Below are 57,434 nucleotides of genomic sequence, written 5' to 3' on the forward strand. Positions count from 1 at the left end.
CGTCGACCTCGATACGGCCGTGCAATGGGATCCGGGTGGCGGGCAAACCCAGCTTCTGGACGAAGCGGTGGGTGTTCTCCGAGACGCTCGAGAAGTAAACGAGGTTGCTCATTCGTTTTCTCCTCTCCGCTGTCTGGTTACCCCTAGGCCGTGGCGGCGACCGCGCCGAGCGCCTTGATGCGATCAGGACGGAATCCTGACCAGTGATCGTTGCCGGCAACCACGACCGGGGCCTGCAGGTAGCCGAGCGCCATGACGTAGTCACGCGCCTCGCTGTCGAGGCTGATGTCGACCGTCTCGTAGGCGACGCCCTGCTTGTCCAGCGCCTTGTACGTGGCGTTGCACTGCACGCATGCGGGCTTGGTGTACACGGTGATCGATGAGTGCGACATTCGGTACGGCTCCTCTACAACAGGCACTGTGCTGGGACTGGCTACTACTCGGGTACTACATCCCCACTGAATTTCAGCGGCCCGGAGGCCCTCAAAATTCCTGCGGTCCGAGGCCGCGGTCCGTGGGGTCTGAGAGCCGACACCGGCGGATTTCTGGCCTCCGGCCGACCCGTGGAGATTTGGAAACTGTGGGGGTCTGTCGGTGTTCGAAACACTACACCTAGTGTCCGACAATCCGAACAGATACCAGATGTTCTGAATAACAATTTTGAAATTCCCTGGTCGTAAGCATTCGGCGGCGATCTTCTCCGGCGTGTCGCACGTCACATCTTGGGTGTGTCGCGCCTGAGCCCTAGATCTACCACCGGCCACCGACAGGTCAGCCGCCGTCAACTGTCACAGTGACGTAACAGCAAATGCGCCGGAACGGTCACGGAAGACGTCCGGCGTCGTCGGCGTAACGCCGGCCGCGAAGGATCCCCTCGATGTTGCGCTCGGCAAGCGCGGTGATTGACATGAACGGATTGCAGCCGATGTAACCCGGGATCAGCGACGCATCGTTCACGTAGAGGTTGTCGTAGCCCCTGACGCGCCCGAAGGCGTCGGTGGCCCGCCCCCGCACCACCCCGCCCAGCGGATGCACCGTGTGGGGTGCGAAGACCTTCCCGTCGAAGATGTCATCGCGGTACTCGACGCCGTTGGCGCCGACGATCCGGTCGAACACGGTCCGGGCCCTGGCCACCTGATGCTCGGTGTGCCCTTCCGGCCAGTCGATGGTGATCGAATCGGTGGCGGGGTCATACATGATGTCCGCACGGTCGTCGGTCTTGACCATCGCGTAGTAGCCGAGCGCGTGAGTCTCAACCGGAAGCGGGATCGAGAAGACGCTGGCATACACCGGGTTGTCCGGGTCGTTGCGGCCGTCGATGTTGATCATGCCCATCAGCGACTGCTCGGTGCCCGTCGGATCGCTGGTCATGTGCGACACCATGACGTCCCCATTGTTGCCGTAGCCACGGCCTATCTCGTCACTGAGATCCGGAAGCGCTCCGGTGTCCCGCGCCCGCATCAGAATATGCGACGTGCCGAGCACCCCGGCGCTCAAAAACAGTCGATCGCAACCTAATTCCTCGCGGGCGACTTCGGTCCCCCACCGGTCGATCTCGCGGATGGATACCACGTACTCGCCGGAGGGTTCACGGCGGATGCCGGTGACTTCGGTGAGGGCACGTAGTTTCACGTAGCCGGTCCCCAGGGCCGCGGCGATGTATGTTTGGTCGACGCTGCCGAACCGCCCGAAGTTGTTGCCGTACTGCTGTTCGAAGTCCAGTGCGGAGCGCGGAACCTGCCCCGCCTCTTCCTGTTTCATGTACTCGAACGAATACGCGCTGGCGCTGTAGTCGACGCCGTAACCCGCGGCCTGGGCGTATTGACGGCCCACCCGCGCGTATTGAAAGTAGGGTGTCCGTTCGAACCAGTCCATGTCGCGGCGGTTGATGCGAAGCATCTCCGCGGCGCGCCCGACGTAGGTGCCGAGGAACTCGTCGGCGGTGATGTCAGGGAAGGCGGCGCGAACCTGATCCGCGGTGGGGACGGCGGCGATCGCCGCGTTGATCATCGATCCGCCACCGACCGCGACGCCGCGAAACACGCTGTGCGCGCCGTGCACTGACTTGTCACAGATGCCGGCTTGGACGGGTTGTGCCGACGGGTTGTTCTTGGCCACGTCTTCGACAGAGACACCCATGTACGACGGCACCAGGCTCGGCGGGACGTCGGAGAACCACGCCGCACGCGTATCGGCGGGCAACATGCGGGTGAAACGTCTGCCGTCTTCGTCCGGTGTGTCCCAGTGTCTTCCCTTCTCCAAAATCAATGTTTGAATCCCGGCCTGTCCAAGCCGCAGCGCGGACACCCCGCCGCCGTAACCACTGCCGACCACGATCGCGGGGTAATGACTTCGCGAGCTCTTCGCTGCCGGCGGAATCCTGAATTCGAGGAAACCGGCGCCGAGGGCGGCACCCGCGACCATCCCTGCCGAGGCTCCAAGAAAGCGCCTGCGTGAGACCGTCGGCTCAGCGCGCCGATGTTGCGCACCGGACGCTCGCTGGACCGCCAACTTGTCGGTCCTTTGCGATTCTAGCGAATTTTCCATTATTTTCTACAGACGTCAATTCCAGGTGAGTTGCCCATGCTGTCAGTAAGGATCAAGAAGTCGACTTTGTCGCGAACGCAACAGTCCGGGCAGTTCCAGTCGTCCGGAACTGCATCCCATGGGGTGCCCGGGGGGAAGCCTTCACGCGGATTAGCTGTGCTTTCACAGTATCGATAGCCACATTCGGGGCATTGCGCCATCATCACGAGCGCTCTCCTTCATCCACCTGAGCCGATCGTCTCCCGATGCCACATCGCATGGATTTCCGCTACGAGTTGAATATATTAGCCCTCTTTTGTAGTTTGCGATAGCAGATCTAGCAATGAATAGGAGTCATGGAGTCGACATCGAGAGCCGAGCATCGCGGGCGTACTGAGCCCGGACACGACGTCGCCACGAACAAGGGTTGGCGGGACCGCAAGCGTTACCTCTGGCTGCTAGCGCCGATCGTGCCGTCGCTTGTCGCCGAATCGTGGTTTCTGGTGCAGGTGACCAGTGTGGATCTGTTCTGGTGGTTCGGTCCGATCCTGACGTTCCTCGTCGTGCCGGTGCTCGACCATCTGGTCGGCGCCGATGCCGAGAACCCGCCCGACAGCGCGTTGGCCTGGCTGGAGAACGACCGCTTCTATCGCTGGGTCACCATGCTCTTCCTTCCCGGGCAATATCTTTCGCTGCTCTTCGCATGCTGGATATGGGCCGGCGGCGGCTGGGTCCACATGTCATGGGTCGGCAAGCTCGGACTGATGTTCACGGTAGGCATCGTCGGCGGGATCGCGATCAGCACCGCGCACGAACTCGGCCACCGGCGGGCAGGACTGGAGCGCAGGCTGAGCAAACTCGCACTCGCTCAGTCTGGCTACGGGCATTTCTTCGTCGAGCACAACCGCGGTCACCACGCCAGGGTCGCCACGCCCGAGGATCCCGCAAGTTCACGGCTCGGCGAATCGCTGTACGCGTTCATCGGCCGGTCGCTGACCGGCGGTGTGCGATCCGCATGGCGACTCGAGCGAGCACGATTCGCGCGGATCGGGACGACTCACTGGAGTCTGCGCAACGACGTTCTCAACGCCTGGCTGCTCACGCTGGTGTTGTTCGTGATTCTGGTCGTCTGGTTCGGAGTCGTTGTGCTGCCATGGCTTATCGGCCAGGCGATCGTCGGCTTCTGCATGCTCGAAGCCGTCAACTATCTCGAGCACTATGGGCTGAGGCGACAAAAGCTCGCCGACGGGCGCTACGAACGCGTACGCGCGTGGCACAGCTGGAACAGCAACACGATCGTCGCCAACGTGTGTCTGTTCCACCTCCAGCGGCACTCCGACCATCACGCCCATCCGGTGCGCCGCTATCAGACGCTGCGCCATGCCGAGGAGGCGCCGCAGCTTCCGTCGGGCTACGCCACGATGATGCTGATCGCGCTGATCCCGCCGTTATGGCGCCGCATCATGGACTGGCGCGTCATTCAGCACTACGGCGGCCAGCTACACCTGGCGGCGTTGAGTCCGCGCTACGCAAAACAAGGCAGACGCGCGGCCTACCGCGACGCGAGCCCGCCGCTGTGATGTCAGCCGACTTCGGCGGCCAGCTTGCCCACGATGTCGCGCAATTGTTCGGCAACCTCGGAGTTCTCCCGGGGATGCTTGCCGTCGAATGCCGTCGATCGCACTGACAGAGTCAGGTCCTCGATGACGCGCGGTCCGGCAATGCCGAACGACTTGCGCGTTTCGTCGTGGGCCCACACCCCGCCGTATTGGCCGAGCGCGGCGCCCACGACCGCCAGCGGCTTACCTTTGAGCGCGCCGTTACCGAACGGCCGCGACAACCAGTCGATCGCGTTCTTCAGCACGCCCGGAATGCTGCCGTTGTATTCGGGTGTGACGACCAGAGCGGCGTCAGCGTCGGCGGCGGCCTGCCGTAACGCGACTACCGGTTCGGCGACATCGGCGTTGTCGATGTCCTCGTTGTAGAACGGCAACTCCCCCAGCCGGTCAAAAGTCTCCAGCCGCACACCGGCTGGAGCCGATTCGATGGCGAGTTCGGCGAGCTGCCGATTGACAGACGCCGCACGCAGGCTACCTACCAGTACGAGCACCTTGATGTCCGACATGTTCAAAACCCTTTCGATCGCGGTATGGATCCTCGCATCGTGAAACCGGACCTTGGTCCGAATTCATCCCTCTGAATTAAGGTGGTGACATGCCCCCGCACGCGCTGCCGATCTCCGACGAGGCGCCGCAAGAGCGGGGCGACGCCGCTCGTAATCGCACGTTACTGCTGGAAGCCGCGCGCCGGCTCATCGCCGAACGCGGCACCGAGGCGGTCACCACCGACGACATCGCCACCGCCGCAGGTGTGGGCAAGGGCACACTGTTCCGCCGCTTCGGCAGCCGCGCGGGTCTGATGATCGTCCTGCTCGACGAGGACGAGAAGGTCCAGCAGCAGGCCTTTCTGTTCGGGCCGCCTCCGCTTGGCCCCGGTGCGCCGCCGCTGGAACGGCTGATCGCGTTCGGCCGCGCCAGGCTGAAGTTCGTCAGAGCCCATCAGGCGCTGCTGTCGGACGCCAACAGGGACCCGCAGATGCGCTTCAGCGCCCCGGCCACGCTCCATCAACGGCACATCACGGTGCTGCTTGAAGAGGCGGACACCACCGGGGACCTTGACTCTCAGGCCACTGCCCTGCTCGCGCTGCTGGACGCCGACTACGTGCACCACCAGCTCACCGAGGGTGGTCAGACACTGAGGCGTCTTGGTGACGCGTGGGAGACCTTGGCGCGCAAGGTCTGCGGCACCTGACCCCGATGAGTCCCCGCTGGGTTCTGCACGTCGACCTCGATCAGTTCCAGGCCGCGGTCGAGGTCCGACGGAACCCTGAGCTCGCCGGACTGCCGGTCATCGTCGGCGGCAACGGTGATCCGAACGAGCCCAGGAAGGTCGTCACCTGCGCGTCGTATCCGGCGCGGGCGTTTGGCGTGCACGCCGGGATGCCGCTTCGCACCGCGGCGCGCAAGTGCCCCGACGCGACGTTCCTGCCGTTGGACACCGACGCCTATGACGAGGCCTCCGAAGAGGTGATGGGCTTGCTGCGCGACTTCGGCCATCCTGTCGAGGTGTGGGGTTGGGACGAGGCGTACGTCGGCGCCGATGAGTCGACCGATCCGTTTCAATTCGCCGAGCAGATTCGTGAGGTCGTGGCCGCGGGCACGGGGTTGTCGTGTTCGGTCGGCATCAGCGACAACAAGCAGCGCGCCAAGGTCGCGACCGGTTTCGGCAAGCCGGCGGGGATCTTCTCGCTGACGGAGGACAACTGGATGGCGGTGATGGGCGACCGAGAGGTCGACGCGCTCTGGGGGGTCGGTCCCAAGACAGCGAAAAGGCTTGCGGGTATGGGTATCACCACAGTTGCAGACCTGGCCGTCACCGACGCGCAACTGTTGACGTCGACCTTCGGTCCGACGACCGGGCTCTGGATTCTGTTGCTGGCCAAGGGTGGCGGTGACACCGAGGTCAGTGCGCAACCGTGGGTGCCGCGCTCGCGCAGCCACGTGATCACTTTCCCCGAGGACCTGACCGACCCTGCTGAGATCGATTCGGCAGTGGTGAAACTCGCGATGACGACACTCGCCGAAATCATCGACCAGGGCCGGGTCGCCACCCGGGTGGCGGTGACGGTGCGCACCAAGACGTTCTTCACCCGCACCAAGATTCGCAAGCTGGCGTCGGCGGGCAACGACGAACAGACGATTGTCGCCACCGCGCTGGATCTGCTGCACCAGTTCGAACTGGACCGCCCGATCCGCCTGCTCGGTGTGCGACTGGAACTCGCCGCGCCCGCCGGCGGGTACTGACCCGTCACACCCCGGCAATACGCTGCCCCCATGCTGAATACGATCGCGATCCGCGGGTACCGGTCGTTGCGTGATGTGGTGCTGCCGCTGGCCGGGCTGACGGTCATCACCGGCGCCAACGGTACGGGCAAATCGTCGTTGTATCGGTCGCTTCGGCTGCTCGCGGACTGTGGCCGCGGCGAGGTGATCGGCTCATTGGCGGCCGAGGGTGGCCTGGAGTCGGTGCTGTGGGCGGGTCCGGAACAACTCGGCGGCGCCAAGCGCACCGGACGGGTCGAGGGCACGGCGCGAACCCGACCCGTCTCGCTCGAGCTGGGATTCGCGTCCGACGACTTCGGCTATCTGGTGGACCTCGGGCTGCCGCAGATGGCGGGTCATCGCTCGTTGTTCGCCCGCGACCCCGAGATCAAGCGCGAGGCAGTGTTCGTCGGACCCGTGATGCGGCCCGGTTCGACGCTGGTGCGCCGCACCCGCGAATACGCCGAGGCGAGTTCGGAATCGGGCCGCGGCTTCGACAAGCTCACCCAAGCGCTTCCGGCATACCGCAGCGTCCTCGCCGAGTACGCCCATCCCGGCGCACATCCGGAGCTCGCCGCGGTACGCGACCGGCTGCGCAATTGGCGGTTCTACGACGGCTTCCGGGTGGACGCGACGGCGCCGTCGCGGCTACGGCAGGTGGGTACCCGGACACCGGTGCTCGCCGATGACGGCAGCGATCTGGCGGCTGCTATCCAGACGATCATCGAAGGGGGCTTCGACGATCTGCATCGCGCCGTCGCCGAAGCGTTCGACGGCGCCACCGTGTCGGTCGCCGTGCACGACGGGCTGTTTGACCTTCAACTGCAGCAGCAGGGCATGCTGCGTCCACTGCGCGCCGCTGAATTATCCGACGGCACACTGCGTTTCCTGCTGTGGGCCGCCGCGCTGCTGAGCCCCCAACCACCCTCACTCATGGTCCTCAACGAACCGGAGACGTCGCTGCACCCCGACCTGGTCGGCCCGCTCGCGTCAATGATCCGCGCAGCGGCGGACGCCACGCAGGTCATCGTCGTCACGCATTCGACGGCGCTACTGGACCACCTGGGCGCAGTCGGGAATGCCGACTCCGGCGGCGACGCGATCCAGCTCGAGTTGCGCAAGGATCTCGGCGAGACATGTGTCGACGGCCTGACCATGCTCACGGCCCCGAGGTGGGATTGGGGTAAGCGCTAGCGGGATTTGGCCGGCCGCAGCGCACGGGTGAAGAGCACGTTCACCTGACGCATGGCGACGCTGTACGGCCACCACATGGTTCGCTTGAACATGTAGAGCGCCCGGATGTCCGGAGACGTGTAGACGAGGAACCGGTTGCGCCGAACGCCGCGCAGGATGCGGTCCGCGACATGTTCCGGTGACACCGCGTGGCCACTGAAGCGGTCGGTCCAGCGTTGGACGCTGGGATCCTCGCGGTCCACGCCCGCGATGTGAATCGTCTGCACCAGCGGCGTTTTCACCGCGCCCGGTACCACGACAGATACGCCGATGCGGTGCCGCGCCAGGTCGAATCGCAGCACCTCGGAGAGGCCACGCAGGCCGTACTTGCTCGCGCTGTAGGCGGCGTGCCACGGCAACGCGACCAGACCAGCGGCCGACGACACGTTCACCAGATGGCCACCCCGGCCCGCGGCGACCATCGGCGGGACAAACGACTCGATGATGTGGATCGGACCCATCAGGTTGATGTCGATCATCGACTTCCAGTGCTGGTGTGAAAGCGTGGAGACGGTGCCCCACGCCGACACACCCGCGATGTTCATCACCACATCCATCGCCAGGTGCTCGGCGTGGACGTCGGCGGCGAATTTGTCGACGGCGTCGTAGTCGGAGATATCGAAAGCACGGTAGGCGCCGACCACGCCACCTAGGGCACGGGCGTCGGCCACGGTCTGCTCCAGACCTTCGGCGTCGCGGTCGGTGAGATAAAGGTGGGCCCCTTCGGCGGCCAGCTTCAGCGCGGTCGCGCGGCCGATGCCGCTGGCGGCTCCGGTGAGCAGACAACGCTTACCGGCGAAATCGCTTCCCCGAGACACGCTAGCCGCCATGCCGCTGACCCTACCTAGGCTGAGTGACCGCTGCCCCAGAAGGCGGACAGCCATAGCCGCTCGACGATATCTACGGCGCGCGCGGGTTCCTCATTCCGACCGACGAAGGCACTGTCATGCATCAGCGTGAAGGAGGTCACCGCCGCCAGCGTCCGAACCAGGGCGGGCAGGTCGGCAGAGATCGGGCGCGCGTCGGGGTCGTTCTCGAGCAGAGTGATCAGTTTGGCGATGACGCCGTCGTAAAAGTCGTCCATGATCTCGCGGATCTCCGCGTCGGTGTTGCGCGCCGCCGCGCATGCCGTCATCACCGGATCCTCGTTGGCGTACACGGCAGCCGCGCTACCGACCATCCGCTTCGCGAAGGCCGCAGGCGCCTCGCCGGGCTCACGCGGCGCGAAATGATGCGTGAGGTCGTCGAGCAGATCGCCAGCGTCCTTCATGATGGTCGCGAGCACCGCGTACTTCGAGTCGAAGTAGAAGTAGAAACCTGATCGGGCGACGCCGGCGCGTTCACTGATGGTGCTGACGGACAGATCTGCGAACGAGCGCTCGTGGAGCAGATCGCGCACCGCGGTGACGATGGCGTCACGTTGCCGGTCACCCCTGCTGCGGCGTACTTCGGGGCCGACGGACTCAGCGGTCATGGCAGTAGACCTTCGCATCGCGCCACGCCAGATCCAAACTTGACATGCGTCAAGTCTGCCATTCAGGATAAGGATAGGAGTGACAACGGCCACAGTCATCTTTTGCTTGAGGAGCCCAGATGCCGACGACCATCAGCACGAAGGACTACCTGCTGGATAAGGCGAAGCGGCGGTTGACCCCGTCGATCACCAATTTCCCGGGTATGAGTGTGGTCGAGAAGCAGCTGCTCAAGACCGACTTTCCACAGAAGACGATGACGAACCCGCCCCCGGGCAGCGACCTCAAGGGAGTCGCCGGCGACGCCGGCCTGCCGATCGTCGGCCACATGATCGAGATGTTCCGCGGCGGACCCGACTACCTGCTGCACATCTACCGCAAGTACGGCCCTCTCTACTACGCCGACTCGCCCGTCCTGCCCGCCGTCACGGCGCTGGGCCCCGATGCCGCGCAGGCCATCTACTCCAACCGAAACAAGGACTTCAACCAGCAGGGCTGGGTCCCGGTGATCGGCCCCTTCTTCCACCGCGGCCTGATGCTTCTCGACTTCGAGGAGCACATGTTCCACCGGCGGATCATGCAGGAGGCGTTCGTCCGGAGCCGGTTGGTCGGCTATCAGGAGCAGGTCGACAAGGTGGTCTCGCAGGTCATCGCGAACGACTGGGTGACCGACGACCCGCGATTCCTGATGTATCCGGCGATGAAGGAGCTCACGCTCGACATCGCCTCGATGGTGTTCATGGGTCACGAGCCAGGCACCGACCACGAACTCGTCACCAAGGTCAACAACGCGTTCACCACCACCACGCGCGCGGGCAACGCGATCATCCGCAAGCCGGTGCCGCCCTTCACGTGGTGGCGCGGGATGCAGGCCCGCAAGCTCCTGGAGGAGTATTTCCAGGAACGCGTGCGGGAACGGCGCGGAAAGGACGGATCGGATCTGCTGACGGTGCTGTGTCAGACCGAGGACGAGGACGGCAACAAGTTCTCCGACGACGACATTGTCAACCACATGATCTTCTTGATGATGGCCGCGCACGACACGTCGACGTCGACGGCCACCACGATGATCTACCATTTGGCGAAACACCCTGAGTGGCAAGACCGTTGCCGCGACGAGTCCGACCGTCTCGGCGACGGACCGCTCGACATCGACTCGCTGGAGAAGCTGGAATCCCTCGATCTGGTGATGAACGAGTCCATCCGTCTGGTCACCCCGGTGCAGTGGGCGATGCGTCAAACAGTGCGCGACACCGAACTGTTGGGCTACTACCTGCCCAAGGGCACGAACGTCATCGCCTACCCCGGGATGAACCATCGACTCGAGGAGTTCTACCCCGAGCCGATGAAGTTCGACCCGTTGCGCTTCACCGAACCGCGAAACGAGCACAAGTCGCATCGGTACGCCTTCAGCCCCTTCGGCGGCGGCGCGCACAAGTGCATCGGCATGACATTCGGCCAGTTCGAGGTGAAGACAATCCTGCACCGGCTGCTGCGCAAGTACCGGCTGGAGCTCCCGCACAAGGGCTACACGACCGAATGGGATTACGGCGGCATGCCGGTGCCCAAGGACGGTATGCACATCGTGCTGCGTCCGCTGCACTGACCGTGGCCGACAATCAGCGTTCCGTGGCCGACCGCGTGGTTGCGGCATTGGCCATCGGGCGAATCGCCGCCGGCGTGCTGGCGTGGCTCAGCCCGAGCTTCACCGCACGGGTTTTCGGGATGGATGCGGACGGCGGCCAGTCGCATTACGCGTGGCGCTTGTTCGGAGTGCGCGACATCGTCATCGGCATCGGCACGCTCCTGTCGTCGGGGGCGCAGCAACGAGCGTTCGTGACCGCCGGGTTGGCGTGCGATGTGGGCGACGGCGCCGCCGGTGCCGTCGCGATGAACCGCGGCGACTTCGCGCGCTCGGCGGCCGGCGCCCCCGTCACCGTGCCCGTTCTCGCGGTCGCGCTCGGCGCATGGGCGCTGCGCGGTATCGCGCGCTAGGACTCCTTCGTCGCGAAATGGAATTCCAGCAGCGAAAGTCCGAGTAGAGGCCTGCTGGAATGTCCCCTACTTGGTGTGGGCCCAATTTCGCCGGAACTAGGAGGCCAACAGCCGGTTGGCGCATGCGATCACCGCACGCAACGCCGATTGCGTCGGGTCGTCGGCAAGTCCCACCGCCCACTCGGAATGCCCTCCGCCGGAACCGCGGATGAACGTCGCGGTGTTGTCGCCCGCCGGCAGTTGGTGGAAGGCGGTCATCTCGACCGCGATCCCGCGCTCGTAGAGCATCTCGGTCAGCGCGGCGACCGGTCCGCACGCCCTGGCCGACGACGTGCTGATGCGATCTCCGACGGCCAGCGTCGCCTGGTAGGTGCGCGCCTGCGGACCCAACCGGGTGGCGGGCCGATCACTATCGGTGCATTCCCACTGGCCCAATCGCAATGGTCCTGTCGTGGGCGCGTATTGATCGAGGAACGTTTCGAAAGCCATCGCATCGGCCTCCTGGCGCAGACCGCGGGGCAGAGGTCCGTCCACGTGGCTCGCGAACGGTGCTGGGCCCGGTATGGGAGCTGCGCTGATTGCGGGTTCGAATGTCATGTGCCGGTCTTCTCAGTTCAAAGGAAGTGACCGACGAAGTAGCGACGACCCACAGCGAGGGGTCGGTCAGGATCAGACCCCGCTGCGGGTTGCTACTACGAGTCGCCTCGGCACGTTGGCGACTCTAGACGCCCCGGCAGGCGGGTGCAAACACATTTCAGCCGGCAAAGCGAGGTCCCGGCCCCAAGGGGCAGCTCGGAACGGTCCGCGAAGTAACGTGAGCGCGCAATGACGTGGTGGGATGCGGCCTTTCTCGCCGCAGCGGGTGTGCTCGGCGGCCTCACCGGCAGCATCGCGGGCTTGGCTTCCGTAGCCACATATCCCGCGCTGTTGCTCGTGGGCCTGCCACCGGTGACGGCCAACGTGACCAACACGGTGGCCGTGGTGTTCAACGGCATCGGGTCGGTGTGGGGCTCGCGTCCTGAACTCGAGGGGCAGGGGCCGTGGCTCAAACGCATCGCCCCGGTCGCGGCGCTGGGTGGACTGGGCGGCGCCGTTCTGCTGTTGTCGCTCCCCGCCGAGGGCTTCGAGAAGGTGGTTCCCCTTCTCCTCGCATTCGCTTCGGTGGCCATCCTCATCCCGGCCCGCCAGCGCAAGGATGCGACGGTGGCGAGTCATCGAAGACACACGGTGACGTTGGTACTCGAATCGGCTGCGATCTTCGTAATTTGCATCTATGGCGGCTATTTCGGTGCGGCCGCGGGTGTTCTCCTGCTCGCGATACTGCTCCGGGCGGGCGGGGCGACGCTCGCGCACGCCAATGCGGGCAAGAACGTCATCCTCGGCATCGCCAACATCGTCGCGGCGGTCATCTTCGTCTTCGTCGCACCGGTGCAGTGGTCGGCGGTCGTTCCCCTCGGGCTGGGCTGCCTCGTGGGATCACGGCTGGGTCCCGTCGTCGTGCGTCACGCCCCTGCCAAGCCGATACGGCTGACGATCGGTGCGGCGGGACTGGCGCTGGCCGTCAAACTCGGGTATGACGCCTTCGGCTAGTTCAGGTCAAACGGGTTGTCGCCCTTGACGACCCGGGTACCGATATCGATCAGGTTCTGGGCATTGGCATGCAGTGCCTCGCCTGCGTCGCGGCTCGCCTTGCCCATCAGGTAGCGCGACCAGGTGCCCTCGATGACCACGCCGAGCTTGAAACACGCCATCGCCATGTACCAATCGAGTCTCGGCGTCTCACGTCCGCCGGCTTCCCAGTAGGCCTCGAGAAGTTCACGCCGGGTGGCCAGGCCCCCGAGTGCGCCCAGGGCGCCCCCCGCGGTGATCGTGCTGGTGTCCAGCGGCCAGGTGATCAGCATCCAGCCGAGATCGAGCAGCGGGTCACCGACGGTGCACATCTCCCAGTCCACGAACGCTGCCAGCTCCGGTTTGTCGCGCCGCAGCAGGACATTGCTCATATGCGGGTCGCCGTGCATGATTCCCGGCTCGCTCTCCGGCGGGACGTTGGCAAGAAGCCAGTCGGCAAGGTCGGTGACTGCAAGCGATTCGGGCTCGTAGCGCTCGTGCCGATAGCTTTCCAACAGCCGCAGAAACTGCGGAACCTGGCGCTCCACAAAGGACCCTGGCCGTTTCAGCTCGGCGAGCGGCTTACCCTCCCAAGCGGCATTCCCCAGCCGTGCCAAACTCGCCGCATAGGAGAGGCCGACATCGTGTCGGAAAGACTGGTCGCGAACGTACGCCTCGGCCACCTCGCTGCCGGGGTTGAAGCCGTCGATCTCCTCCATCAAATAGAAGACGACCCCGAGCACGCCGAGGTCTTCGCAGCCGGCGATGAAACCTGGATGCGGGACGTCGCTACCCGCGAGCGTGCGCAGCGCTGCGATCTCGCGCAGCATCGTCTTGTCGCTCGTCGGCCGCGGATGAAGGGGCGGGCGGCGCAGCACCATTGGGCGACCGTCGATATGCACCCGCACCACGATGTTCTGGGTGCCGCCGGTGAGCGGCTGCACATCGCTCACCGTCGAGCCGAGCCCCTGCTGTCGCGCCCAGCGCTGCAGCGCAGCCTGGTCGTCGTCGCTCAGTGTCGGCAGCTGCTGCGCGTCATCGGGCATGAAGACATGTTGTCAGGTCTTACGCGCCGTCAGCAGCAGGTACTCCCATTCCATCGTCGCCGAGCCGGTCAGAACGCTGTCGCCGACATGCGCGATCGCCGCGTCGAGTTCGGCGACGCGAGCCGCATCGCCCTCGATGTTGCGGTACACCGCGATGGTCGGCCCGTAGAGATTCTTGAAGTAGTCGCGGAACTGCGCGCCGTCGGCGAATGCGTCGACCGTCAGCATCCGTCGCTCCATGACGACATCGGTCACGCCGTCGCCCAGCAGCGCGCGGACGTGGTCCTCATCTCCCCACAGCGGCGGCGGTAGAGCACCGGTCGGTGGGGGCGGCGCGTATGGCTTCATCGTGGCCCACAGCTGCCCGATATGGCCTTCAGGTGTCCAGCTGATCAGCCCGATCCTGCCACCGGGTTTGCACACGCGGAGCAGCTCCCCCGCGGCGAGCTGATGAAACGGCGCGAACATCACGCCGATACACGACATCACCACATCGAATTCGTTGTCCCCGAAGGGCAATTCATGGGCGTTGGCCTCACGCCATTCCAGCTCGACGCCTCGCTCGGCGGCCAGTCGCCCGCCGTGCTCCAACAGATCCGGGACCAGGTCGCTGGCCACGACCGTCGCGCCTGTTTCGGCAGCAGGTATCGACGCGTTCCCCGTACCGGCGGCCACGTCCAAGACTCGATCCCCCGGGCCGATGCCGGTAGCTTCCACCAAAACGGGGCCGAGCGGAGTGACGAGTTCGACGGCGAGTTTGGGATAGTTGCCGGACGCCCACATCGCGCGATGTTTGGCAGCGACCTGCTGTACGTCGAGAGTAGCCGTGGGATCTGTCATGACGCGGTCCTCCTTGTCGAGTGCAAACATCGACCGGTGCCGAAATTGACGTTGTGGTAACAGATCTGGCCGGCGCCGGTTCCGTATGCACCACTCACTCAACGCCCTGAGGAGCGCGAATATCCGGTAATGGACAAGAATGTTGCGCGATTGTCCGCCGTACGGCGGATTCCGTGAAGCTGTTGCTATGCCTGATAGGTCAGGCACGACTCGGCGCCGTCGATCACGCCCTTACGGAACGCCTCCACCCTGGCCCAGCCTGCACCCTGGCGTTCGACGTCACCGTCACCGCGAAACACCAGTAGCGCCTTGATACCTTCGTCGAGATCGCCGGGTGAGATGCGGTACGTACTGGTCTCGGGACGGTTGTAGAGGATCACGCTCGCCGTATAGCCACCTGCCAGGCAATCTCCGCGCAATGTCGACGTCTTCTCGTCGGAATCGTCACCGAGCCTGGTCAACGCCGCCAGACCCCACTGGGTGGCGAGCAGCGTGACCACCGCATAGTCGCCGCCCTGCTGGTAGACCTCGGGCATCGCGTCGACGTTGTCCCAGCCGACGTAATCCTCTGGGACGCAATAGAACAACGCGTATCCCTCGGCTGACTGGTCGGCACACATCGGCGGGTTGGCGGGATCGAACGGCTCGATGCGCGCCAGCGGACGCCACTCCTCGCCGTTGGCGATCTCCGGATACAGCTGCGTGAAGTAATCCTCGATGTCGTACGGCACCCCGTTGATGATCGAGTCGTACGGAGAGTCGCCGCCGCGCGAGGCGTCCGCTTCATCGTTGAACGGCAGTGCGAGCACCATCGGTTCGTCGTCGCGGTAGTCCTTGCAACTGTCCAGCCCGTTGTCATAGCCGTCCTGGAAAGCGCTGACCCGATCGAACCCGCTGCCGTGCGCGTTGGGGTCGATCTTCGATGTGCCAGGCGTGTCTCGCAGGTCGAGAACACCGGCAAGCGCGCTGTCCAGGTCGGCGGCGTTGACCTCGAACACCTTGTCTTCCTGCGCGTGTCGTGACCAAGCACCTGCGAAGCAGTCGGCCTGCAGCTCCTGTGTGACGGTGCGGCCGGTGAAGTTCGACCGCGTCTGAACCGCATGGCCCCATTCGTGGGCCATCACGACCGCGATGGTGAAAGGCCCGAACTTGTCCTGCATTTCGGGGAGCAGCTGTTGGGCGTCCCACGCTACGACGTCCTCGGTCGAGCAGTAGAACGCGTTTCCCGCGACCTCCTCGGGTGACGTGGTGCACGGCGGAGCGGGGCTGTCCGCGGTGACGGCATAGTAGCCACCGGAGATCTGCTCGAACTCCTTGTCGTAGAGCTTCGGGAACTGCTCGGCCCAGTACTGCTCCAGATCCGCGATGGCCTGCATTGCGATTTTGTTCACCGGCGCCGAGGCGTCACCGTCGATCTTGACGTCGCTGATGTCGGGCGCACCGCCCGCGGTCTTCTGAGCCTGCGACGACGGCTCCGATTTGCTACCTCCGCCGCAGCCGGCCACGAGCAATACAACAGCCGCCAACGCGGCCACACCAATGCGCATGGGCAAACATTAGCGGTCAAGATCAAAATGTGGGCAGCAAGTGGGTGTTCAGTCGAGAATACGTCGCGCCACGTTGGTCGTCGCCAAGTCGAGCAACTCGTCGGCCCGGCCGGCGAGAATCGTCCGGATCGCGTAAAGCGAGAAGCCTTTTGCCTGCTCAACTGTAATCGCGGGTGGAATCGACAGCTCCTGCCGTGCAGTCACCACATCGATGATGGCGGGTCCGTCGAATTCAAATGCCTCGACCAAGGCGGCCTCCAGACCGGACGGCGCTTCGACGCGCCGGCCGAAGATTCCCATCGCCTCAGCAATGGCGGCAAAGTCAGGGTTCACCAGATCGGTTCCGAAGTTGACGATGCCCGCGGCCTTCATCTCCAGTTCGACGAAATTCAACGAGGAGTTGTTGAACACGATCACCTTGACTGGCAGCCGATTCTGGATCAGCGTGAGCAACTCACCGAACATCATCGTCAGCCCGCCGTCGCCGGCCAGCGCCACGACTTGCCGGTCGCGGTAAGCGGTTTGCGCACCGATTGCCAGTGGCAGCGCGCACGCCATGGTGCCGTGGTTGAACGAGCCGATGAGCCGGCGACGGCCGTTCATCGTGAGGTACCGAGCGGCCCATACCACCGGCGAACCCACGTCGGCGGTGAACACCGCGTCGTCGGTTGCCAGCCGATTGGCAAGTCCGGCAACGTATTCAGGTCGAATGGGGGTGCGATCGCGATCGTTGACCGCAAGGTCGTCCATCCGCTTACGGGTCTTGGAGTAATGGCGCAGCGACCGGTCCAGGTGCTCGCGCCGGCTCTTCTGGCTGAGCATCGGCTGCAGCGCGGCGAGGGTGTCTTTGACCGAGCCCACCAGCCCAAGCTCGATCGGGGTGCGGCGGCCGAGGTTGCGGCCGCGTATGTCGACCTGGACGACCTTGGCGTTGTCGGGATAGAACTGCTGATACGGGAAGTCGGTGCCCAGCATCAACAGCGCGTCGCATTCGTTGATCGCCTTGTAGCCCGACGCGAAGCCGAGTAGTCCCGTCATGCCGACGTCGTAGGGGTTTTCGTACTCGATGAATTCCTTGCCGCGCAGCGCATGCACGATCGGCGCATTGAGCGTCGCCGCCGCGGCGATCAGGACGTCGTGTGAACCGGCGACGCCGGCGCCGCCCAGAATCGTCACCGCCTCGGCGTCGTTGAGGATGGTGGCCGCCCGCTGCAGCGACTCGTCGTCGGGGCGCACCACCGACCGTGTCGCAACGACCGGCCGCGCGTTCCACCCGGAGGAGCCGGCGCGCTGCAGGAAGATCTCGCCGGGGACTACGACGACGGCAACGCCGTTCTCCTCGACGGCCGCGCGCATCGCCATCTCGAGGATGCGCGGCGCCATCTCGGGGGTGCTGACGAGTTCGCAGTAGACGCTGCACTCGCGGAACAGCTCCTGCGGGTGCGTCTCCTGGAAGTATTCCGATCCGATTTCGGTGCGTGGGATGTGCGCGGCGATCGCGAGCACGGGAACGCGGCTGCGGTGCGCGTCGAACAAACCGTTGATCAGATGCAGGTTGCCGGGGCCGCAGCTGCCCGCGCAAACGGCCAGGCCGCCGGAGAGCGCCGCATCCGCCGCGGCCGCGAATCCGGCGGTCTCCTCGTGACGGACGTGCTCCCAACTGATTTCGCCGGAGCGGCGGATCGCGTCGGTGAAGCCGTTGAGGCTGTCGCCGGGCAGGCCGTAGACGCGGCGTACGCCGCTGATCCGCAGGGCCTCGATGACGTGATCAGCAACAGTCGCCACCCCGCCACACTATGCGATTTCGGTGCGCTAACAGTCGCTCAGCGGTGATTAGCGCACCGAAATCACCGAATTACTTGGGGGCGAAACGCTGGCCGGCGTCCAGGCGCAGGCACTGCCCGTTGAGCATCGGGTTCTCGACGATCGCGGCCACCAGCTTCGCGTACTCCTCCGGCTTGCCCAACCGCTTCGGGAACGCCGCATCCTTGGTGAGCGCCTTGGCGAACTCGTCGGGAATGCCTTCGGTCAGGCCGGTGGCGAACAGGCTCGGGGCGATCGCGAGGGCACGGATGCCCAGGCTGCCCATGTCGCGAGCCATGGTGAGGCACATACCGGCGATCGCGGCCTTGGACGCGGTGTAGGCGACCTGTCCGATCTGGCCCTCGAAGGCAGCGATCGACGCGGTGTTGATGATGACGCCGCGCTCCTCCTGTTCGTCGTCGACGAGGTCCTGCTTGCTCATCTGCCAGCCGGCCAGCCGGCTGATGTTGAAGGTGCCGATGAGGTTGAGGTCGACGCACTTGCGAAAGGACTCCAGGCTATGCGGCCCGTCCTTTTTCACGGTGCGTTCTGCGACGCCACCGCCGGCGGTCGTGACGATGATGTGCAGGCCGCCCAGCTGGTCGATGGCCTGCTGCAGGACCTTCTCGGTGCCCTCGAAGTCGGTGACGTCGACCTCATAGAAGGTGCCACCGATCTCGTCAGCGACTTCCTTGCCCTTCGATTGCGGGCGGTCCAGCACTGCCACGCTCGCGCCGCGCTTGGCCAGCAACTCAGCGGTGGCCTTACCGAAGCCCGAAGCCCCGCCGACGATGATGGCCTTCTTGCCCGAGATCTCCATTTAGTTCCCTTTCCAAAATGAGGTCAGACTGTAAAGCAACTTAGCTGACGTCACTTTTCGTTAAGGCTTTCGGGTCGGTGCGTGGGTAGCTTGGCCTCATGACGGAGCGCGGCGCCAAGGCGATGGCGGGCGTGGCGGCGGCCGCGGTCGCCCTCGGCCTGACCCAACTGCTCGTCGTATTCTTCGGGCCTGAAGCCGACGCGCGCACCGCCGTCGGATCAGCCGTCATCGATCTCACGCCTGGCCCGGTCAAGGAATGGGCCATCCAGACGTTCGGCACGGCCGACAAACTGTTCCTGTCGATCGCGGTGATCGCCGTCATCGTGGCGATCGCGGCGGTGACGGCGCAATACGAGACGCGCCGCGTTCCCATAGGCAGCGCCGCAATCGTCGCCGCCGGGGTCGCGGGTTGTGCGGCCGTGCTGTCGCGTGCGGGGGCGGGCTGGGCCGACATCGTCCCGACGATCATCGGCACCGTCTGCGGTGTCGCCGTGCTTCGGCTGCTGACGTCCGGCCGGTTTGTCGACGAACCGGAAGGCGATCCCGCGACGGACTCCCCCGATCGCGGCCGACGGCTGTCGCTCGTCACGCTCGGATTCCTCGGGGTGGGAGCGCTCACCGGGGTCGGGGGTGCTGTGCTGTCGCGGCTGACGACGTCCGTCGCGGGCGACCGCAACGCCTTCGCACTCCCGAAGATCGACGTCGCCGCACCGGAAGTCCCGCCGACCGTGCAGCCGGAAGGTGTCGCGCTGCCGTCCTTCGTCACCGCCAACGAGGACTTCTACCGGATCGATACCGCGCTGTCGGTGCCGCAGCTGAGTCGGGCCGACTGGCAATTGAGGATCCACGGCATGGTCGACCGCGAAATCACCTACCGCTTCGAGGATCTCGAACGGTTCGAGGTCGTCGAGAAGCTGGTGACGCTGACGTGTGTGTCCAACCCCGTCGGAGGAGACCTCATCGGTAACGCGGCATGGACCGGCTATCGAATACGGGACCTGTTGGCGGAGGCCGGTATTCACTCCGACGCGGACATGGTGCTGTCGATGTCGATCGACGGGTTCACCGCGGGCACCCCCGTGGAAGCACTAACCGACGACCGTGATTCGCTGCTCGCCGTCGGCATGAACGGTCAGCCGCTGCCCACCGAACACGGCTACCCCGCGCGCCTCGTCGTACCCGGCCTCTACGGCTATGTGTCGGCCACCAAGTGGGTCGTCGACCTCGAACTCACCCGGTTCGACCGCGCACAGGGGTACTGGACACCGCTTGGCTGGTCCGCGCGCGGACCGATCAAGACACAGTCGCGCATCGACGTGCCGCGCAGCGGCCAGGACGTGGCACAGGGGGCGGTGAGGTTCGGCGGGGTGGCGTGGGCTCAGGACCGCGGTGTGCGCGACGTCGAGGTGCGCATCGATGAGGGCGACTGGGAGCAAACCGAGCTCGGCGCGAGCTACGCCAACGACACATGGCGGCTGTGGAGCTTTCCGTGGCAGGCCACAGAGCCGGGCCTGCACACGATCTCCGTCCGCGCGACCGACAACACCGGTGCCGTCCAGACGGCCGACCTGGCCGACCCGATTCCCGACGGCGCCACCGGCTGGCACACCGTCTCCTTCGCGGTCAAATAATGAGCTGCGGTCGCGGCCTCGGACGCCTAGTTTGGCGCGCCGTGACTGCTGCACAGGTCTGGAGAGAATCCCTGCGCGATGCGCTGCTCGCCGCCCGCAAGGAGCGCGCCGCCCCCCGGGTGTCCGCGCTGCGCTCGGCCTTGAGTGCCATCGACAACGCGGAAACTCCCGACGCCGTGGACATCGACGCACCGGAGAGTGGAGCCATCGCCGGCGGGGTGGTCGGGCTCGGTGCTGCCGAGGTGGCGCGCCGGGAGTTGTCCGACGACGAGATTCGCGATCTGCTGCGGGCCGAGGCCGACGAGCGGCTGGCCGCGGCCGGGCAGGTGAGCAGCGGCGGGCACACCGAACGCGCCGCCGCCCTACGCGCAGAAGCCGCGGTGCTCACCGGCCTACTCGGAGATGTCTGACACCCGTGCCAGGCTGGAATCGTGCTGCTTCGTGACGTCGTCACCGCCTCCGCCGAAGTCGGCGCCTCTTCGGCCCGTCTGAAGAAGATCGCCAGGATCGCCGACCTGCTGCGCCGTGCTGGCGACGAGGGCGATGCCGGGCTGGTCGCGGTGGTCGTGTCGTGGTTGTCCGGCGAACTGCCGCAGCGCCAGATCGGCGTCGGCTGGGCGGCGCTTCGATCGTTGCCACCAGCGGCGGCCGAGGCGTCGCTGACCGTCCTTGATGTCGATGCCCGGTTCAGCGAGATCGGGACGGTCGCAGGCAAGGGCTCCCAGGCGCGGCGCGCCGAGTTGGTCGCGGGACTGTTCGGTCAGGCCACCGGCGCCGAGCAGACATTTCTGCGCCGCCTGCTCGGCGGTGAACTCCGCCAGGGAGCCCTGGTGGGAGTGATGGCCGACGCGGTCGCTAAGGCGGCCGATGTTCCCGTCGCCGCGGTGCGCCGCGCGGCCATGCTCGGCGGCGATCTGCCCGCCGTCGCGGCCGCCGCGCTGACGGCGGGCGAGGTTGCGCTGCAGGAGTTCAGGCCAAAGGTCGGCCAGCCCGTCGGTCCGATGCTCGCCCAAACCGCCACCGGTGTCGCCGACGCTCTTGAACGCATTGGTGGCACAGCGGTTTTCGAGGCCAAGCTGGACGGCGCGCGGGTGCAGATTCACCGCGCGGGTGACGACGTCCGGATCTATACCCGCAGCCTCGACGACGTCACCGCACGGCTGCCCGAGGTGGTGGATGCGACGTTGGCGCTGTCGGTCACCGATCTGATCGCCGACGCCGAGGCGATTGCGCTGCGTCCCGACGGTCGTCCCCATCGGTTTCAGGTCACCGCGTCAAGGTTCGGGCGCTCGGTCGACATCGCGGCGGCCCGTACGGCACAACCCCTGTCGGTGTTCGTTTTCGATCTGCTGCACCTCGACGGCACCGACCTGCTGGATTTGCCGACCAGTGAACGCATCGCTGCGCTGGACGCAATCGTGCCGAAGGCCCAGCGCGTCGACCGGTTGATCACCGACGACGCCGAGCAGGCGCAGAATTTCCTCGACGTCACGCTGGCGGCGGGCCACGAAGGCGTCATGGCGAAATCGCTGTCGACGCCGTACGAGGCCGGCCGTCGCGGGGCGGGCTGGCTGAAGGTCAAGCCGGTGCACACGCTGGATCTGGTGGTCCTCGGAGTCGAGTGGGGGTCGGGCCGGCGCACCGGCAAGCTGTCGAACATCCATCTCGGTGCGAGGGACACCCAGACCGGCGAATTCGTCATGCTCGGAAAGACTTTCAAGGGTATGACGGACGCGATGCTGGCGTGGCAGACCGCCCGCTTCCTCGAACTCGCCGACGGCCCGACCGACGGCTATGTCGTCAAGGTGCGCCCCGAACAGGTCGTCGAAATCGCGCTGGACGGCGTGCAGACCTCGTCGCGGTATCCCGGCGGTATGGCACTGCGTTTCGCGCGGGTCCTGCGTTACCGCGACGACAAGAACCCCGCTGAGGCCGACACCATCGACACCGTTCGCGCCCTTTACCAGCGCGCCGACTGATCCGTCGAAGGTCCCATCACGCCGGATCCTTCCGAGACAGCAGCGAGCTAGCCGCTCGCGGCGGCGTGGTACTGCGGTAAGCCGCGTTCGCGGAAGCGACGTCCCGTGATCTTCTCGGTCCGAATGCGGATGAAGTGGTCGCGTCGACCTTGGACCCACGGCTGCACAAAGGTGCCCGCGATCTCGACCAGATCGTCGACGGCCGTGATCGGCTGCGCGTGCCCGACGACGGTCACGCTCCATCCGCTGCGCAGGTCTGGGTCCAACTCGTCGGCCTCGAAGGCGACGACGAGGTTATCGCTCGCGGCGGCCAGCTTGGCCCCGCCGGCGACACGAATCACCACGTCGTCGCGCCATATCCGGAAGTTGACCGGCTGAACTGCCGGCAGTGCGTCCTCAGTGAAGATGAGGCGTCCCACCCGAACATCCTGAAGGAGGTCCAGGCACTGTCTGCGGTTGAGGACGTCGAGTTCTTGGGTGTTCGGCATCGTGTTCAGCCCCCTTGTACGAGTGAGAGCGTCCCCACGGGTGTGGAGCGCCAGTGGCCGGCGCTGACGGCCGTCAAACGTTCGACCGCACGCTCGATGCCGCTCGCCAGCTCATCGACATCAGGTGCGGCGTCGTAGTCGCCGATGATGCCGAACGCGAGGTGGTCCGCGTAGCTCATGATCGCGATGCCCGTGCGCAGGTTCAGTGCCAGCGGCGGAATCGGCAGCAGGCGGATGACTTCTCGGCCCATGATGCGCAAGCGCTTTCGCGGTCCAGGCACGTTCGTCGCCAGTGTGACGACGCCGCGCTGAGGCAGCCGGGTCAAGGTCCGAACGGTCCACGCCGTGAGCGCGAAAGGGATTGCCTTCGCGGCGGAGACGAAGATGTTCCCGGCCTGGCGTTGGCCACTGGCCTTCGTCCGCGTGAGTCGTTCGTGCACGGTCTGCAGCTGCGCGACGGGATCGGCCTCCTCCACGGGTAGCCAGGGCAGCATGACCGAGACGCGGTTGTCCGCTTTGTCGGCCGCATCGGCAGCGCGCACCGAAACCGGAACGAGGGTTCGGAGCGAATCGGGCAGGGGGCGCTCGCCCCGACGGAGCAGCATCATGCGGTAACTGTCCGTAATCGCCGCCAGCGCAACATCGTTGATGGTCACGTCGAACCCATTGCAGATCTTTGTCACCTGTTCCATCGACACCTCGACCGAGGCGTAACGCCGCATGCTGCTCAGCGGTCCGGTCAGTGACGACGTCGCCGCGGGCCGCAGCAGACCGCCCGCGATCTCGGCCGCCCCGTGCAGGACGTGCGCCGCGGCGCTGGTGATGCCGACCGAGGTACGCCACGCCCCGGCGATCCAGTCGACCGGGTTGAGGGTGAGCGCGGGCAGCCGCAGACCACGTGTCGACTCGTGCGCGGCGCAGATTTCGGTCGCGAAGGTGTCACCGGCACCGTCGTCGCAGATTCGGGAAAGCATGTGCGTGGCAGCGATTCCGTCGGCGATGCAGTGGTGGACCTTGATCAGGATCGCCCACCGGTTGTGCGCCAAGCCGTCGACGATCCAGCATTCCCACAGCGGACGGTCGCGGTCGAGGCGCCGTTCCATGACCTCGGCCACCCAGCGGGACAGGGCTGCATCGTCTCCGGGACGGGGCAGCGCCGCCAGCCGGATGTGATGGGAGATGTCGAGGTCGGTGTCGTCGGCCCAGTGCGGAGCACCGAGGTCCAGGGGCTGGGTGTGCAGCACTTGGCCTAACCGCGGCAGCGAAAGCACGCGCTCACCGATGGTCGCGGTCAGCGCATCGAAGCTGGGCATCGGTCCGGCCAGGACGGCCACGGCACCGATCGCCAGGCTGACATGGCGGTCGGAGTCTTCGGCGTGGAGGAATCCCGCATCAAACGTGCTCAATTGCTCCATACGTCCACTGTCGGCTGTTCCGGACCGCAGCCGAAGGGGCCAAAGGTCCCTAGTCGACGGGCCGTCAGTCGGTGACGGCCGCAGATCCGAATCGGAAGCGGCGGCCGCTGATGTCGGTCGGCTCCACCCGCACGTATCGGGGTTTCATCCCGGCCGTCCACGGCAGCAATTGCGCCCGTTCGGCTTCCTCGATCTCGTCGCTGGAGTTGAGCACCTGCGCGATGCCCTTGACGATCACGCTCCAGCCTTCCGCCACGTTGTGGTCGTCGGCTTCGAATACCACGTGGGCGTTCATCACGACGGTGAACAGTTTGGTGGCGAAGTCCGCGGTGCGAAACAGGACGGTCCTGCGCTGGACTACGTAGTTGACGGGAAAGATCTCGGGGTGGCCGTCGACACACGTGACCAGGCGGCCCAACGACCGGCTCGACAACAGGTTCCAGCTCTCTTCTGCCGAAAGGACGTCCATCGGTTCATCGGCCATGAATGCAGTGTAGGGACCGCGTTCAGCTGGACAGCAGCAGAATTCCGCCCACGATCAACGCGATGACCTTCACCGCCTCCAATGCCACGTAGACGTAGTGGGCGCGGGAGCGTGGGGCATTCTCGCCGGCCAGCACCGCGTCGGAGCGGCGTGTCAATCGCGGTCGCACACCGGCAAGTTGAATAATCAGCGCGCCGAAAGCGATGGCAAACGCCACGACGATGCCGGTGCGTGGGTGGTTCAGCGCCAGCCCGACAGCGATACCGACGGCGATCAGCACTTCGGCACTGTTGAGCGCGCGGAAGACCAGCCGGCCGATGCCCAGTCCGATTTGCAGCGTGACGCCGGGTGCCCGGAACTTCAGCGGCGCCTCGAGAAACGAGATGGCCAGCACCATGCCGAGCCAGACGAACGTCAACGCGGTAGCGACCGCGGGACCCGTGCTCATGACGCCTCCTCATCGAGGGTGAGGTGAGCCAGACAGAGGCCCGGCTCGACGAAGGGTTCCAGGCGATCGACGGTGACGGGCGCGCGCCACGTCGCCATCGCACCCTGCATCAGACCGAGGTGAATCGGGCAGACGACGGACCGTGCTTCGTCGACCAGTTCGAGAAAGGGGCAATGACGGAGTCCGACTTCGACTTCGCCCTCGCTCTCCCGCCGCTGTGGGGCAAACCCGAGATCGTCGAGCAGGCTGACCAGCCGATTGACCGACGCCCGGACGCCAGGCCTGGTGCGGGGCGGATGGCTCAGCCTGCCAGCCCATGCGCGGCCCGCCTCGAGCGCCTTGGCGCTGGCGTTGGAGTCGCCCGCCAGCGCCAAGGTGAGGATTTCAGCCAACATTCGGTACCGCCGCGTCCCACCGGGATCCATCCCTGCGACCGCACGATACAACTGCGGCGGCCGGCCTTGGCCCTTGCGATCCGGTTCGACCCGCTCGGCCCTGCCGTCCGCGACCAGGGCCTCGAGGTGGAAGCGCACGGTATTCGGATGCACCTCAAGCTGTTCCGCGATGTTCGCAATCGTCATCGCGTCGGCCGCACCCCTCAGCGCCGCCAGCACGTCTTCGCGACGGCCGGATGGCTGTGACATGGAGCTCACTGTCCGCGGCCTCGACATACGCTAGAGTTTATACAAATGCTCTTGTAAAAACCAGCAGAGGTCCCGATGAGTGATCTGACCAACCGCGACGACGTCGAGGTGCTGTTGCGGCGCTTCTACGGCCAGGTCTTTGCCGACGATGTCCTCGCCGAACCCTTCAGTGAGCTACGTGCACAAGGACTCGAATCACACCTGCCGGTGATGTGTGACTTCTGGGAAACCGTGCTGTTTCGCGCCGGACTCTATCGCGGTAGCGCCCTGGTGGTTCATCGCCAACTTGACCTGCGGCATCCCTTGCACGCCAAGCACTTCGCGCGCTGGCTCGCGCTGTGGGAGGCGACGGTCGACCTCATGTACGACGGGCCGGCGGCAGATCGTGCGAAGATCCAAGCAGGCAGGATCGCGAGGGCGATGCACCGCAGGCTCAGAGGTACCGACGCGCGCGAACTCGACGCATTGACAGCCGGCTGAGCAGAATTCACCAACCACGGCGAGGCCGATGCGACCCCACCAACTCCTTGCCGGCCGACACCTCACGGCTGCGGTACACGATGTAGGGCCGGAACAGGTAGCCGATCGGCGCGCTGAACACGTGCACCAACCGGGTGAACGGCCAGATGCAGAACAGCACGAGCGCGATCATCACGTGGATGTGGAAGTACAGCGGCGCCTGCACCATCAGATCGCCCCGCGGCTGCAGCACCCAGATCGAGCGGAACCACGGTGAGACCGTTTCCCGGTAATCGTGCTCGGCGCCCCCTGGTGTGGCACCGATCAGAGTGCAGCTGAGCCCGGCGACGATGGCCAGCACCAGCACCAGATACATCAGCTTGTCGTTGACGGTGGTCGCCATGAACACCGGCCCCGTGGTCCGGCGGCGATAGATCAGCAATGCGATACCGGTCAGTGTGGCGAAGCCGGCGATCGCCCCGAGAATTCCCGCCTGTAGGTGATACACGTGGTCCGTCATGATCGCCTTGGTCCAGGATTCCGGGATCACCAACCCGATGATGTGCCCGACGATGACGACCAGCATGCCGAAGTGGAACAGCGGGCTGCCGATCCGCAGCAACCTCGATTCGTAGAGCTGCGACGAGCGGGTGGTCCAACCGAACTTGTCGTAGCGGTATCGCCACCACGTGCCGACGATGACGATCGCGAGCGTCACGTAAGGCACCACATCCCAGAAGATTTCCCAACCGGACATCGTCACCGGCCTCCTTCCGACCGCCGCGGCGGTACGGTCAACTGAAATGGCTGCAGGCCAACCGCTTCGGCAGGCGGTCCGGAGCGCAGCAGCCGGCGAGCATCCCGTTCCCCGGCGGCGGGCAGCGTCGCAGCCACCGCGGCAACGGTGGGCGCGTATGGCGAGTCGGCATCGACCAGTGCCTGCCGTACGACGTCGATCGGGACGCGGTGATCGGCGAGTAGACGTCGTCCGGCTTCCGGATCGACGGTGGCGGCGAATTCCAGGACAACCGGAAGGTAATCTGGCGCTTCACCTTTCGGCGGCTGGACACCGGCGTTGCGGTAGGACTGTGCGAAAGCCAGCATCTGCGCGCCGCGGTTGCGGGTGTCCCCGGCGGTCCAGTAGGTCAGCAGCATCGTGGAACGTCGCCGCAGATCGAAGGTTTCGACGTAGTCGGCGGCCGCGTGCATCGTGTCGCGCATTCGCAGTGCCGTTACGGTCTTTCCCAGTAAGGTCGCCGCCGGACCGGTGATGTACTCGAGCAATCGGTCGACGGTGTCCAGCCTACGGACCTGTTGTTCATCGGGGTATGCCAGCAGCAGTGACGCCGCTTGCCACACCAGGCGGTCCTGCAGGGGCTGGTTTCGCCGTTTCATGACTTGCCGCCGGGGAACATGTCCGACGGCACTCCCCTACCGTCCCAATTGAGCAGGTTCACGCGCGACGGACGCTCGGCGTTAGCACCCATGCCCTCATGCGTCTGGCGTTGTTGCAGCGCGTGAAACGTCTCCACGGCAACCGGCACCGGCCCGCCGCTGGCCTCCCCGAACGGCCCTGATTCGTACATCCCCGGCCCACCCTCGAATGACAACGAACAGCCGGTTTCCTCCAGTTGCGGACCCGTCGCGACGTACGCCGTCGGAATCACATAGCGCTCTTCGTATTTCGCCAGCGCCAGCAGCCGGTACATGTCATACATCTGCTTTTCGGTCATCCCCACCGCCTCCGGAATGTGGGGCTGGGTTTCGCGGCCGAGGTTGATGTCACGCATGTAGGACCGCATCGCCGCCAACCGCCGCAGCACCGCGTCCACGACGGCGGTGTCCCCGGCGGTGAACAGTCCGGCCAGATACTCAACCGGGATGCGCAGCGCCTCCAGCGCGCCGAACAGGTTGCCGACGTCTTCACCGTCGTGCCCGTCGCGGCTGACCGCGTCGACGATCGGCGAGAGCGGCGGGATGTACCACACCATCGGCACCGTGCGGAATTCCGGATGCAACGGCAGCGCAACCTGAAACGTGTTGATCAGCGCATAGACTGGAGAGCGTTGCGCAGCCTCGATCCACTCGTCGGAGATCCCCTCAGCGCGAGCACCCGCGATCACTGTGGGATCGGTGGGGTCCAGCAGAATCCGCCGATGAGCCTCGTAAAGATCTTTCTCATCCTCGACCGATGCGGCCTCCAATACTCGGTCGACGTCGTAGAGCACCAGGCCCAGATAGCGCAACCGGCCCACACAGGTTTCGGAGCACACGGTCGGCAGGCCGACCTCGATACGCGGATAGCACATCGTGCACTTCTCGGCCTTGCCCGTCTTGTGGTTGAAATACACCTTCTTGTATGGGCAGCCCGACACGCACATCCGCCAGCCGCGGCAGCGGTCCTGGTCGACCAGCACAATGCCGTCCTCGCTGCGCTTGTACATCGCGCCCGACGGGCACGACGCCACGCACGACGGGTTCAGGCAGTGCTCACAGATCCGGGGCAGGTAGAACATGAACGTCTGTTCCAGCTGCAGCTTCACCTCCTCGCTCACCTTCGCGAGAATCGGGTCGCCCGGAACGATTTCGGGTGACCCGGCGAGGTCGTCGTCCCAGTTGGCCGACCACGACACCTTCATCGGCTTGCCACTGATCAGGCTGCGCGGGGGCGCGACCGGCATCTGCTCGCCGAGCGGCGCGGAAATCAGATTCTCGTAGTCGTAGGTCCATGGCTCGTAGTAGTCGTCGATGGAGGGCAGCTTGGGGTTGGCGAAAATCCGGGCCAACTTGGCCAGCCGGCCGCCGTCGCGCAGTCTCAGCCTGCCCCGACGGTCGCGCCGCCAGCCCCCGCGCCAACGTTCCTGATCCTCGTAGGTGCGTGGATAGCCTTGGCCGGGACGGGTTTCGACATTGTTGAACCACACGTACTCGGTGCCGGACCGGTTCGTCCACGCCTGTTTGCAGGTCACCGAGCAGGTATGGCAACCGATGCATTTGTCGAGGTTCATCACCATCGCCATCTGCGCCATGACTTTCACTGGTAGCTCACCTCCTGGGAGCGACGGCGCACTACCGTCACTTCGTCACGCTGGTTTCCGGTCGGACCGAGGTAGTTGAACGCAAACGAATGCTGCGCGTAGCCTCCGGCGAGATGGCTCGGTTTGATCAGCAGCCGGGTCAGAGAATTGTGGATCCCGCCGCGCGTTCCGGTGGTTTCGGTCAGCGGCACGTCGATCGTGCGCTCCATCGCGTGGTACACGAAGACCACGCCATCTGGCATCCGGTGGCTGACGGCCGCGCGGCAGACCACCACGCCGTTGCGGTTGACGGCCTCGACCCAATCATTGTCGCGGACTTGGATTTTTGCCGCATCGGCCGGACTCATCCACATCACCGGCCCACCCCGGGATAACGACAACATGAACAGGTTGTCCTGGTATTCGGAGTGGATGGACCACTTCGAATGAGGGGTCAGGTAGCGCACTGTCAGCCCCACACCGTCACCGGTGCCCACCGCGGGTTCACCGAATAACCGCGACATGTCCAGCGGCGGCCGATACGTCGGTAGTTGCTCGCCCAACTCCTCGAGCCAGTCATGGTCGACGTAGAAGTGCATCCGGCCGGTCAGGGTGTGAAACGGTTTGAGCTCTTCGATGTTCACCGTAAACGGTGCGTAGCGGCGGCCACCTGTCTCGCTGCCTGACCACTCCGGGCTGGTGATGACCGGCACCGGTCGGGCCTGTGTGTCGGCGTAGGTGATACGGCGTTCTTCGCTGCCCTCGGCCAAATGCACCATTTTGCGACCGGTCCGGTGCTCCAGCTGCCGGAACCCCTCGACCGCGAGCCTGCCGTTGGACGTGCCCGACAAGGCGAGGATCACGTCGGCCATCCGCTCGGCCGACGTCATGGCCGGACGACCCTGGGCCGCACCCGAATCCATCACACCGAATTTGGCCGCCAGTTCGCCGACTTCGATGGTCGGGCGGGTGGTGATGCCCTTGGTGGTGACGCCGAGGGTGTCGACGAGGGGACCCAGCGTCACCCACTTCTCACCGATCGCGGCGTAATCGCGTTCCACCACGGCAATCGGACCCATGGTCTTGCCGGGAACCGGTGTCTCGCCGCTGACGCGCCAGTCATGTTCCACGCCAGCCGGATACGCCATCGCCCCGGGTGTGTCGTGCTGCAACGTGCCCAGCACCACGTCAGTGCGTGTGCCGAGGTGGTTGGCGGCCAGTGCGCTGAACGTCCTGGCGATCGCACCGAACGCCTCGTAGTCCGAACGCGTTTCCCACGGCGGGTCAATGGCCGGGCTGAAAGCGTGGATATACGGATGCATGTCGGTGCTGGACAGGTCCGCCTTCTCGTACCAGGTGGCGGCCGGCAGCACGACATCGGACAGCAGAGTCGTCGACGTCATCCGGAAGTCGATCGACATCAACAGGTCGAGCTTGCCTTCCGGAATCTCGTCGGTGTACACGATGTCGCGCGCGCGCACGTCGGCCGGCTGGCCCTGCAGGTTAGAAGTGGTGCCGAGCAGATGGCGCAGGAAGTATTCGTTGCCCTTGCTCGACGAACCGAGCAGGTTGGCCCGCCAGACGTTCAGCACCCGTGGCCAGTTCGCCGGATTATCCGGATCTGTGACGGCCAATTTCAGTGCGCCGCTTGCCAGTTGTTCTGCGACATAGTTCGGGATGTCCGAGGTGGTGCGCCCGGCGGCCAGCGCATCATCGGCGACATCCAGGCTGGACCGGTCGAACTGCGGGAAGAACGGACTCCACCCCATTGCGGTGGCCGAGGCCAGCACTTCCATGGTGTGCTTGCCCGCGAACCGGCCCCTGCCGAGCGGGCTGGCCAGCGCGTCAGCGCGATATCCGTCATAGCGCCACTGATCGGTGTGGGCATACCAGTACGACGTGCCGGTCATCTGCCGCGGCGGACGCGACCAGTCGGTGCCCATCGCCAGTGTTGCCCACCCGGTGATCGGCCGACATTTCTCCTGCCCGACGTAATGCGCCCAGCCGCCGCCGTTGCGGCCCATCGACCCGGTGAGCAACAGTAGCGCCAGCACGGCGCGGTAGGTGGCGTCGCCGTGGAACCACTGGCAGATGCCGGCCCCCATGATGATCATCGACCGGCCGTTGGTGTCCTCGGCGTTGCGTGCGAACTCCTTGGCCACCCGGATAGCTTGGGCGGCAGCGACTCCGGTGATCGGTTCCTGCCAAGCCGGCGTGTAGGGATGCTCGGCGTCGTCGTAGCCGGTGGGCCAGTCTCCGGGCAGCCCGACCCGGGCTACCCCGTACTGCGCGAGCATCAAGTCGAACACAGTGCATACCAGGTGGTCCCCGACGCGGCGCACCGGAACTCCGCGCTCCAGCGTCGCGCCGTGACCGTCGACGGTGTCGAAGCAAGGCAACTTGATGGCGGCGACCTCACCGTCGTCGGTCGCCACCGTCAGCGCAGGTACCAGGGCCTCGAGATCGAGATTCCACTGGCCCACTCCCCCGTCCCCGAAACGGAACCCCAGCGACCCTTGCGGCACCGCTACCGTTCCGGTCGCGCCGTCCAGCAGGGCCGGTTTGAACGCTGAGTTCTCGACGTCTTGTCCGAGATCGGCGGCGGTGAGGTTCTTTCCGGGCACCAGCGTCCCGTTTCGTTCCTCCAGCTTGATCAGGAACGGCAGATCGGTGAACTTACGCGCATAGTCGACAAAGTACGGAACACGTCGGCGGACAAAGCATTCGGACAGGATCACGTGGCCCATCGCCATCGCGAGGGCGCCGTCGGTGCCTGCCGCACACGGCATCCACTCGTCGGCGAACTTGGTGTTGTCGGCGTAGTCCGGGCTGACGCTGACGACCTTGGTGCCGCGATAGCGCACCTCGGCCATCCAGTGCGCGTCCGGGGTTCGGGTGACGGGGACGTTGGAACCCCACATCATCAAATAGGCGGCGTCCCACCAATCGCCGGACTCCGGTACGTCGGTCTGATCGCCGAACACCTGCGGTGAGGCCACCGGCAGATCGGCGTACCAGTCGTAGAAGGAGGTCATTGCTCCGCCGATCAGCTCGACGAACCGGGACCCCGCGGCGTGGCTCACCATCGACATGGCCGGGATGGGCGAGAAGCCGGCGACCCGGTCGGGGCCGTAGGTCTTGATCGTGTGCACGTGGGCGGCGGCGATCATCTCTGTCGCCTCGGTCCACGTCACCCGCACCAGCCCGCCTTTACCGCGGGCCCGCTGGTATCGGCGGCGTCGCTCGGGGTCGGCCTGGATGTCCGCCCACGCCAGAACCGGGTCATGAAGTCGCGCTTTGGCTTCGCGGTACATCTCGACGAGGACGCCGCGGGCATAGGGGTAGCGCACCCGCGTCGGCGAATAGGTGTACCAGGAGAAAGCCGCACCGCGCGGACAGCCACGGGGTTCGTACTCGGGACGGTCGGACCCCACCGAGGGGTAGTCGGTTTCCTGGGTCTCCCAGGTGATGATGCCGTCCTTGACGTAGATCTTCCACGAACACGAACCGGTGCAGTTCACTCCGTGCGTGGAGCGCACCACCTTGTCGTGACTCCAGCGGTCGCGGTAGAAAGCGTCGCCCTCGCGTCCTCCGCGACGCGTGACGGAGCGCAGGTCGTCGGAGAACTCGCCTGGCGTGAAGAAGCGCCCGCTGCGTTCGAGCAGTTCCTCGATCGGGCCGCCGGTGCGCGGTGTAGTCGTCATGTCCCGCCCTTGCTGGGTTGAGCCTCCGGTTCGTGCGCGTGCAGTCGCAGCGCGGTATAGGCGAGGGCGAACAGGGCGGTGGCCACCAAGAGCAGCAGGCCGACGCTGTAGTCGTTGTCGGTCGCGTCGTAGGTTGCACCCATCACCAGCGGCGGGAAATAGCCGCCGAGACCGCCTGCCGCGGCGACGATTCCTGTGACTGCACCCACCGACTGGGCGGGCGCCCGGCGTGCCACCCATGCGAAGACGCCGCCGGTGCCGATCCCGAGGAAGATCGCCAGGGTGATGAACGTCGCCGCGGACCACACGTCCGCAGGCGGCTGGAAAACCGCGACGAACGCCATCGCCGCCGTCCCCGCGAAAGACGTCAGCACCACGTACTTCGGTGGGATCCGGTCGGCCAGCGCTCCGCCGACCGGTCGGGCCAGCACGGCGGCCAGCGCGAAACCTGCCGTACGCGCGCCTGCGTCGACCGCTGTGAACCCGTAGATCGTCTTGATGTAGGTGGGCAGGTAATTGCTGAATGCGACGAAGCCGCCGAACACCACCGCATAGAGGAACGACATCTCCCACGTGACGGGTAACTTCGCAGCGGCAACCAGCTTGGGCACCACAGGCCCGGTGTTGGGGGTGAACATCGGCGAGTTCCGCATGACCAGGACACAGGCTGCCGCGGTCAACGCGAGCGCGACCGCGACGATCACATGGGTGGTGAGCAGACCGAACCACCGTACGAATCGCGGTGTGAAGAACGCCGAAAGCGCGGTGCCGACCATTCCCATCCCAAAGACGCCGGTGGCGAAGCCGCGTCGCGAAGCCTCGAACCAACTGTTCGCGAACGGGATGCCGACGGCGAATATCGTTCCGGCGATCCCCAGGAAGAAGCCACAGACGAGTAACAAAGGGTAGGACCCCGCCGCCCCGGCGGCACCGACCGCGAGCACGGGGACGATCGATGCGACGGACACGGCGATGAACATCGTGCGGCCGCCGAACCTGTCGGTGAGCGATCCGATGACGATGCGGCCCAGCGACCCGACGAGGATCGGTGTCGCAACGAGCATCGACGCCTCAGTACTGCTCAACGACAGGTCGCCCGCGTAGGTGGTGGAAAGGGGCCCGATCATGTTCCAGGCCCAGAAGTTGATCGCCGAGACCCACGTAGCCAGGACCAGGTTGACAGTTCTGCCGGTGCCGGTGTCCGGCGTGGCCGCCGTATTCACATCCCCAGACAACCACCCGGCCGCGAATGGAGTGTGGCTTTCGCGGAAACGATTGCGGTAAAAGCGGAGTCACGGCCGCCGCACGCAAACCGCCCACAGGCGTTCACCCCAGCGAGTTAGGTGACCCTGACCATTTTGCTGGTATGTCGGGCCGTGCCGGCATCAGGGAGTGATGACCGTTCCGGGATCTGGTTGGGCCGAATCCAGCGAGGTGTCCTTGGTCTCGTGCATGACGAGAATCGCAATGAAGCTCAGGCATGCCGCGACGAACAGATACAGGCCCACCCAGCCGACACCGTAGGACGTCGCCAGCCAGGTGGCGATGAACGGTGCCACCGCGGCACCGAGGATGCTGGCGACGTTGTAGGAGATTCCCGAACCCGTGTAGCGGACGTTCGTCGGGAACAACTCTGGCAGAACCGCGCTCATCGGCCCGAAAGTGAACCCCATCAACGTCATTCCGATGATCAAGAAGATCAGCATGGTGTTTTCGGAGGTGTTACCCGATCCGAGCATCGGGGCGAACAGCGCACCGTACGCCATGATGCCGATCGTGACGACCAGCAGCGAGCGCCTGCGGCCGAACCGGTCGGAGACCAGTCCCGAAAGTGGCAGCGTCGCCGCGAAGAACAGCACCGCGATCAGTTGCAGTTGCAGGAAGTCGACGTAGGCGAACCCGAGTCCCTTACCGTCGGGTGGCCGCTTTCCGGTACCGAAGCTCAGCGCCCACGTCGTCACGATGTAGAAGATCGTGTACGTCGCCAACATCACAAAGGTGCCGATGATCAGCTGACGCCAGCTGGTCCGAAACACTTCGGTCAGCGGCGTTTTCACCTTTTCACCGCGCGCGACGGCGCGGGTGAACACCGGCGTCTCGATGAGGCGCAACCGCACATACAGACCGATGGCCACCATCACCGCGCTCAGCAGGAACGGAACTCGCCAGCCCCAGGTGAGGAACGCCCCGTCGGGATCGGGGTTCAGATTACTGTGTCCGAGCCACAGCAGCAGTCCTACGAAAAGGCTGTTGGCCAACAGGAATCCGAACGGGGCTCCGAGCTGTGGCCACATCGCCGCCCATCCCCGCCTACCGGGTTCTGCGGTCTCGGTGGCGAGTAGCGCCGCCCCGCTCCACTCACCGCCGAGGGCCAAACCCTGCGAGAAGCGCATGATTGCCAGCAGCGCCGGAGCGATGACGCCCACCTGGGAGTAGGTCGGTAGCAACCCGATGACAAAGGTCGCGATCCCCATCACCAGCAGGGAGGCGACGAGGGTGGCCTTGCGGCCCACCCGGTCGCCGAAATGGCCGAACAGGACCGAGCCCACCGGGCGGGCCACGAAGGCGAGACCGAAGGTGGCCAGCGAAGCCAGCAGCGCCGTCGTCGAATCACCCTTGGGAAAGAACAGATGCGGGAACACCGAGACCGCGGCGGTGGCATAGATATAGAAGTCGTAGAACTCGATCGTGGTACCCACCATCGAGGCGATCACGATCCGGCGACGCGGAACTCCGCCGACCAGATCTGTGTCTGCGCTCCCTGAGTTCATCTCGCGCCTCTCTGCCATAGCAAAGGCACATCATGCCAGCGCCGATCATACTTTGCGGGCCGTACGCCTAGATAGGTTCGCAAGCCGCTGACCTGCGGCAACTAGCCGGACGCGACGACGCCGTCGGAATCCCACGGCGCCAGAGGCGAATCCGATGTTTCACGGAAAGCATCGGGCACATCATCGGTGACGCTCCACGTCGCCGCCAGCCGGCCCATTCCGACCATATAGGCGCAGTGCACGCCGAGTTCGACGAGTTCATCTTCGGTGAAGTGCCTGCGCAGATCGTCGTAGGCCGTCTCGTCGATCGCCAGATGGTTGGTGGCGAACAGGTCTGCGTAGCGCAGCGCGCTGCGCTCGGCGTCAGTGAGGTCGTCGGCGTCGGCCGGCCGCTCGAGCGAGCACACCAGGTCCTCGGTGAGACCGTCGTCGATCGCACTCTGATAGCGCACCGACATACAGCTGCGGCACTGGTTGTGGAACGCGATGCGCAGCCGCACCAGTTCGACGAGCCGCGGGGGCAGCGTCCCGGTCGAGGTGAGCGCCGCCTTCAGCGATCCGAGCGCACCCGCCACCTCCGGCCGATGCCCGAGGATCGACGCGACTCCGATGTTGATGCGGTCGCCCTGACCGAGGTCGTCCACCGGGATCGCAGCGAATGCCGCGGAAGGGGCAATTCGGGACTTTGACACTCTGAATCACCTCACATCTGCCGTAGGTTAGCGCTGGGAAACACCGTAACGCGTCGACCGGGACAGCTAAACTGTTGGTCATACGGTAAGCAACTACAGAGGGGCCGCCGCCGTGAACAAGGACGACATGATCCTGATCAGCGTCGACGATCACATCGTCGAACCACCGGACATGTTCAAAAATCACCTGGCCAAGAAATACCTCGACGAGGCGCCACGGCTGGTGCACAACCCCGACGGGTCAGACACCTGGCAGTTCCGCGATGTGGTCATCCCCAACGTCGCGCTCAACGCGGTGGCGGGCCGGCCCAAGGAGGAGTACGGGCTCGAGCCGCAGGGTCTCGACGAGATAAGGCCCGGCTGCTGGCAGGTCGACGAGCGGGTCAAGGACATGAACGCCGGCGGCATCCTCGGTTCCATCTGCTTCCCCACCTTCTGTGGTTTCGCCGGCCGATTGTTCGCCACCGAGGATCCCGAGTTCAGCCTGGCGCTGGTACAGGCATACAACGACTGGCACGTCGACGAGTGGTGCGGCGCCTATCCGGCCCGGTTCATCCCGATGACGCTGCCGGTCATCTGGGACGCCGAAGCCTGTGCCACAGAAATCCGCCGCAACGCCGAGCGCGGCGTCCACGCACTCACCTTCAGTGAAAACCCCGCCGCGATGGGCTATCCGTCGTTCCACGACGACTACTGGACGCCGATGTGGGAGGCCCTTGTCGACACCGACACCGTGATGAACGTGCACATCGGCTCATCGGGGAAGCTCGCCATCACCGCGGCCGATGCCCCGATGGACGTGATGATCACACTTCAGCCCATGAACATCGTGCAGGCCGCTGCGGACCTTCTGTGGTCCAAGCCGATCAAGAAATATCCCGGTCTCAAGATCGCTCTGAGCGAGGGCGGCACCGGGTGGATCCCCTACTTCCTGGACCGCGCCGATCGTACCTATGAGATGCACTCCACCTGGACGGGCCAGGACTTCGGCAAGCAGAAGCCTTCCGAGGTGTTCCGCGACCACTTCTTGACCTGCTTCATCTCCGATCCGGTCGGCGTGGCATTGCGCAACCAGATCGGTATCGACAACATCTGCTGGGAAGCCGACTACCCGCACAGCGACTCGATGTGGCCCGGTGCTCCGGAGCAACTCGACGAGGTCCTCAAGGAGCATCACGCCACCGACGTCGAGATCAACAAGATGACCTACGAGAATGCCATGCGCTGGTACAACTTCGACCCGTTCAGTCACATCTCCAAGGAGCAGGCGACGGTCGGCGCCCTGCGCAAGGCGGCGGAAGGCCACGATGTCTCCATCCAGGCACTGTCGCACCACAAGAAGGACTCGAGCCTGGGCGCGACGACGTTGCAGGACCAGCTGGACCGGGCGACCGCGCAGCAGAAGTGAGCGCTCAGATCATTTGAGCGAGTAGCGGATCGGCAGGTGTTTGGGACCGCCGACGAAGACCGTCGCGGTGTACGCCGGATCGCCGGTCAGTTCGATCGAGTCCAGCCGGGGTACCAGCTCGGAGAAGAAGCTGTTGACCTCCATTCGGGCCAGCGCCGCGCCCAGACAGAAGTGCACGCCGTAGCCGAATGCGTTGTGCTTGTTCGGCTCACGTCCCACGTCGAATGTGAACGGTTCGTCGAACACGTCTTCGTCGCGATTCGACGAGACATATGACAGCAGTACCGACTCCCCCGCCGCGATCGGAACGCCCCGCACCTCGGTGTCTTGCTGCGCGGTGCGCATGAACTCCTTGACGGGCGTAACCCAGCGGATCATTTCCTCGGTGGCCAACGGCATGAGATCCATGTTGGCGCGTAGGCGCTGCAACTGATCTGGATGGTCGATCAGCGCGTGAAGTCCGCCTGAGATCACTGCGCTGGTGGTGTCGTGTCCCGCGGTCGCGATGATCAGGTAGTAGGACACGGTGTCGATGTCGGACAGCGGTTCACCGTCGATCGTGGCGTTCGCGATCGCCGAGGCCAGATCCTCGGTTGGCGTCGCGCGCCGCGCCGCGGTCAATTCGTTGAAGTAGGCAAACATCTCGAGCAGCACGCCCATGGATTCCTCGATGGACGAACTACGCTGCATCTCCTCGTCGTCGGTTCCGAACAGCTCCTGTGTGTACTTCAGCATCTGCGGAAAGTCGGATTCGGGAATGCCGAGCATCGACATGATCACGTAGAGCGGATAGTTCACCGCGACCTCTTGGACGAAATCGCATTCCGGTCCCGCCGCAACCATCTGGTCGACGTAGCGTTTGGCCAGCTCGTCGATGCGCACCTTCAGCCCACGCATGGCTTTCGGCCGGAACCAGTCGGCTCCGATGGCTCGAATGGCGCGGTGCTCCGGATCATCTTGGTGAATCAGGGTTTTGACACCGATTGCAGCCTGCTGATCATCGCCGGCGGCGGTCGTCAGCACCGGACGCGGCGAGTTGGTGAACAACATGTTCGCCCGCTCGATCGCCATGATGTCGGCGTGCTTGGTGATCGCCCAGAACGGCCGGTAGTCCGGTACGTCCACCCACGACACAGGAGCGTTCGCGCGCAGGTGCGTCAGTGCGGCGTGCAGCTTGGTCTCATCGGTGTACGCCTGCGGGGTCGCGAACACCTTCGCGGCTTCATCCATGATCCGGGTGGCCATAGCCGGTTCCTCACTGTGCAGTCGGCGCGCGCAGCTCTGTCAATACCGCCGAGATTGTTGATTCCGAAGTCGTACGGGGAAAGCCCACCATGACGCGGTCGATCAGGCCGTCGCAGCGGTCGCGAATCTTAGCCGCCAGCTTGTCGATTGGCGCCACGACCGCGAACGTATCGAGAATCTCGTCGTCGATCAGGGCACCCATACCGTCCCAGTCGCCCTCCAGCGAAAGGCCGTGCAACTCGTCGTGCAACGCTCCCCAGCCGTGCAGATCGAGCACCTTCTTGTACGCGGGTGTCGAACCGTAGAAGGCTATCTGCTTGCGGGTGCCCGCGGCGGCGTCGTCCAACTCGGACTCGTCGGAACCGGTGACGACGAACAGCGGAGCCGACACCTGGAAGTCGTCACGCGCCCGGCCAGACTTGGCCATCCCCCGCATCAGCGCGGGAGTGGTCACCTCTTCGAAGTACCGCTTGGTCGTAAAGGCGTGCGCGAGAATCCCGTCGGCGACTTCGCCCGTCATCTCCGTCATCGCCTCACCCACTGCGGCGATGAACACCTTCGGGACGCCGTACTGGTGCGGCTCCGGCACGAACATCGGCGTCATGATCTTGTGTGTGTAGAAGTCGCCCTCGAACCGCAACTTCGAGCCGTCGTGCCAGCACGCCCAGATCTCGCGCAACGCCAGCACGAACTCCCGCATCCGCGGCACCGGCCGACTCCACGGCATGGAAAAGCGCTTCTCGATGTGCGGCTGGATCTGCGAGCCGAGACCGAGGTTGAGCCGGCCCCTGGAGTACTCCTGCAGATCCCAGCCGACGTTGGCGACGGTCATCGGGTTCCGCGCGAACGCGACAGCGATGCTGGTGCCCAGTTCGATCGTCTCGGTGTGCTCGGCGGCGAGCGTCAGCGGCAGGAACGGGTCATGGTTGACCTCGGCGGTCCAGCAGCCGTCATAGCCCCGCCGTTCCAGGGTCACCGCCGCGTCGACCACGGCATGGAGCTGGCTGAACACGCCGCCGTCGACCTTGAGGCCGGCGCCGCTACCCATGCCCGCAGACGCTACAGTAAGCAATTCAGTATGGTCAACGTGAACATGCCGGTGCGACGATCGCCTTTCAACGACAGGAAGAGCGCATGACGAACGAGCAGGGTTGGAAGGAGACGCTCGAAGACCTCGATCTTCGGCGTGAGCGCTCGCGCGCGATGGGTGGCCCGGAGCGGTTGGCCAAACATCACGGCAAGGGCAAGCTCGACGCCCGTGCGCGACTGGACCATCTTCTCGACAAAGGCAGCTTCCGGGAGTTCGGCACGCTGGTGGGCGGTGAGATCGCGGCCGACGGGATTGTGGCCGGTTCGGGCCTCATCAATGGCTCGCCGGTGATGGTCGGCGCGGAGGACTTCACCACGTTGGCGGGCAGCATCGGCCCCGGCGGTAATGCGAAGCGCTATCGACTTGCGGAGTTGGCGCTGCGGGATCGGATCCCGTTGGTGATGCTTCTGGAGGGCGCGGGCTTCCGGCCCAGCGGCGAGCACTATGGCCGCACCCCAACCGATCTGCTCGCGCAGGCGCAATGTTCCGGCAAGGTGCCGATGGTCGGAGGGCTGCTGGGCCCGTCGGCGGGCCATGGTGCGCTGGTGGCGCCGGTGTGCGACTGGACCATCATGAGCAACCAGGGCGCGATCTTCACCGCGGGCCCGCCGGTCGTGAAAGAGTCGACGGGCGAGGACATTTCGAAAGAAGATCTGGGAGGGCCGTCGGTGGCGCTCGCCAGCGGGGTGATCCACAACCTTGCCGAGGACGATGAGGCGGTCCTCGACGATATTCGTCGTTATCTGTCGTACTTCCCGTCGAGCGCGTGGTCGTATCCGGCGTCTCTGCCCGAGGATGAGGCGAGCGAACCGCGCTCGACGCCGGAACTGCTCGACATCGTCCCGCGCGGCAACCGGCGCGTCTACGACATGCGTGCCGTCCTCGACGTGGTGTTCGACGACCGCGGCTGGTTCGAGGTGCAGCCGAAATTCGGGCAGGCGATGATATGTGCGTTGGCCCATCTCGGCGGTCATCCCGTCGCCGTCGTGGCCAATCAGCCCAAGGTGATCGCCGGATCGATCGACGCCGACGCCGCCGACAAGGCAGCGCATTTCATCAATGTCGCCGACTCTTTCCACCTGCCCATCGTGTTCCTCGCGGACAATCCGGGAATGTTGCCGGGCAGCCGATCGGAGAAGAGCGGCGTGCTGCGCAGCGGTGCCCGGATGTTCGCCGCCCAGACCGCGGCCACCACGCTGAAGCTACATGTAACCCTGCGCAAGGCATACGGATTCGGGTCGATGGTGATGTCGCTGCTGGGCTTCGACCACCAGAGCGCCACGTTCGCCTATCCGGGTGCGACGATGGGCGCAATGAGCGCGGCCGCCCTCAGCAAGGCCTCCCACGCCGCCGAGGATATGGAAGCCAAGCTGCGCAAGGCGGAGGTCGAGGCGTCGTTCCGCTCGGCCGGCCACCTCGGGTTCGACGACCTCATCAGCCCGGAGGAGACGCGCAATGCGTTGCTGTCGGCGCTGCGGCGCGGGCTCTACAGCAGGCAGGCGGCGGCAGAACCGGTGAGCCGCACCGTCATCACGCCCTAAGTTACGGCGATTTGTGCGCGGTATTCGTCGACGATGGGCTCGAGTTCGTCGGGTGTCGCTCCGTGCATGATCACCGCGTCGGCGCCGTAATCGAACTCTTTCCGTATGCGGTCCACACACTGTGCCGCCGAGCCCGTCGCCGAGGGCTCGAGCCACTCGTCGGGGATGAGCGTGGCGATGTGCTCGATCTGCTCGGCAGTCGCCTTGTGGTCGATGCCGCCGCCGATGGACTGCACCACCTCGTCGTCCCTGAAGCGTTGCAGCACTGAGAGATCCCAGCCGTTCGTGTTGAGCAGAAGTTCGCCGTACCCCTGTAGATACGTCGCCAGCCGCGCCACCGTCTTCTTCAGCCGGAGTTCCTCGGGCAGATGGTCACCGACGGTCGCGAAGCACGACCACACCCTTACGTCGTCGGGGTTGCGGCCCGCCTGCTCCGCGGCGTCTTTGACGGTCTTCACCGCGCGCTGCAGGGTTTCGGGTGTGAAGTAAGTGTGCAGGATGACGTCGTCGAACTCGCGCCCGCCCAGCGCCAACGTCTTGGGGCCGAACGCGACGATCGCCAGCCGGATGTCCTCGTTGAAGTCCGGGTCCAGGAACAGCAACTGATACTTCCCGATCGGCCCGTCATGGTTGAAGATGAGCTCACCGTGCCAGAGCCTGCGCATGACCTGAGCGAAGTCCTCCATCTGCGCGGTCGTGACAGCCGGCACTCCGAAGGCGCCGTACATCGCTGCGATACCGCGGCCGATCCCCAGTGTGAAGCGGCCTTTCGACAGCCGGTGCATGGTGGTCGCGTATGAACCGGTGATCAGCGGGTGGCGGGTGTTGTGATTCGTCGCGGCGGTGGCGATCTGCATCCGGTCGGTGACCGCAAGGGCGGCGCCGGTCAATGACGAGGCTTCCTTGACGTTCCACCGCTCGGAGATGAACCCCGTGCCGAAGCCCAGTTCCTCACCACGGCGCGCTTCGTCCATCAGCCCCGCCGGTCCCTCACCGCCCGCGCCGGCGAGAAGGTAGTAACCCAGCTCATCGAGCACGCGTTCGCTCGCCGCCGGCTCGGCCGGTAATCCAGTCACTGCCAAACTCCTTGCTTGTAGCCGCAATTCCACACTTCGACGATCCGACCGTCGACCACCCGGAATATCTCCATACTGCCGACGTCGGTCTTGGTGCCGTCCTTCAGTTCCATCGGCGACTGGTAGACGATGGCGACGTGCTCGCCGTCGTCGCCCGCCACCACCAGGTTGAGGTCGAAACGAATCGTCTCGAACATGGCCCAGTGGTCCACGATGCGCGCAACCGCCTGCTCGTGAGTCAGAGTTGTCGACTCTCCGACATCATGGCGAATCACGCTGTCCCCCATTAGTTCCTCAGCAAGGTCGAACCTGCGTTCGTTCCAGACGACGAGGTTGTACAACTCCACTACTTCGCGCGCCGTACGAGTCACTTGAACACCTCCAGTGCGTCGATTTCGTCGATGGCGGCGACCGCACGATCGGTGAGTGTGAGGCAGAGGCGGCGCGACCGTTCCGGCACGATATCCCAGGTCAGTAGTGCGACGACGGGCATCAATGTCAGGTACACCGCAGCGGTCCGGTAGTCGCGCCACGCGGCGTCGTATCCGTAGTCGACTCCCCTGTCGGCCAGATGGCCCAGATACTCACGGAGCAGGGCCTCGTCCTGACCGGTACGCTCCTGAATCGGCAATCCCTGGGTGAGCAGGTAGGCCACGTCGGCGACACCGGACCCGCGGGCCGCGAATTGGAAGTCCACCACTTTGAGTGCGTCACCGTCGAAGAACAGATTGTCGGCTCGGATGTCACCATGTATCAGCATGTCGTGTTCGGTCAACGCGGAAAGCGCTGCCGGGGCGCGATCCGAAAAGGTCTCGAAGAACTCGGCGAGCCCTGGCGGCACAGCACTATCGCGCTTCTCGAGGTACAACTGCCATCCGTAGCCGAAGGCCGGCACCATAGCTTCGCGGATCATCGGATTGTCCATACTCGGAAACTGCTGCAGCACATCTCTGTTGTCCCGGTGCGAGGACCACGCGTGCAATCCCGCCAAAGACTCGAGACACGTTCGCGCTCGGTCCATCGACAGCCCTGCCAGATGGTCCGCGTTGTCCCAGCAGGCGAGATCCTCGAGCAACAGCACGAAGTCGACACCATTGTCGGCGATCCGCGCGACGTGCATGTCGGGGGTTCTCATCGGCGCCCGACCGGCGATGTCCCGGTAGAAGGCGACCTCCCTGCGGTAACCACCCATCAGATCCATCGCACCACGGGCTTCGGAGAGCGCGGGGAGTTTCGCGATCAACGTCGGCGGGACGTTGTCTCCGGTCAGGGTCAGGCGGTAAAGCAGTGACGAGAAACCGCTGTCCATCGCGATCTGTTCGGCCCGAACGCCCGTCACGTCGGAGCCGAGCGCATTGGTCAACCACTGCGGTGTCACGGCGTCGATTCCCAATGGGACGTCGGTCGCACCCGCACTCTTCACTGAGTTCCTCTGTCACTTACTTGACGAGACGCAACTAACATAGTTGTCGATCGTCTAATATGCAATGCGTGCCGTCTCCCACTCGTGGCCTGACACAGCCGGAACGAGTCGAGATCTCCAGTCGGCGGCTGGTCGAGGCAGCCGCCGAGTTGATCGTCGAAAAGGGCTGGGAGGCAACGACCGCCGCTGAAATTGGCCGCCGAGCGGGTTACAGCAGGGCCATGGTCCACGCTAGGTACGGCAGTAAGGACGCGATTCTCGACGCCTTCTTTCTGCACGACTACGTCAAGCAGCTCAGTCCGGACGCCGACCCCGATGCCACGGGCCTGCAGGAGGCGGTCGGCCACTTCGACCGGGTTCGACGACTGTTCTCCGAAGATCAGGCGTTCTTGCGCGCAATGTTTGTCGCCACGTTCGAGGGCGTCAAGAGCACTTCGCCATTGCGCGAGCGCGTCCAGCGTTGGCTCCAGCGTGGCGTCGATAAAGTCGAGGCCGGGTTGCGACGCGGGGTCGACGACGGGTCGGTTCGTGATGACGTCGACATCAACCGTGCGACAAGCGATCTCAGCGCAGCAATTTTCGGCGCCGCGTACCTGTGGACCCTGCTTGGCGATGGTTACGATCTCGATCGCGAGTTGGCGTACGTCCGCGACCGGTTCATTCGCGAGTACGGCTCGACTCGCTGACTCCGCGGAGAAACCGCTCCGAGGCCTGCTGGACTCCACCTGCGAACAGATGTCCGACGTGGCTTCCCGGGTGCCAGTACAACTCGCCACCCCACCGCGCGTGCAGCTGCTGAGCGGGTTCGCGCATCGCCATCCGGTCGTGCCAGGCGCCCACGATGAGCCTGCGCGACGGGGGCGGAGTCGGCTCGACATCCAGGTGGTCGACGACGGAGGCGGCCGCGGCCACGTTATCGGACTGCAGCAGCTCGATCGTGTCGCGCACCGACGGCCCCCACCGGCCGAGGTGCGCAGCGATCATTCCGTTGAGCCCGGAGATCGGCGTGTAAACCGCTACCCCGTCAACCTTTTCGAGATGTGCGACCAGCGCAGCTACTGGACTTCCCATGGACACCCCGGACACCGCGATCGCACTGGATCGGGGGCCCAACCACCGGACCAGCGCGCGGACCTCGGATACCACCCGCATCATGCCCGCGACATTGTTCAGCGGATCCATGTCGGGATAGGTCGGCCACGCGTCACGGCGGGCACCGTGGCCGGGCTGCACCGGTAGCGCGATGTTGAAGCCCAACTTCTCCTGGAGTCGACGCGCGCGCGAGAACAACATGTCGATCGGCTGCCCCTGACCCGCACCGTGCACCCACACGAGCCAGGGACGCTTGTCGTCGCCGGTCCGACAAAGATGAACCACAGCGGTAGCGGGACCTCCGAACCCCTCGGACAGCAGCGCCTGCGCAAGCTGCGGATCGTGGTCGAACCTCATCTGTTCGTAGATCAGCCGTCCGATTCGGCGCCGGCGAACCGACTTGACCTGCAACGGTTCCGGATCCGCGTTGGCCTCTGCCACGCTGCGTCCGGACAACTCCTGCGCCGCGGCGGCACAGGCGCCGATCGTGCGTTCCAGTTTGGGCGGCGGAGCGGTCAAGGTCATGCCGGACAGCGCGAGTTCGTCCAGCACCACCTCACCGAGTTGACGGGCTCCACGCTGCGACAACGGCTTCCAGTCCGTCGAGCTCGAAACCGCCGCGTGTGCCCTGGGCACCACGCCGGCGAAATCGCGGCCGATGAGCCGGGCGCGCTCGGATGCCCTCATGCGAGCTTGAAACCCGAGTAGCCCGCATCCGCGATCTCGTCGCACCGCCTCCGGTACTCCGGGATTCCGGCGGTGTAGCCCATGTACATCCGCTTCTTCCCGGGGACGTTGCCGCCGTTGTACCAGGAGTTGCACGACGGATCGACCAGGACCGTCGGCGCTACGAGCGCTGTGGTGTGCTCGATCCATTCACGCTGCGCGTCCGGCAATGCCTCGATCGTGCGGTAGCCGTTGTCACGCAGATATCCGATGCAGTCGCCGATCCACTCGACGTGCTGCTCGAGTGCCGCGACGAAATTGGTTGCCGCCGAGGGACTTCCGGGCGCCTGCACGATGAACAGGTTCGGGAAACCCGCGACGGCGATGCCGAGATAGGTGTACGGTCCCTCGCACGCCCAGAAGTCCGCCAGCGACAACCTGTCGCGGCCCCGGACATTGATCCGGGTGAGCGCTCCCGTCATCGCGTCGAACCCGGTGGCGTAGACGATGACATCGAGGTCGCGGTGTCCCTGCTCGGTGCGGATACCCGTCGGCGTGATCTCCACGATCGGCCCCTTGCGCAGGTCGACCAGCGTCACGTTGCCGCGGTTGAATGTCTCGTAGTAGCCCTGGTCGATGATCGGTCGCTTGCACCCGAAGGGGTGGCTCGGCGTCAGCGAGGCAGCGGTCTCGGGATCCTTGACGATGCGGGCGACCGCCTCGCCGTAGAGCTTCGCGGCCGTCCGGTTGGCCTCGATGTCGAAGAAGACGTCACCCCAACTGAGCGCGCCCATCACGCCGCTTTCCTCGATGGCACGCAGCTGGTCCTGCCGCGAGGCCGACTTCAACGGCGGCTTGGCCATCATGTCGAACAACACCGAGAACGCGCTCAGCCGAGCTGCCCCGACCGCGTGTTCCCTTTGTGCGGCACGGATCTCGGCGTAGTTGGCCTTCAGCTCGTCGAGCTCCCCGTCGTCGAACGGACGCACTTCCCACGGCAGCGTGTAGGCCGGTGAGCGCTGAAACACCGTGAGGTGTTCGGCCTGCTTGGCGACCACGGGGATCAGCTGAACGCCCGTCGAGCCGGTGCCGATGACGCCGACCCGCTTACCCGATAAGTCGAAGCCGCCCTTCGGCCAGTGACCGGTGAACAACGACGCCCCGGTGAACGTGTCCATTCCCGGAAAGTCGGGGTCCAGCGGCACCGACAGGATGCCCGATGCGGCCACCACGAACGCGGCGACCAACGATTCACCGGCCTCGGTTTCGACCAGCCATTCGGCCGCCGCCTCGTCGAAGGTCATCGCGACGACCTTGGTGTTGAAGCGGATATCGCGGCGCAGGTCGAGTTTGTCGGCCACGAAGTGGAGGTAGGCCTCGATTTCCGGCTGGGCAGGCATGGTCTCCGACCACACCCACTCCTGCTGGATCTCGTCGGAAAAGCTGTAGGAATACTCGATGCTCTCGATGTCGCATCGAGCACCGGGATACCGGTTGAACAGCCACGTCCCACCGACGTCCTCGGCGGCCTCGAGCACGCGCGTCCGCACGCCGAGTTCGCGCAACCGATGCAGTGCGTACAAGCCGGAGAATCCGGCGCCGATGACGATCACATCGAATCGGGAAGGGCTGGGCTTGGTCACGTGTCGGCACCTCGTGTTCGCTCCGACGGGAGATACTGTAACGATTACAGTATCAGGCGCGAGCAGCGTCGGTGACGCAGATGCTGGCGACTAGCGCGTGAGGTCAGCCGCCGGCAGGCGCTCCTGCGCCCGCGAGCCGCTCCTGGCGCCGCCGCTCGTAGTGACTGGCCCTGTCCTCGACGAGATCCAGGAAGGCCGCCATCTCATCCCGTGCACGCGCCCCTTCGCCGTCGATATCGTCGCGTTCGAACACGCGCCAGAACCGCAAGCCCGGCCGTACGACGTCGTCCAGATGTGAACGCAGGTCGTAGATGCCCGCCTTGGCGATCACCAGTGCGTTGTCCGCGAATCCGGGCATGGCGCTGCCGGGCATCTGGAAGTGGATGACCTCGTGGGCGATCGCCTTCATCGTCTCGTTGGGCGCGATGTCGAAGGCGGCGTCGACCAGGTTTCGGTAGAAGACCATGTGCAGGTTCTCATCGGTAGCCACTCGGGTTAGGAGTTGTTCTGCCAGAGGGCAGCCCGAGGCCTTGCCGGTGTTGCGATGGCTGATCCGCGTCGCGAGTTCCTGGAACGACACGTAGGCCAAGGCCTCCAGCATCGACTTGTCACCCGAGTCGTAACCGGCCTTCATATGGATCATGCGGCCTTCCTCGAGCGCCACCGGATCGACGCCGCGGGTGACGATGAGGTAGTCGCGGATCGCGATGCTGTGCCGCGCTTCCTCAGCGGTCCACTGGCCCACCCACTGCCCCCACGCCCCGTCGGGCCCGAAGCGCACCGCGATCTCGCGGTGATACGACGGCAGGTTGTCCTCGGTGAGCAGATTGACGACCATGGCCGCCTTGGCGACGTCGTCGAGTGGTGAATCCTCCGGGACCCAGTCCTCACCGCCCAGAAACGCGAAGTCACGACCACGGCTCCACGGCACGTAGTCGTGCGGATTCCATGGCTTCGCCGAGGCCAGGTGGCGGTTCAGGTTGCTCTCCACCACTGGTTCCAACTCGGTGAGAAGTGCACTTTGGGTTGTCGTCATCAAGACTCTCCAATACCTACGGCTGCGTAACCTACGCTACCGTAGGTCGACGGAAATGCAAGTGCCGGGCATCGGCGGGGACCCCCGATACCCAGACAGCGCGGCGTGAGTTCAAATCCCCTAGCCGACAGCTTGTTTCGGGCCGCGTGTAACCGCGCGGCGCGAACAAGACCGAGATCTCGCCGTGCCGTTACACACGGCGCACGCCCCCAGCGCATTCCACGCCGCGAACTGTCGAAACCTCTACTGTAATATCTTCCGTTGGCTACGCTTTGCCGTCAGAGGAGGCGACGTGAAGGTCCCGTTCACCTGGAAGGTCACCGGCTGGTTCATGGTGGGCTGGTCGGCCGAATTCCCGCAGGGCGAGGTCCGTCCCCTCCGATACTTCGGCGAGGATCTTGTCGCTTATCGCGACCACTTCGGCGAACTCCATGTGATGCAGGCGCACTGCAGACACCTCGGCGCGCACATCGGCCACGGCGGCAAGGTCGTCGGCGACTGCGTGGAGTGCCCGTTTCATGGCTGGCGATGGGGTCCCGACGGGACCAACCGCTACATCCCCTATCAACCGGACCGACCCAACCGCGCGCTCAAGCTTCGCGTGTACCCCGTCAACGAGCAGCACGGCTGCGTCTTCGTCTGGCATCAACCTCAGGGCAAGGAGCCGCAGTGGGCGATGCCGGACATCTTCGCTTCGTTCCCGCAGTTCGAGACCGACCCGTCGGCGTATTACCGCCCCTACCCGGAGTTTTCACGCCGTGCCGAGAACGAGCCGGTCCACCCGCAGATTGTGGCCGAGAACGGCCCGGACAGCTCACACTTCCACTACGTGCACGGCGCGACGGTGACACCGGTGAACCTGGAGTGGAAGATCGTCGGCGAGCAGTGGCAGTTCCTCACCGGCTGGCCGGATGCCCGCAGCGACGACCCGAACAAGATGGCGCTGCACATCCATAGCCATATGTTCGGGCTGGGAGGCGCGATCAGCGTGTTCGAGGGACAGTCGAATCACCGGCTGATCTTCGCGGTCACCCCCGTGGAGGACGGGCTGTCGACGATGTTCTACTCGGTCTGGTGGCCGAAGCTGAACGGTGAGACCTCCGACATCCCGCCCGCCGAGGTGCGCGAGCGCGTCGAGAAGCAGTTCATGGGCACGGTCTGGGAGGACCTGGACATCTGGCGCTACCAGGAGTACATCGAGAATCCGCCGCTGGCGAGAATCGACGCGAAACCCTATATGGCGCTGAGGAAGTGGGCACAGCAGTTTTACGAGGTGCCTGCATCTGTATGAGAATCGACCTCGCCGAACTCGCCGCGCCCGCGCATACGGCGATCGTCACCCAGGAATGCCAGGGCGCGGTCGTCGGACCGAACGCCGGACTGGCCGCCCTCGCACACGAAGCCCGTCGTGAGGCGCTGCCGAACATCGAACGGCTGCTGCCCGCAGCGCGGGACGCCGGCGTCAAGGTCGTGCATTGTCTCGTGCAACGCCGGCCCGACGGTCTCGGCGGCAATCACAACGCGAAGATCTTCGCGATCGGCGACGGCTCGGGCGGCGAGATCGCCATCACCCCGGGCACGCCGGGTGCCGAGCTGCTGCCCGAACTCGGCCCGGCATCAACCGATCTCGTGTTGCGCCGGTGGCACGGTATCGGTCCGATGGGCGGCACCGACCTCGACGCCGTGCTGCGAAACCTGGGTGTCACGACGATCGTCGCCGTCGGCGTCTCGGTGAACCTGGCCATCACCAATCTCTGTATGGACGCCGTGAACAAGGCCTATCGCGTCGTCCTGCCACGCGACGCCGTCGCCGGCATCCCCACCGACTACGCGAACACGGTCATCGACAACATGCTGTCCCTGCTCGCGACCCTCACCACCACCGACAAACTGATCGAGGTATGGAAGCAGCTGTGACCGACACCGACCACCAGAGCACGGCCTTCCCCGAGATCAAACCCGTCGACACAGGTCCAGAGTTGGGCCGTTTCATGACCGCCATGCGGCGACTGCAGGACATCGTCGTATCGACCGATCCGGACCAGGATCTGTGGGCCGACGCCGCCGGCCAGATCGAAGAACTGTGCGCGCGCCTGGAAGTCCACCGCGCACCGCAGGGTGTCGCCCCCGCCGGTCGCGGGCCCCATCTCCCGGGCCTCGGGCATCCGTTGATGCCGCCGTGGACGATGACCGAGTTCGGACCCGACGGGGTCGTCATGGAGGGCCACTTCAGCCGCTTCCACGTCGGCGGTAACAACGCCGTGCACGGTGGCGTCATACCGCTGTTCTACGACTGGCATTTCGGGATGATCGTCTCCGCGGCGGACCGGGCCAACAGTCGCACCGCGTATTTGCACGTCGACTACCGCAAGATCACGCCGATTGACCAACCGCTTGTGTCTCACGGTCGGATAGATTCGATCGAAGGGCGGAAGGCCTTCGTCACCGCGACGATGACAGACTCTGATGGCAATGTCCTCAGTGAAGCCAACGGCCTGATGCTCCGCCTGCTCCCACACCAGCCATGAGAGGCCCGATGTCCGACTCCGCACCGCAGTTCACCGTTCCGGCCGCCGCAGATGCCGTCGCCGCGGTGATCGGTGACCGGGAATTCGTCGTCCAGGGCAACCGCCGGTACACCTACTCCCAGATCCTGGAACGGTCCAACCGGCTGGCCAGGTATTTGCACACCCGCGGATTGGGAGCCAAGACCGAACGGTCCGAGCTGGCGGGGCATGAGGTGGGCCAGGACCTGCTGGGCATCTACGCCTACAACGGTCCCGAGTACGTCGAGGCGATGCTCGGTTCATGGCGGGCCAGGGTCGCGCCGTTCAATGTGAACTATCGCTACGTGAAGAACGAGCTTCAGTACCTGCTCCAAGATTCCGGTGCGACCGCGCTGATCTACCACGCGACGTTCGCGCCACGCGTCGCTGACGTCAAGCGCGCGCTCCCACGCCTGCGCGTCCTCATCCAGATCGCCGACGACTCGGGCAACGACCTGGTCCACGGTGCGGTCGATTACGAGTCGATCGTCAGGTCGGGCTCGTCGGAGCCGCCGCCGGTCGAGCCGTCCCCCGACGATCTCTACGTCCTCTACACCGGCGGCACGACCGGCATGCCCAAGGGCGTGCTGTGGCGTCAGCACGACATCTTCATGACGTCGTTCGGCGGTCGCAACATGGCCACCGGCGAGCTCACCCAGTCCTACGACGAGATCGCCAAACGCGTCCAGGAGAATCCGGGCACAAAGATCTTCACGCTCCCACCGCTGATGCACGGCGCCGCACAGTGGAGCGTGATGACCGCTCTGACCACCGGACAGACCGTCGTGTTCTCCGAGAATCCGAGCCGGTTCGACGCCGATGAGGTCGTGCAGACCGTCGAGAAGGAAAAGGTGCTGGCGGTGCAAGTGGTCGGCGACGCGATGGCGCGCCCGCTGGCCGACGCCATCGGGCGCTCCTCGGGAGACCTGTCGTCGATGGCGGTGGTGGCCAACGGCGGCGCGCTGCTGACCCCCACCGCCAAACAGCGCCTGATCGACGTCAAACCCGGCCTGATCGTGATGGACGGCGTCGGATCCTCGGAGACCGGCATCCAGATGAGTCACATGTCGGCACCCGGCGCAGTGTCGACGGGCAAGTTCAACGCGGGACCGGACACCTTCGTGGCGTCCGAGGAACTCGACTCGATTCTGGAGCCGGGCCACGAGGGCATAGGTTGGCTGGCCCAGCGGGGCTTTGTGCCGCTGGGTTACAAGGGCGATGAAGCCAAGACCGCCAAGACATTTCCCGTCATCGACGGCGTACGGTTCTCGATTCCCGGCGATCGCGCACGCCATCTCGCCGACGGTGGAATCGAACTGCTCGGCCGCGAGTCCCAGACCATCAACTCCGGTGGGGAGAAGATCTTCGTCGAAGAGGTCGAGACGGCGCTGCTATCGCACCCCGCGGTAGCCGACGTCGTGGTCTCAGGCCGCCCGAGCGAGCGGTGGGGCCAGGAGGTCGTCGCGATCGTGGCCCTGCTTGACGGCGCCAGTGCAGACGCCCAGGAACTGATCGACCACGCGTCGAATTCCATTGCGCGCTATAAGCTGCCCAAGGCGGTGGTGTTCCGGCCCGTCATCGAGCGCAGTCCCGCAGGCAAGGCCGACTACCGCTGGGCCCGTGAGCAGGCGATCAGCGGGAGCGCATGAGCCGACGGCGGGTGCGCATGCGCGCCGGAGCCGCGAAATCAGGTTCCGGTACAAATAGCCGGCAAACGTGTCATAAGTCTGGTCCCGCCCATCAGCGGCTGCAGTCCCTGTCCAGCTGATATAGTCTACTGTAAGATTTACAGTACCGTTCGCAGGACCAAGCCGGACCCGGAGATGCTGGAGCATTCGTGGAGAGCTCAGTGCACAACATCACGGTCGACGAGGCGGCTGACCTCGTCCGTGACCCCTATCCCCTGTTCGCGCGGCGGAGGCAAGAGTTCGGTGTCTTCAAGGGCAGCGTCATGGACTGGTCCACGACACCCGAATCGATGCTTCCCGAGAACCTCTACGCCGCGGTCTCTTTCGATGCGGTCAACCGCGTGTTCCGGGACGGCAGGGTCTTCAACTCGCACATCTACGACAGCACCATCGGCCTGTTCATCGGGCCGACGATCCTGGCGATGGAAGGCAAGAAGCACTGGGAGCACCGCAATCTGGTCTCGGCAGCCTTCAAGACGAGATCGCTGTCGCGGTGGGAACCCGAGATCGTCCGCCCGGTCGTCGAGGGGCTGATCGACGAGTTCATCGACGTCGGACACGCCGACCTGGTCAAGCAATTCACCCTCGAGTTCCCCACCCGGGTGATCTCCAAGCTGTTGGGGCTTCCCGAAGAAGACTTGCCCTGGTTCCGCAAGCGCGCCGTCGAGCTGATCAGCTACACCGTCAAGTGGAAGCGGGCCTTCGAAGCGTCGGCAGCGCTGAAAGACTATTTCCTACAACAGATCGAGTTACGCAGGCGCAAGCCAACGCCCGACATCATCGGCGACCTGGTGACCGCCGAGATCGACGGCGAAAAGCTCACCGACGAAGCCATTTATTCCTTCCTGCGTCTGCTGCTGCCCGCCGGGCTCGAGACCACCTACCGGTCGTCGGGCAACCTGCTGTTCCTTCTGCTGACCCATCCCGACCAGTTCCGTGCGGTGCAGGCCGACCGCGATCTCATCGGGCCCGCGATCGAAGAGGGGTTGCGGTACGAGACGCCGCTCACCACGGTGCAGCGCTACGCCACCGAGGAGACCGAACTCGAGGGCGTCACCATTCCACCCGGCGCGGTGATCGACGTGTGCATCGGGTCGGCGAACCGCGACGAGCAACGCTGGGAACGGTCGGAGGAGTTCGACATCCACCGCAAACGCGTGCCGCACATATCGTTTGCGGCCGGCGAGCACACCTGCATGGGGCTGCATCTGGCCCGCATGGAGACCCGCGTCGCCGTCGAATGCCTACTCGATCGGCTGACCGACATTCAACTGGTCACTGACGACAACCCCACCATTCACGGGCAGCCCTTCCGCTCCCCGACCGCCATTCCCGTGACGTTCAACCCTGCTGGTTGAGCTGTGGGCGCCAATGCGAAGGTCGACCCCCGCAAGCGACGGGACCGCGGCTCGATCAGTGCCGACGAGATCCTGCGGGGCGCCTTCGACGTAGCCGCACAGGTGTCGATCGACAACCTCAGCATGCCGGTACTGGCCAAGCATCTGGACGTCGGAGTCACCAGCATCTACTGGTATTTCCGGCGCAAGGACGATCTACTCGACGCGATGACAGATTGCGCGCTGGAGCGGTTCGAGTTCACCGTGCCGACCATCGACGCCTCCAATTGGCGTGCGTCGCTTCGTGACCACGCACATACGATGCGCAAGCACTTCCGCGACAATCCGATCCTGTGCGACCTGGTCCTCATTCGCAGTCAGTTCGGCGGCAGCGCCGTACGTGGAGCATTGCAGAAGATCGAGCAGCCCGTCGGGGCGCTGATCGAGGCGGGACTCGATGCGAGCCAGGCCATCGCCGTTTATGGCGCGATCTCCGTGCACACCCGCGGGTCGGCGGTGCTGGAGCGTATCCAGGACAAGACCGAAGGATTCCCCGATCCTCGCTCGAAAGGCAAGCGCTACATCGGCTTCGCCGACGACATCGACTACGACTACATCCTGGAGAGCATTCTCGACCACGCGCAAACACTCATCGACGCCTCCTGATCAACGATTTCGGTGCGCGTACGATCGCCCAGCGAATGTTTGCGCACCCAAATCGCGTTACTTCTGCCGAGGTATCCGGCATCCGATCGTCTTGGTCTCGAGGTACTGCTGAAATCCCTCGATTCCGCACTGCCGCCCCACGCCGCTGTTCTTGTAGCCGCCGAACGGAGCGTCTGCGCCGTAGAACATCCCGCCGTTGACGCCGAACGAGCCGGTGCGGATACGGCGAGCGATGTTCATGCCGCGTTCCGTCGAACGCGAAATGACCGCGCCGGCAAGGCCATACGCGCTGTCGTTCGCAATGCGGACGGCGTGGTCGTCGTCATCGAACGGCATCATGATCAGTACCGGGCCGAAAACCTCTTCCTGTGCGATCGCGGCGTTGTTGTCGACACCGACGATCACCGTGGGTTGTACATAGTGCCCGGCCGCAAGGTGTTCGGGCAGCCCCTCGACCACACCTCCCCCGGCGGTGATCTCGGCGCCGTCCGCTCGCGCCCGCTCGACAGCCGTGAGCACGCGGTCCTTCTGCGCGGCGCTGATCACCGGCCCGACAAGGGTTTCCGGCCGCACCGGATCGCCGACCGGCACCCCCTGGAACGCGGCGGTGACGGTGGCGACAGTCTCGTCGTACAGGGACCGATGCACCAGCATGCGGGTGGTCGCCGCGCACGCCTGCCCGGCATGCACGCACACGCCGATCGCGGCGCCCAGGATCGCAGCGGGGTTGGCGTCGTCGAGCACGATCGCGACAGACTTGCCGCCGAGCTCCAGGAACATCCGCTTCATCGTGTCGGCGCCCTGCCGCATCAACAGCTTGCCGACGGCCGTTGATCCGGTGAACGAGATCATGTCCACGCGCGGATCGGTGCCCAGCACGCCCGCAACGTCGTTCGATCGGGTGGTGACGACGTTCAGCACGCCCGGCGGAATGTCGGTGTGCTCGGCGACGAGCCTGCCCAGCCGCGTGGCGTTCCACGGGGTGTTCGGATCGGGCTTCAGCAGCACCGTGTTGCCCGTCGCCAGCGCGGGTCCCAGCTTGTTGAGGATGACCTCGATCGGGAAGTTCGACGGGGTGATCGCCGCAACCACGCCGACCGGTTCCTTGACCACGGTGCGCACGTTGCGGTCGCCGAACAGGCCGCCGCCGTCGAGCGTGCGCTCCCATTCGAAGTCGTCGATCAGGCCGGCCGGATAACGCAGCGCTTCGGCGAGCGGCCAATCCAATTGTGCGGACAGCGTTGTCATCGCGGGACAGCCGACCTCGGCGATCAGTTCCTCGCGCAGGTCTTCCTTCTCGGCCTCGATCGCCGACTGCAATTGCGCCAGGCACCGCTTGCGTAGCTCACGGTGGGTCGACCAGTCGGACTCGTCGAAGGCGCGCCGCGCGGCCGCGATCGCTCGGCTCATGTCAACGGCGTCGGCGGCGGCCGTGGTGCCCAACAGCAGGCCGGTCGCGGGGCTGACATTGTCGAAGGTCGCACCCGAGGTCGATTCCACCAGCTCACCGTCGACGAGCATGCGGGATTCGGCACGCGCTGCCGCCCGCCTGCCGACGTCGACGCTCGTTTCGGTCAGGTCTACAGAATCCTCGGTGGCGCTCACCCTGCAACCTCGTACAATCAGATCAATGCTGGACGCTCAACTGTAACGATTACAGTAGGCGAATACAACGACGTGTGGGCAGGGAGAGGGTCGATTTGATCAAGGTGATGGAGGGCGTTCGCGTTCTCGAGGTTGCACAATTCACGTTCGTCCCCGCCGCCGGGGCGATCCTCGCCGACTGGGGCGCGGACGTGATCAAAGTCGAGCACCCGGTGCGCGGTGACACCCAGCGCGGCTTCATCAACATGGGCGGCTTCCAGCTCGACCCCAACCGCCACCCGCTGATCGAGCATCCCAACCGCGGCAAGCGCAGCGTCGGTATCGACGTCTCCACCCCCGGTGGTCAGGAAGTCCTGTACGAGATCGCCAAGACCGCGGACGTCTTCCTCACCAATTACATGCCAGCCCAACGGCAGAAGAACAAGTTCGACATCGAGCACATCCGCGCCGTCAATCCGAACATCATCTACGCGCGCGGCAGCGCTTATGGCGACAAGGGGGCCGAGCGTGACACGGGCGGTTTCGACGGCACCGCATTCTGGACGCGCAGCGGTGTGGGCCACGCGCTGACGCCCGAGGAGATCGGCGGGGCACTGCCACAGGGCATTCCGGCGTTCGGTGATTCGATCGGCGGGATGAACATCGCGGGCGGGATCTCCGCGGCGCTGTTCCACCGGGAGCGCACAGGCGAAGCCGTGGAACTCGACGTGTCCCTACTGAGCACCGCGTGGTGGGCCGCCGGCGCCAGCGTCACCCAGGGTATGGAGACCGGCGAGACGATGCGTTCGCTGATGCCGGGAACGACCGCGTCGGTCAACCCCTTCATGGCGAACTACCTGACGTCGGACGGCGGCACGATAAACCTGTGC

At 65.1% G+C, this 57,434-nt stretch carries 55 protein-coding genes (2 of these 55 cut by a window edge); 21 read left to right on the plus strand and 34 right to left on the minus strand.

The genetic code is table 11. From position 1 onward, the window contains the following. From nrdI to BST47_RS13465, 4 genes are all read right to left on the minus strand, one after another. Positions 1-112: the 5' portion of a class Ib ribonucleoside-diphosphate reductase assembly flavoprotein NrdI gene (nrdI, locus tag BST47_RS13450; protein ID WP_083126018.1), read on the minus strand. Its footprint begins 332 nt before the window's first position; 112 of the gene's 444 nt are visible here — the first part of the coding sequence; it begins with the start codon at positions 110-112; the stop codon falls past the left edge of the window. Between the two features lie 31 nt (positions 113-143). Continuing rightward, positions 144-392 (minus strand): redoxin NrdH, encoded by a 249-nt coding sequence (locus BST47_RS13455; protein ID WP_083126019.1) that lies wholly within the window; start codon positions 390-392, stop codon positions 144-146. Between the two features lie 430 nt (positions 393-822). After that, positions 823-2,424 (minus strand): GMC oxidoreductase, encoded by a 1,602-nt coding sequence (locus BST47_RS13460; protein ID WP_234809692.1) that lies wholly within the window; start codon positions 2,422-2,424, stop codon positions 823-825. 122 nt (positions 2,425-2,546) lie between these two features. Further along, the gene (locus tag BST47_RS13465; protein WP_083126021.1) at positions 2,547-2,750 is read right to left on the minus strand and encodes a rubredoxin; all 204 of its coding nucleotides are present in this window, start codon (positions 2,748-2,750) and stop codon (positions 2,547-2,549) included. 132 nt (positions 2,751-2,882) lie between these two features. Here BST47_RS13465 and BST47_RS13470 point away from each other — a divergent pair, with 132 nt between their 5' ends. Beyond that, entirely contained in the window at positions 2,883-4,106 is a 1,224-nt protein-coding gene (locus tag BST47_RS13470) for an alkane 1-monooxygenase (protein ID WP_083126022.1), read from the plus strand. A 2-nt stretch (positions 4,107-4,108) separates the two neighbouring features. Here BST47_RS13470 and BST47_RS13475 read toward each other — a convergent pair whose 3' ends face one another. Next, positions 4,109-4,651 carry an NADPH-dependent FMN reductase gene (locus BST47_RS13475; protein ID WP_083126023.1) on the minus strand — a complete coding sequence of 181 codons (543 nt, stop codon included), beginning with the start codon at positions 4,649-4,651 and terminating at the stop codon, positions 4,109-4,111. 89 nt (positions 4,652-4,740) lie between these two features. On the opposite strand from BST47_RS13475, the gene BST47_RS13480 reads away from it, so the two are divergent. Genes BST47_RS13480 through BST47_RS13490 form a run of 3 tightly spaced genes read left to right on the plus strand, consistent with a single transcriptional unit; the run spans position 4,741 to position 7,601 of the window. Next, positions 4,741-5,337 carry a TetR/AcrR family transcriptional regulator gene (locus BST47_RS13480; protein WP_083126024.1) on the plus strand — a complete coding sequence of 199 codons (597 nt, stop codon included), beginning with the start codon at positions 4,741-4,743 and terminating at the stop codon, positions 5,335-5,337. Positions 5,338-5,342: 5 nt separating this feature from the next. Beyond that, positions 5,343-6,389: a DNA polymerase IV gene (locus BST47_RS13485; RefSeq protein WP_083126171.1), complete on the plus strand. Its 1,047-nt coding sequence runs from the start codon at positions 5,343-5,345 to the stop codon at positions 6,387-6,389. A 30-nt stretch (positions 6,390-6,419) separates the two neighbouring features. Beyond that, positions 6,420-7,601 (plus strand): AAA family ATPase, encoded by a 1,182-nt coding sequence (locus BST47_RS13490; RefSeq protein WP_083126025.1) that lies wholly within the window; start codon positions 6,420-6,422, stop codon positions 7,599-7,601. Here BST47_RS13490 and BST47_RS13495 read toward each other — a convergent pair. Both BST47_RS13495 and BST47_RS13500 read right to left on the minus strand, forming a co-directional pair. Continuing rightward, positions 7,598-8,470, minus strand: coding sequence for an SDR family oxidoreductase (locus tag BST47_RS13495; RefSeq protein ID WP_234809693.1), 873 nt, complete (start codon positions 8,468-8,470; stop codon positions 7,598-7,600). The genes BST47_RS13490 and BST47_RS13495 overlap by 4 nt on opposite strands. A 14-nt stretch (positions 8,471-8,484) precedes the next feature. Continuing rightward, complete coding sequence (locus BST47_RS13500) at positions 8,485-9,114, minus strand: TetR/AcrR family transcriptional regulator (RefSeq protein WP_083126027.1); 630 nt, start codon at positions 9,112-9,114, stop codon at positions 8,485-8,487. Positions 9,115-9,233: 119 nt separating this feature from the next. Between BST47_RS13500 and BST47_RS13505 the strand changes: the two genes are divergently transcribed. Together BST47_RS13505 and BST47_RS13510 are read left to right on the plus strand one after the other, a co-directional pair. Next, complete coding sequence (locus tag BST47_RS13505; protein WP_083126028.1) at positions 9,234-10,718, plus strand: cytochrome P450; 1,485 nt, start codon at positions 9,234-9,236, stop codon at positions 10,716-10,718. A 23-nt stretch (positions 10,719-10,741) separates the two neighbouring features. Next, positions 10,742-11,107, plus strand: a complete 366-nt coding sequence (locus BST47_RS13510; protein WP_133056210.1) for a DUF4267 domain-containing protein — start codon at positions 10,742-10,744, stop codon at positions 11,105-11,107. A gap of 96 nt (positions 11,108-11,203) precedes the next feature. Here BST47_RS13510 and BST47_RS13515 read toward each other — a convergent pair whose 3' ends face one another. After that, entirely contained in the window at positions 11,204-11,704 is a 501-nt protein-coding gene (locus tag BST47_RS13515) for a 2-isopropylmalate synthase (protein WP_207568600.1), read from the minus strand. A gap of 228 nt (positions 11,705-11,932) precedes the next feature. On the opposite strand from BST47_RS13515, the gene BST47_RS13520 reads away from it, so the two are divergent. Further along, positions 11,933-12,697 carry a sulfite exporter TauE/SafE family protein gene (locus tag BST47_RS13520; protein ID WP_083126030.1) on the plus strand — a complete coding sequence of 255 codons (765 nt, stop codon included), beginning with the start codon at positions 11,933-11,935 and terminating at the stop codon, positions 12,695-12,697. Here BST47_RS13520 and BST47_RS13525 read toward each other — a convergent pair. The 5 genes from BST47_RS13525 to BST47_RS13545 all read right to left on the minus strand — a co-directional run bounded on the left by BST47_RS13525 (position 12,694) and on the right by BST47_RS13545 (position 18,771). Then, positions 12,694-13,761: a phosphotransferase family protein gene (locus BST47_RS13525; RefSeq protein WP_083126031.1), complete on the minus strand. Its 1,068-nt coding sequence runs from the start codon at positions 13,759-13,761 to the stop codon at positions 12,694-12,696. The genes BST47_RS13520 and BST47_RS13525 overlap by 4 nt on opposite strands. A gap of 12 nt (positions 13,762-13,773) precedes the next feature. After that, entirely contained in the window at positions 13,774-14,601 is an 828-nt protein-coding gene (locus tag BST47_RS13530; RefSeq protein WP_083126173.1) for a class I SAM-dependent methyltransferase, read from the minus strand. Positions 14,602-14,786: 185 nt separating this feature from the next. Beyond that, positions 14,787-16,148 (minus strand): neutral zinc metallopeptidase, encoded by a 1,362-nt coding sequence (locus BST47_RS13535; RefSeq protein WP_083126032.1) that lies wholly within the window; start codon positions 16,146-16,148, stop codon positions 14,787-14,789. A gap of 48 nt (positions 16,149-16,196) precedes the next feature. After that, entirely contained in the window at positions 16,197-17,933 is a 1,737-nt protein-coding gene (gene poxB / locus BST47_RS13540; protein ID WP_083126033.1) for a ubiquinone-dependent pyruvate dehydrogenase, read from the minus strand. A 70-nt stretch (positions 17,934-18,003) separates the two neighbouring features. Next, a complete protein-coding gene (locus tag BST47_RS13545) occupies positions 18,004-18,771 on the minus strand; it encodes an SDR family NAD(P)-dependent oxidoreductase (protein ID WP_083126034.1) in 768 nt (255 codons plus the stop codon). Positions 18,772-18,869: 98 nt separating this feature from the next. Here BST47_RS13545 and BST47_RS13550 point away from each other — a divergent pair, with 98 nt between their 5' ends. From BST47_RS13550 to BST47_RS13560, 3 genes are read left to right on the plus strand one after another with little or no spacing between them, the layout of a single operon-like run. Then, on the plus strand, positions 18,870-20,402 hold the full coding sequence (locus tag BST47_RS13550) for a molybdopterin-dependent oxidoreductase (RefSeq protein WP_083126035.1): 1,533 nt from the start codon (positions 18,870-18,872) through the stop codon (positions 20,400-20,402). 41 nt (positions 20,403-20,443) lie between these two features. Next, complete coding sequence (locus BST47_RS13555; RefSeq protein WP_234809694.1) at positions 20,444-20,812, plus strand: GatB/YqeY domain-containing protein; 369 nt, start codon at positions 20,444-20,446, stop codon at positions 20,810-20,812. Between the two features lie 21 nt (positions 20,813-20,833). Then, positions 20,834-22,381: an ATP-dependent DNA ligase gene (locus BST47_RS13560; RefSeq protein ID WP_083126037.1), complete on the plus strand. Its 1,548-nt coding sequence runs from the start codon at positions 20,834-20,836 to the stop codon at positions 22,379-22,381. Between the two features lie 47 nt (positions 22,382-22,428). On the opposite strand, the gene BST47_RS13565 is transcribed toward BST47_RS13560, so the two are convergent. From BST47_RS13565 to BST47_RS13585, 5 genes are all read right to left on the minus strand, one after another. Further along, the gene (locus BST47_RS13565; RefSeq protein WP_083126038.1) at positions 22,429-22,869 is read right to left on the minus strand and encodes a pyridoxamine 5'-phosphate oxidase family protein; all 441 of its coding nucleotides are present in this window, start codon (positions 22,867-22,869) and stop codon (positions 22,429-22,431) included. Between the two features lie 5 nt (positions 22,870-22,874). Next, complete coding sequence (locus tag BST47_RS13570; RefSeq protein WP_083126039.1) at positions 22,875-24,284, minus strand: WS/DGAT/MGAT family O-acyltransferase; 1,410 nt, start codon at positions 24,282-24,284, stop codon at positions 22,875-22,877. Positions 24,285-24,348: 64 nt separating this feature from the next. Further along, positions 24,349-24,768 (minus strand): pyridoxamine 5'-phosphate oxidase family protein, encoded by a 420-nt coding sequence (locus tag BST47_RS13575; protein ID WP_083126040.1) that lies wholly within the window; start codon positions 24,766-24,768, stop codon positions 24,349-24,351. 22 nt (positions 24,769-24,790) lie between these two features. Next, positions 24,791-25,216, minus strand: coding sequence for a hypothetical protein (locus tag BST47_RS13580; RefSeq protein ID WP_083126041.1), 426 nt, complete (start codon positions 25,214-25,216; stop codon positions 24,791-24,793). Continuing rightward, the gene (locus tag BST47_RS13585) at positions 25,213-25,860 is read right to left on the minus strand and encodes a helix-turn-helix transcriptional regulator (protein ID WP_234809695.1); all 648 of its coding nucleotides are present in this window, start codon (positions 25,858-25,860) and stop codon (positions 25,213-25,215) included. The genes BST47_RS13580 and BST47_RS13585 overlap by 4 nt, the downstream gene beginning before the upstream one ends. 75 nt (positions 25,861-25,935) lie before the next feature. Between BST47_RS13585 and BST47_RS13590 the strand changes: the two genes are divergently transcribed. Then, positions 25,936-26,340: a group III truncated hemoglobin gene (locus BST47_RS13590; protein WP_083126043.1), complete on the plus strand. Its 405-nt coding sequence runs from the start codon at positions 25,936-25,938 to the stop codon at positions 26,338-26,340. Positions 26,341-26,347: 7 nt separating this feature from the next. Here the strand turns inward: BST47_RS13590 and narI are convergent, their stop codons facing one another. The 7 genes from narI to BST47_RS13625 all read right to left on the minus strand — a co-directional run bounded on the left by narI (position 26,348) and on the right by BST47_RS13625 (position 36,503). Continuing rightward, positions 26,348-27,076 carry a respiratory nitrate reductase subunit gamma gene (narI, locus tag BST47_RS13595; RefSeq protein WP_083126174.1) on the minus strand — a complete coding sequence of 243 codons (729 nt, stop codon included), beginning with the start codon at positions 27,074-27,076 and terminating at the stop codon, positions 26,348-26,350. 2 nt (positions 27,077-27,078) lie between these two features. After that, positions 27,079-27,714 (minus strand): nitrate reductase molybdenum cofactor assembly chaperone, encoded by a 636-nt coding sequence (gene narJ / locus BST47_RS13600; RefSeq protein WP_083126044.1) that lies wholly within the window; start codon positions 27,712-27,714, stop codon positions 27,079-27,081. Further along, positions 27,711-29,357, minus strand: coding sequence for a nitrate reductase subunit beta (narH, locus tag BST47_RS13605; RefSeq protein WP_083126045.1), 1,647 nt, complete (start codon positions 29,355-29,357; stop codon positions 27,711-27,713). The genes narJ and narH overlap by 4 nt, the downstream gene beginning before the upstream one ends. Then, positions 29,354-33,040 (minus strand): nitrate reductase subunit alpha, encoded by a 3,687-nt coding sequence (locus tag BST47_RS13610; RefSeq protein ID WP_083126046.1) that lies wholly within the window; start codon positions 33,038-33,040, stop codon positions 29,354-29,356. The genes narH and BST47_RS13610 overlap by 4 nt, the downstream gene beginning before the upstream one ends. Next, positions 33,037-34,263 (minus strand): nitrate/nitrite transporter, encoded by a 1,227-nt coding sequence (locus tag BST47_RS13615; RefSeq protein WP_083126047.1) that lies wholly within the window; start codon positions 34,261-34,263, stop codon positions 33,037-33,039. The genes BST47_RS13610 and BST47_RS13615 overlap by 4 nt, the downstream gene beginning before the upstream one ends. Before the next feature lie 162 nt (positions 34,264-34,425). Then, positions 34,426-35,811, minus strand: a complete 1,386-nt coding sequence (locus BST47_RS13620; protein ID WP_083126175.1) for an MFS transporter — start codon at positions 35,809-35,811, stop codon at positions 34,426-34,428. A gap of 101 nt (positions 35,812-35,912) precedes the next feature. Next, the gene (locus BST47_RS13625) at positions 35,913-36,503 is read right to left on the minus strand and encodes a carboxymuconolactone decarboxylase family protein (RefSeq protein WP_083126048.1); all 591 of its coding nucleotides are present in this window, start codon (positions 36,501-36,503) and stop codon (positions 35,913-35,915) included. Positions 36,504-36,615: 112 nt separating this feature from the next. On the opposite strand from BST47_RS13625, the gene BST47_RS13630 reads away from it, so the two are divergent. Beyond that, positions 36,616-37,911: an amidohydrolase family protein gene (locus tag BST47_RS13630; RefSeq protein WP_083126049.1), complete on the plus strand. Its 1,296-nt coding sequence runs from the start codon at positions 36,616-36,618 to the stop codon at positions 37,909-37,911. 9 nt (positions 37,912-37,920) lie between these two features. Here the strand turns inward: BST47_RS13630 and BST47_RS13635 are convergent, their stop codons facing one another. Together BST47_RS13635 and BST47_RS13640 are read right to left on the minus strand one after the other, a co-directional pair. Beyond that, the gene (locus BST47_RS13635) at positions 37,921-39,141 is read right to left on the minus strand and encodes a cytochrome P450 (RefSeq protein ID WP_083126176.1); all 1,221 of its coding nucleotides are present in this window, start codon (positions 39,139-39,141) and stop codon (positions 37,921-37,923) included. Positions 39,142-39,166: 25 nt separating this feature from the next. After that, the gene (locus tag BST47_RS13640; protein ID WP_083126050.1) at positions 39,167-40,204 is read right to left on the minus strand and encodes an LLM class F420-dependent oxidoreductase; all 1,038 of its coding nucleotides are present in this window, start codon (positions 40,202-40,204) and stop codon (positions 39,167-39,169) included. 86 nt (positions 40,205-40,290) lie between these two features. Between BST47_RS13640 and BST47_RS13645 the strand changes: the two genes are divergently transcribed. Continuing rightward, the gene (locus BST47_RS13645) at positions 40,291-41,787 is read left to right on the plus strand and encodes an acyl-CoA carboxylase subunit beta (RefSeq protein ID WP_083126051.1); all 1,497 of its coding nucleotides are present in this window, start codon (positions 40,291-40,293) and stop codon (positions 41,785-41,787) included. Here BST47_RS13645 and BST47_RS13650 read toward each other — a convergent pair. Genes BST47_RS13650 through BST47_RS13660 form a run of 3 tightly spaced genes read right to left on the minus strand, consistent with a single transcriptional unit; the run spans position 41,784 to position 44,286 of the window. After that, positions 41,784-42,863 carry a TIGR03857 family LLM class F420-dependent oxidoreductase gene (locus tag BST47_RS13650; RefSeq protein ID WP_083126052.1) on the minus strand — a complete coding sequence of 360 codons (1,080 nt, stop codon included), beginning with the start codon at positions 42,861-42,863 and terminating at the stop codon, positions 41,784-41,786. The two genes, BST47_RS13645 and BST47_RS13650, sit on opposite strands and share 4 nt — an antisense overlap. After that, complete coding sequence (locus BST47_RS13655) at positions 42,860-43,234, minus strand: nuclear transport factor 2 family protein (protein ID WP_083126053.1); 375 nt, start codon at positions 43,232-43,234, stop codon at positions 42,860-42,862. The genes BST47_RS13650 and BST47_RS13655 overlap by 4 nt, the downstream gene beginning before the upstream one ends. Further along, the gene (locus BST47_RS13660) at positions 43,231-44,286 is read right to left on the minus strand and encodes a phosphotransferase (protein ID WP_083126054.1); all 1,056 of its coding nucleotides are present in this window, start codon (positions 44,284-44,286) and stop codon (positions 43,231-43,233) included. The genes BST47_RS13655 and BST47_RS13660 overlap by 4 nt, the downstream gene beginning before the upstream one ends. A 59-nt stretch (positions 44,287-44,345) precedes the next feature. On the opposite strand from BST47_RS13660, the gene BST47_RS13665 reads away from it, so the two are divergent. Beyond that, positions 44,346-44,972, plus strand: coding sequence for a TetR/AcrR family transcriptional regulator (locus BST47_RS13665; RefSeq protein ID WP_083126055.1), 627 nt, complete (start codon positions 44,346-44,348; stop codon positions 44,970-44,972). On the opposite strand, the gene BST47_RS13670 is transcribed toward BST47_RS13665, so the two are convergent. The 3 genes from BST47_RS13670 to BST47_RS13680 form a co-directional block, all read right to left on the minus strand. Continuing rightward, the gene (locus BST47_RS13670; RefSeq protein ID WP_083126056.1) at positions 44,944-46,065 is read right to left on the minus strand and encodes an alpha/beta fold hydrolase; all 1,122 of its coding nucleotides are present in this window, start codon (positions 46,063-46,065) and stop codon (positions 44,944-44,946) included. The genes BST47_RS13665 and BST47_RS13670 overlap by 29 nt on opposite strands. Then, positions 46,062-47,687, minus strand: a complete 1,626-nt coding sequence (locus BST47_RS13675) for a flavin-containing monooxygenase (RefSeq protein WP_083126057.1) — start codon at positions 47,685-47,687, stop codon at positions 46,062-46,064. Before BST47_RS13675 ends, BST47_RS13670 begins: the two co-directional genes overlap by 4 nt. A gap of 103 nt (positions 47,688-47,790) precedes the next feature. Beyond that, positions 47,791-48,723: an acyl-ACP desaturase gene (locus BST47_RS13680; RefSeq protein WP_083126058.1), complete on the minus strand. Its 933-nt coding sequence runs from the start codon at positions 48,721-48,723 to the stop codon at positions 47,791-47,793. Between the two features lie 292 nt (positions 48,724-49,015). Between BST47_RS13680 and BST47_RS13685 the strand changes: the two genes are divergently transcribed. From BST47_RS13685 to BST47_RS13710, 6 genes are all read left to right on the plus strand, one after another. Further along, the gene (locus tag BST47_RS13685; protein WP_083126059.1) at positions 49,016-50,014 is read left to right on the plus strand and encodes an aromatic ring-hydroxylating oxygenase subunit alpha; all 999 of its coding nucleotides are present in this window, start codon (positions 49,016-49,018) and stop codon (positions 50,012-50,014) included. Next, positions 50,011-50,640 (plus strand): cysteine hydrolase family protein, encoded by a 630-nt coding sequence (locus BST47_RS13690; RefSeq protein ID WP_083126060.1) that lies wholly within the window; start codon positions 50,011-50,013, stop codon positions 50,638-50,640. The genes BST47_RS13685 and BST47_RS13690 overlap by 4 nt, the downstream gene beginning before the upstream one ends. Then, the gene (locus BST47_RS13695; protein WP_083126061.1) at positions 50,637-51,251 is read left to right on the plus strand and encodes a PaaI family thioesterase; all 615 of its coding nucleotides are present in this window, start codon (positions 50,637-50,639) and stop codon (positions 51,249-51,251) included. Before BST47_RS13690 ends, BST47_RS13695 begins: the two co-directional genes overlap by 4 nt. An 8-nt stretch (positions 51,252-51,259) precedes the next feature. Next, positions 51,260-52,918, plus strand: a complete 1,659-nt coding sequence (locus BST47_RS13700) for a medium-chain acyl-CoA ligase Mig (RefSeq protein ID WP_107528953.1) — start codon at positions 51,260-51,262, stop codon at positions 52,916-52,918. A gap of 188 nt (positions 52,919-53,106) precedes the next feature. Beyond that, entirely contained in the window at positions 53,107-54,315 is a 1,209-nt protein-coding gene (locus tag BST47_RS13705; protein ID WP_083126063.1) for a cytochrome P450, read from the plus strand. A gap of 3 nt (positions 54,316-54,318) precedes the next feature. Beyond that, the gene (locus BST47_RS13710; protein ID WP_083126064.1) at positions 54,319-54,960 is read left to right on the plus strand and encodes a TetR/AcrR family transcriptional regulator; all 642 of its coding nucleotides are present in this window, start codon (positions 54,319-54,321) and stop codon (positions 54,958-54,960) included. A gap of 57 nt (positions 54,961-55,017) precedes the next feature. Here BST47_RS13710 and BST47_RS13715 read toward each other — a convergent pair whose 3' ends face one another. Then, entirely contained in the window at positions 55,018-56,481 is a 1,464-nt protein-coding gene (locus tag BST47_RS13715; protein WP_420094037.1) for an aldehyde dehydrogenase family protein, read from the minus strand. A 191-nt stretch (positions 56,482-56,672) separates the two neighbouring features. On the opposite strand from BST47_RS13715, the gene BST47_RS13720 reads away from it, so the two are divergent. Next, positions 56,673-57,434, plus strand: the 5' portion of a protein-coding gene (locus BST47_RS13720; protein ID WP_083126177.1) for a CaiB/BaiF CoA transferase family protein. Its footprint extends 450 nt past the window's final position; the window shows 762 of its 1,212 coding nt (coding positions 1-762); the start codon lies at positions 56,673-56,675; its stop codon lies beyond the right edge, outside the window.

Source organism: Mycolicibacterium tusciae, assembly GCF_002086795.1.
Lineage (GTDB): Bacteria > Actinomycetota > Actinomycetes > Mycobacteriales > Mycobacteriaceae > Mycobacterium > Mycobacterium tusciae.

Coding starts and splice junctions, on each gene's coding strand:
- BST47_RS13455 (WP_083126019.1), bottom strand. CDS start 392: ATGTCGCACTCATCGATCACCGTGTACACCAAGCCCGCATGCGTGCAG.
- BST47_RS13460 (WP_234809692.1), bottom strand. CDS start 2,424: ATGGTCGCGGGTGCCGCCCTCGGCGCCGGTTTCCTCGAATTCAGGATT.
- BST47_RS13465 (WP_083126021.1), bottom strand. CDS start 2,750: ATGATGGCGCAATGCCCCGAATGTGGCTATCGATACTGTGAAAGCACA.
- BST47_RS13470 (WP_083126022.1), top strand. CDS start 2,883: ATGGAGTCGACATCGAGAGCCGAGCATCGCGGGCGTACTGAGCCCGGA.
- BST47_RS13475 (WP_083126023.1), bottom strand. CDS start 4,651: ATGTCGGACATCAAGGTGCTCGTACTGGTAGGTAGCCTGCGTGCGGCG.
- BST47_RS13480 (WP_083126024.1), top strand. CDS start 4,741: ATGCCCCCGCACGCGCTGCCGATCTCCGACGAGGCGCCGCAAGAGCGG.
- BST47_RS13485 (WP_083126171.1), top strand. CDS start 5,343: ATGAGTCCCCGCTGGGTTCTGCACGTCGACCTCGATCAGTTCCAGGCC.
- BST47_RS13490 (WP_083126025.1), top strand. CDS start 6,420: ATGCTGAATACGATCGCGATCCGCGGGTACCGGTCGTTGCGTGATGTG.
- BST47_RS13495 (WP_234809693.1), bottom strand. CDS start 8,470: ATGGCGGCTAGCGTGTCTCGGGGAAGCGATTTCGCCGGTAAGCGTTGT.
- BST47_RS13500 (WP_083126027.1), bottom strand. CDS start 9,114: ATGACCGCTGAGTCCGTCGGCCCCGAAGTACGCCGCAGCAGGGGTGAC.
- BST47_RS13505 (WP_083126028.1), top strand. CDS start 9,234: ATGCCGACGACCATCAGCACGAAGGACTACCTGCTGGATAAGGCGAAG.
- BST47_RS13515 (WP_207568600.1), bottom strand. CDS start 11,704: ATGACATTCGAACCCGCAATCAGCGCAGCTCCCATACCGGGCCCAGCA.
- BST47_RS13520 (WP_083126030.1), top strand. CDS start 11,933: ATGACGTGGTGGGATGCGGCCTTTCTCGCCGCAGCGGGTGTGCTCGGC.
- BST47_RS13525 (WP_083126031.1), bottom strand. CDS start 13,761: ATGCCCGATGACGCGCAGCAGCTGCCGACACTGAGCGACGACGACCAG.
- BST47_RS13530 (WP_083126173.1), bottom strand. CDS start 14,601: ATGACAGATCCCACGGCTACTCTCGACGTACAGCAGGTCGCTGCCAAA.
- BST47_RS13535 (WP_083126032.1), bottom strand. CDS start 16,148: ATGCGCATTGGTGTGGCCGCGTTGGCGGCTGTTGTATTGCTCGTGGCC.
- BST47_RS13545 (WP_083126034.1), bottom strand. CDS start 18,771: ATGGAGATCTCGGGCAAGAAGGCCATCATCGTCGGCGGGGCTTCGGGC.
- BST47_RS13550 (WP_083126035.1), top strand. CDS start 18,870: ATGACGGAGCGCGGCGCCAAGGCGATGGCGGGCGTGGCGGCGGCCGCG.
- BST47_RS13565 (WP_083126038.1), bottom strand. CDS start 22,869: ATGCCGAACACCCAAGAACTCGACGTCCTCAACCGCAGACAGTGCCTG.
- BST47_RS13570 (WP_083126039.1), bottom strand. CDS start 24,284: ATGGAGCAATTGAGCACGTTTGATGCGGGATTCCTCCACGCCGAAGAC.
- BST47_RS13575 (WP_083126040.1), bottom strand. CDS start 24,768: ATGGCCGATGAACCGATGGACGTCCTTTCGGCAGAAGAGAGCTGGAAC.
- BST47_RS13580 (WP_083126041.1), bottom strand. CDS start 25,216: ATGAGCACGGGTCCCGCGGTCGCTACCGCGTTGACGTTCGTCTGGCTC.
- BST47_RS13585 (WP_234809695.1), bottom strand. CDS start 25,860: ATGTCACAGCCATCCGGCCGTCGCGAAGACGTGCTGGCGGCGCTGAGG.
- BST47_RS13590 (WP_083126043.1), top strand. CDS start 25,936: ATGAGTGATCTGACCAACCGCGACGACGTCGAGGTGCTGTTGCGGCGC.
- narI (WP_083126174.1), bottom strand. CDS start 27,076: ATGTCCGGTTGGGAAATCTTCTGGGATGTGGTGCCTTACGTGACGCTC.
- narJ (WP_083126044.1), bottom strand. CDS start 27,714: ATGAAACGGCGAAACCAGCCCCTGCAGGACCGCCTGGTGTGGCAAGCG.
- BST47_RS13610 (WP_083126046.1), bottom strand. CDS start 33,040: ATGACGACTACACCGCGCACCGGCGGCCCGATCGAGGAACTGCTCGAA.
- BST47_RS13620 (WP_083126175.1), bottom strand. CDS start 35,811: ATGAACTCAGGGAGCGCAGACACAGATCTGGTCGGCGGAGTTCCGCGT.
- BST47_RS13635 (WP_083126176.1), bottom strand. CDS start 39,141: ATGGATGAAGCCGCGAAGGTGTTCGCGACCCCGCAGGCGTACACCGAT.
- BST47_RS13640 (WP_083126050.1), bottom strand. CDS start 40,204: ATGGGTAGCGGCGCCGGCCTCAAGGTCGACGGCGGCGTGTTCAGCCAG.
- BST47_RS13645 (WP_083126051.1), top strand. CDS start 40,291: ATGACGAACGAGCAGGGTTGGAAGGAGACGCTCGAAGACCTCGATCTT.
- BST47_RS13665 (WP_083126055.1), top strand. CDS start 44,346: ATGCAATGCGTGCCGTCTCCCACTCGTGGCCTGACACAGCCGGAACGA.
- BST47_RS13670 (WP_083126056.1), bottom strand. CDS start 46,065: ATGAGGGCATCCGAGCGCGCCCGGCTCATCGGCCGCGATTTCGCCGGC.
- BST47_RS13680 (WP_083126058.1), bottom strand. CDS start 48,723: ATGACGACAACCCAAAGTGCACTTCTCACCGAGTTGGAACCAGTGGTG.
- BST47_RS13690 (WP_083126060.1), top strand. CDS start 50,011: ATGAGAATCGACCTCGCCGAACTCGCCGCGCCCGCGCATACGGCGATC.
- BST47_RS13700 (WP_107528953.1), top strand. CDS start 51,260: ATGTCCGACTCCGCACCGCAGTTCACCGTTCCGGCCGCCGCAGATGCC.
- BST47_RS13715 (WP_420094037.1), bottom strand. CDS start 56,481: ATGCTCGTCGACGGTGAGCTGGTGGAATCGACCTCGGGTGCGACCTTC.